The following is a 57,671-nucleotide window of genomic DNA, read 5'->3' as shown; positions in this document are numbered from 1 at the left end:
TTTATTTGATAGGTAATTTCCTCACCTATATCAGTATCTGCAACTCTTTTCCTTTGCATGCCATGCTCGACAATTATTGTAGATGATAATATGTCTTTTTCCTCCTCGATAGCTTTTTTAATAGAATCAAAGGGCTCATGAGAAGTCAGGAGGAAACCATAAGAATTATATATTAAAGTATATCCTGCAATTCCTGTTTCAGGCTGATAAGCCTTGCAAAAGCCTCCATCAATAACTAAAAGCTTACCATTTGCTTTTATTGGACTTTCACCTTGTATTGTTTTTACAGGAATATGCCCATTTATAATGTGAGAACAATCTTTATCTAAATGGAATTCTTCAAAAATTCTATTACTTAACTCTTCATCATTTATCAACTTATAGTAAGTATTTTTTTCTTCTATATGAGTTAATTTATCTTCAATAAAGTATCTTTCAAAGGTGGTTATTCTGTTTTTACCAAATAATGGTGAATGTTGCCCGCACCAAAGGTACCACATTATATCCATAGCATAGTTTTTAATGTTTTTATCTTTTTTATAAAAATATGCCTCTCTTGCATAACGATCAAACATATCTAGGAGGGATTTACCCTTGTAACTTTTTCCTTCAAAGTTAACAGTTTCAAAATCTCCATTTTCATCAAGAGGAATACATCCATGAAATAATATATTTGAGTTATATACAAGATATAGGCTGCCTTTACTGTATAAAAATCTTATATGTCTTTGAAGTTTCTCACTATTAACAAAGGAGTGAGTAAGCTTGTTTATTAACTCTTCTTCTTCTGGAGTAAGTTTGTATGGGTCATCCTTAGATAATGTAGGGAAATTAGTATCCCTTAGTGGATAAGTTTTTCCATCTACAGTTACAGTTTTATTCTCTAAATCCATTTTATCCAAAAGTAACATATAATCCATTTCAAATTCAGGATGTCTTTTAACCTTTTGTCCTTCTAACTTAAACTGAATAATTGCTATTGCTTTATGCATTTTAGCTAAAAGTGAGACTTCATTTTCTGGAAGTTTTTTAGTTAATGTTTTTGGAATAAAATATTTACAGGGATCATTACCGTAAATTTCTAGAGCAAAGGTAGCAAGAGGTAGTAGATTTATGCCGTAACCATCTTCAATACTGCTAAGGTTTGCATATCTTAAGCTTACCCTAAGGGCATTAGCAGCACAAGTTCTAGAGCCTGAAGCTGCTCCCATCCAAATAATGTCGTGATTTCCCCATTGGATATCTATAGAATGATGATTCATTAAAGCATCCATTATTATTTCTGCACCAGGACCTCTATCGTATATATCACCAATAATATGAAGTCTATCTACTACAAGCCTTTGAATAACTTTAGATAAAGCAACCACGAATTCACTAGCACAGCCAATGTCTATTATGGTATCTATTATGCCTGTATAATATTCTTGCCTATTGATTCTATCAACTTGTTCATTTAAAAGTTCTTCAATTATATATGAAAAATCCTCAGGTAGAGCTTTTCTAACTTTAGATCTTGTATACTTTGAGGATACTGATTTACAAACTTGAATAAGCCTGTATAAAGTAATTTTGTACCATTCCTCTAAATCTTGTTCTGTTCTTTTAAGAAGTTCCATTTTTTCTTCAGGATAATATATTAAAGTAGCAAGAGCTGCTTTTTCTCTTTCCATTAAGGAAGTTCCAAATATTTCATCAAGCTTTCTTTTAATAACTCCAGAAGCATTTTTAAGCATATGGGTAAAAGACTCGTATTCACCGTGTATATCACTAATAAAATGCTCTGTACCCTTAGGAAGATTTAATATAGATTGAAGGTTAATTATTTCACTACTAGCTAAAGATATAGTAGGATATTTCGTACTTAATAATTTCAAATATCTTAAATCGTTTTTTATGATATTAATGTTATTTTCATCATATAAGGTCATTATCTCCATCCCTCATTTTCAATAGTTTTGAATTTAAACCATATAATATATTATATAGTAAGCTTATTTTAAATTCTATACTATAATTCAATTTTTTATATGCAATATGCTACATTTTTCGAAAGTAGTATATGCTATTAGATAGAAGCATATACAATAGAGAAATCAACGATTAATATGATATTTCAGTATAAAGATATATTGAGTAAAAAGTAAGAAAAATGTATATATGTGTACATATATGTATTATCAATAAATTATTATGAAATAAAGGAAGCTAAAGGTAATAAGCCTTTAGCTTTTAGTTCTTATATATGTGAATATGGTATATAAAAAGAAAATCTTGTAATGTTATAATATTAACTATAGAGTTTCTCTGTAGTTGTGCATTATATTAGAGAACATTTTTGCAGTGCTTGGAGGGGTATATGTAATTGCATTGGCACCAGCTTTTATTGTATTTCGAATACTCTCTACACTAGGTCCCCCTGTAGCGATTATGGGAATGTGAGGGAATCTTGTTCTGATATTTTGAACAAGCTCAGCTGTTTTGGGGCCACCTGAAACATTAAATATAGAAACTCCAGCTTTTATCCTTTCTTCAATACATTCCTTTTCTGATACTATAGTAATAACAATAGGAATATCGATTTTCTTTTTCATTTCCACAATAAGCTCGTTTGGCGTAGGAGCATTTAAAACAACACCAAAAGCTCCATGTAGTTCAGCATGGAGAGCTATATCAATAGATCTCTGCCCTGTTGTAAGTCCTCCGCCTACGCCTACAAAAACTGGGCTAGGAGATACCTCTATAATAGCATGAGTTATTGAAAGCTGAGGGGTAAATGGGTAAACTGCAATTACTCCATCTGCATTACAATTCTTGATTATGGCAACATCTGTTGAAAAAATTAGCGACTTTATTCTTTTTCCGAAAATATTGATACCGCTTGCATCATATATTTCCTTTGGAACCTCTACAATTCTCTTTCTAAGTCTTGATTCTATTACCGGTACATATTTTTTATCTTTTACAATGTTTTCCAAAATAAAATCTCCTAACATGATTTTATGATTTTAAAATTAATTTACCCGTTATTTTATTTGTTATTCGGTATATAGTTTTTTTATTTAATTTTCTAATTTTAATATAAAAAAATAATTTAATAAAAATGAAGATCAATTAACATAAAGTACAGTTTATTTATACAGTAAAGGGCATATATGAATTGTATTATATGGTCAATTAAATGTAAATAAATTTTATAAAAACTAAGTTGAAATAATATACTCGTAGTGGTATATTTATTTTATAAGTGTATATACAGTTGTAAAATATAAGTGTAAAGATATAAAATTGATTTAGAAAATATGGAGGGGATTGTATGAATAATAATTTAAAAAATGAAATACTAAAGTTAAAAAAAGATAGACAAGCTATAATTTTAGCTCACTATTATCAAAGAGAGGATATTCAAGACATAGCTGATGCAGTTGGAGATTCTTACTATCTAAGCAAAGTAGCTAAAGATTGTAGTGAAAAAGTAATAGTATTTTGTGGTGTAAAGTTCATGGCCGAAAGTGCTAAAATCCTTTCCCCTGAAAAAACTGTACTATTACCTGAAGCAGATGCAGGCTGCCCAATGGCAGATATGGCGGATGCTGAGGGTGTTCAAGAATTAAAGGCTAAACATCCTCATGCAAAAGTTGTTTGTTATATAAATTCCACAGCGGAAGTAAAAGCAGTATCGGATGTATGTTGTACTTCCTCTAATGCAGTAAAAATAATTAAAAATATTAAAGAAGATGAAATAATATTTATACCTGATAAAAACTTAGGGGAACATGTTCAAAAGCAAGTTCCTGAAAAAAATATTATTCTATGGGATGGTTTTTGCATAACTCATAAAAAAGTTAGAGTTGAAGAACTAATGGCAGCTAGAAAAATTCATGAAGATATTGTAATTGCTGCGCATCCTGAATGTGAAAAACCAGTTAGAGAAAATGCCGATTTCCTTGGAAGCACAGGGCAAATTATAGATTATGTTACTAATCATTCAGGTAAAAAATTTCTTATTGTTACCGAAGCAGGAGTACTTCATCAAATTAGGTTAAAAAGTCCTGATAAGCTGCTGTATGTTCCAGGAGGCGGAATGACTTGCATAAATATGAAAATGACTCGTTTGGAAAATGTTTACAATGGTTTACTTAACATGGAATGTGACATCCAAATTGATGAAAGCATAAGACAAAAAGCTTATAATTCTTTAGCTATGATGCATGAACTTGGGAGGTAGCAAAATGAATATTGTAACTGACGTTCTAATAATAGGTACTGGAGTTGCAGGGCTTTACACAGCATTAAACTTAGATGAAAATTTGAAAATTGTTATGGTTTCAAAGGGAGAAATAAATGAATGTAATTCAAATTGGGCCCAAGGGGGAATATCTGTAGCCAGAGGATATGAGGATGTGGAGCTATTTGTACAGGATACCTTAAAAGCTGGTCAATATAAGAATGATATTAATGCAGTTAAAGTTCTTGCTAAGGAATCTATAGAAAATATAAATGCATTAATAAAGCTTGGCGTAGACTTTGACAAAACTGGAGATGAGCTCAACTATACTCGTGAAGGTGCGCACAGTATAAATAGAATAGTGCACTATAAGGATAAAACTGGGAATAGAGTAGAAGAAATTCTTTTAAATAATGTAAAAAGTAGAAAAAATATAACCTTTTATAAAAATTGTTGTCTAGTAGATATGCTAAAGAAAGATAACCTTTGTATAGGTGGTATATGTATCAAAGATAATAAGCAAATTAATATATATTCTAAGGTAACTATATTAGCTACAGGTGGAATAGGAGGAGTCTTCAAAAATTCAACAAATGAGAGAATTATTACTGGGGACGGTATTGCTGTAGGTATAAAAAATAATATTAAAGTTAAAAACATAAATTATATTCAGTTTCATCCTACAGCATTTTATTCAGAAAACAGTGATAATGAGAGAAGATTTTTAATCTCTGAGTCTCTTAGAGGTGAAGGAGGAAAGCTTATAAACAACAAAGGGGAAAGATTTGTAGATGAGCTTCTTCCAAGAGATGTGGTTAGTAAATGTATAATAGAAGAAGAAAAGAAGACAAATTCTAATAACGTTTATCTAGATGTTAGTTTTATGCCTAAAGATTTTTTAGAAAAAAGATTTCCTACTATATATGAGGAATGTTTGAAATATGGAATAGATATTTCTAAGCAGCCTATTCCGGTTACTCCAGCACAGCATTATTTCATGGGAGGAATTGAGGTGGATTTATATGGGAGAACTTCCATGGAAAACTTATATGCCTTTGGTGAAGTTAGCTGTACGGGAGTTCATGGGGCAAATAGACTTGCAAGTAATTCACTTTTAGAAGCATTGGTTTTCCCCAAAAGAGGAGCAGAAAATATAAATAAATCTATAAATGATATTGAAATTATGTATAGTGAAGTTTCTGAGCTTGATCATAACTGTGAGTATTATCAGGAAATGAACAAGAAGATATTACTAGACACAATTGCTGAGTTGAGGGGAGATATAAAAAATGAATTGGTTACTTGCGGATGATATTATAAAAAAAGCTCTTAATGAAGACTTATATTATGGAGATATAACTACTGAGTCTATAATGATTAATAATAAAAATGCCTCTGTGGATTTGATAGCTAAGGAAGATGGTATTGTAGCAGGTCTTGAAGTTTTTAGAAGAGTTTTTATAATTCTTGGAGATGCAGAAACTGAGTTTTATGTAAAAGATGGTGACAGCATTCATAAAGGGGAAAAAATCGGAAAAGTTTATGGAAGTGCCAAAACTTTATTAAGTGGAGAGAGAGTTGCTTTAAACTTTTTACAAAGAATGAGCGGTATAGCTACCCTTACAAAAATGTTTACAGAAAAGCTAAAGGGGACTAATGTAAAACTTCTAGATACTAGAAAAACCACCCCTAACATGAGAATGTTTGAAAAATATGCAGTGAAAATTGGAGGAGGTACTAACCATAGATTTGGACTAAATGATGGAGTTCTTATAAAGGATAATCATATAGATGCTGCTGGTGGAATTGAGCAAGCAATTGAAATGGTTAGAAGTAATGCTCCTTTTGTTAGAAAAATAGAAATCGAGGTTGAAACTCTAGAACAACTTAAAGAAGCATTAAAATTCAATGTTGATATAATAATGCTGGATAATATGGATATTGAAACTCTTAAGGCAGCGGTGAAAATCATAGATGGAAAAGCAGAAATAGAAGCTTCAGGTAACGTTAATTTAGACAACATAGAGGCTATTGCGAAAACCGGTGTAGATTATATATCAACCGGTGCTTTAACTCATTCTTTTAAAATTTTAGATTTAAGCATGAAAAATTTAAGATATTAAGTAACTTTATTCAGATGTAGAAGTTTATAATTTATTTGATTTTTAGATGAGTTATAAACTTCTACACCTTTAATATTATGAGTTTAATTTGAACTTTTTATTGTATCTATTACTTTTTTACGTTCTTTATTCATAGATAAAAATGTGTTGAAATCAGTATTTTCAGGATTTAAAGCTACATCTGTAGGACTCCCTATAAAATAAGTTGTATTACCTATAGTAAGATACTTGTTACCATCAATAGAATCATACATATCTTTGTTTAATGAATCATTATTTTTCATTATAACGAAAAGTAATCCGGAGTTTGGAGGCGTCTTTGGATCAATTGATTTAAAGTAAACGGATACAGAATCATTATTTTCTTTAATTGTATATTTATCTTTCCAATTAGAAGGAAACTTCATTTCAAATCCTAACTTGCTTTTGAAAGTTAAGTCTATAGCATCAATTGGTTTGCTAGTCTCTGAAGTTATTTCACTTTTAACAGTATTATTTTCTTTAGAAGAGGGTTGACTCAATTTAGAATTGTTACACCCATATAATATACATGCTAATGAAATTAAAATTGTAAGAAGTAATATTAATTTTACTTTCATAATTATCTCCTTTTTGTAATATTTTTAATAAGGACTCTATATAAAATGGATGTTGACAAGATGAATAAATTTATTTGAAATAAATATTTTCTTATATTTTCAAGGTACATCATCTTGCAGAAAAAATCAATATTCTTACGTAATTTAAAATGAATTATTTGGAAATATGATGTAATTAGGTAATTGTATAGAAATTAGTATAGAGAAATAATAATTTAATTAGGGTTAAGGAGAGTGAACATTGTGAAAGAAAATCAATGTAATTGTAAATGTAAAGGTATTGACCCCAAATTAGAAAAAACTAAGCAAATAGTTGAGGAACTTAAAGATATGAAAGGAGCATTAATTCCAATTCTTCATGAAGTACAAGATTTATATGGATATTTGCCAGAAGAAGCACTTCATATAGTAGCAAAAGAACTTAAAATTGGTATGTCTGAGATATATGGTGTGTCAACTTTTTACTCCTTATTTAGATTGGAACCTAAAGGAGAACATACCATACGAGTATGTATGGGTACAGCGTGTTATGTAAAAGGGGCACAAAATATTGTAGATAAATTAAATTCAGTACTAAATGTGGAAGTAGGAAAAACTACGCAAGATGGTAAGTTTACTCTAGAAGTAGCTAGATGTCTTGGTAGTTGTGGACTAGCTCCTGTAATGATGATTGATAATAGAGTTTACGGCAAAGTAACTCCAGATGATATTATAAAAATTTTAGAAGAATATAAGTAGGGGGGAGGTCTATTTATGAAGAAGATAACTTTAGAAGATTTAGAAAAAATAAAGGACAGAAACTTTCAGAAAGTGAACCAAGGAAAGGATAGACAAGACATTAGAATAGTTGTTGGTATGGGGACTTGTGGTATAGCAGCAGGTGCAGTTCAAGTTTATGAAACCTTTGAAGCTGAAATTGAAAATCAGGGACTAAAGGATATTACCTTGGTAAAAACCGGTTGTATAGGAGTTTGTAGGCTAGAGCCAATTGTAGAAATCATAAAGCCAGGGGAAGAGAAAGTAACATATGTGAAAGTAACACCCAATAAGGTTAGAAATATTATTGAACAACATATAATTAACGGAAAAGTGGTTGAAGAATTTACTATTCATATTATTGAAAATAGAATTTTAAATGATTTCACTAGAATAGATGGTTAATTGGGGGGACAATTATGGAAGTATTGGGTTTCCAAGTTCAAGTATGTAATGGAGAAGGATGTAACTCTATAGGGGCTAAAAAAATTGTAAGTTTACTAAAAGCAGAACTTAAGCAAAATGGATTAGATAAAGATGTAGAAGTAATAAAAACGGGATGTGTTGGATTATGTAATTTAGGGCCAAGTATTATAGTTCATCCGGATTCAATTGTATATGCTAATGTAAAACCAAGTGATATTCACGAACTTGTAGTTGAGCATTTTATTAAAGGAAAACAGCTAGAAAGGCTGTTATATAAGTTAAAGCCAGGAGACGGAAGAATATGCTCACTAGATAAGCTTGATATGTACAAAAGACAAGAAAGAATTGTACTTAGAAATTGTGGAATAATTAATCCAGAAGATATAGAGGAATATATTGCTCGTGACGGTTATAAAGCTCTTGGAAAAGTTCTAACTGAAATGAGCCCTCAGGAAGTAGTTGATGTAATTAAGAAGTCAGGATTAAGAGGTAGAGGGGGCGGAGGCTTTTCTACAGGTGCAAAGTGGGAATTTGCAGCTAAACAAAAAAATTATCAGAAATATATAATTTGTAATGCAGATGAAGGAGATCCAGGTGCATTTATGGATCGTTCTGTATTAGAAGGAGATCCTCATGCAGTATTAGAAGCTATGGCAATAGGCGGATATGCTATAGGAGCTAATAAAGGCTTTATATATGTAAGAGCTGAATATCCTTTAGCTGTTGAAAGACTTAAAATAGCTATAGCTCAAGCTAAAGAATATGGGCTTCTAGGAGAAAAGATTTTTGATTCAAGCTTTGAGTTTGATATAGAAATAAGACTTGGGGCAGGAGCTTTTGTATGTGGAGAGGAAACTGCTCTGATGCAATCTATAGAAGGAAAAAGAGGAATGCCTGTAACTAAACCACCATTTCCAGCTGTAAGTGGACTCTGGGGCAGACCTACCATAATAAATAATGTGGAAACCTTTGCTAATGTATGTCCGATAATTTTAAAGGGATCGGATTGGTTTAAATCTATAGGTACAGAGAAAAGCCCAGGAACTAAGGTCTTTGCTTTAGGAGGAAAGATAAGAAATACAGGGTTAGTAGAAATAGCTATGGGAACCCCTTTAAGAGATATTATTTTTGATATAGGTGGTGGAATACCTAATGATAAGGCCTTTAAAGCAGTTCAAACAGGGGGGCCATCAGGGGGATGCATCCCAGCTAGAGCGCTAAATGTTCCTATAGAGTACGATACCTTAACTAAGTTAGGATCTATGATGGGCTCTGGTGGAATGATTGTAATGGATGAAGATAACTGTATGGTAGATATAGCTAGATTCTTTTTGGACTTTACTAAAGATGAGTCCTGTGGTAAGTGTACTTCTTGTAGAATAGGTACTAAGAGGCTACTGGAAATGTTAGAAAAGATAACTGGTGGAGAAGGTACTATGGAAGATGTTCACAAATTAGAAAAATTAGCAATACAGGTAAGGAATACTGCACTGTGTGGACTAGGACAGACGGCACCAAATCCCATTTTATCGACATTAAGGTATTTTAAAGATGAATATATTTCTCATGCAGTTGATAAAAAATGCACAGCAAAGGCTTGTAAGAAATTAGTTGAATATAAGATTGAGTTGGATTTATGTAAAAAGTGTGGACTATGTGCAAAGAACTGTAGTGCTAATGCAATATCTATTAAGGAAGGAGAAGGATACTTTATAGATGTAAACAAATGTATAAGGTGTGATGTTTGCAGGCAGGTATGTGCATTCAATGCTATAGTTAAAGAATAATAGTTATGAGGGGTGAGGAAAATGGAAAAAGTTAATTTGACTATAGATAATATGAAAGTAGAAGTCCATAAGGGAATTACTGTGCTAGAGGCAGCAAGAGCTAGTGGGATAGAAATACCTACTTTATGTTTTTTAAAGGATATAAATGAAGTCTCAAGCTGTAGAATTTGTTTAGTAGAGATTGGTCAAAAGCTTTTGCCATCATGCACAGTGGCCGTAGAGGAAGGCATGATAATTAGAACCAATACTCTAAAGGTAAGAGAAGCCAGAAAAACTATTCTTCAGCTGCTTTTATCAAATCATAAAAGAGAATGTACAACCTGCCTACGAAATGGAAAATGTGAACTTGAAAAATTATCACAAGATTTAGCACTTACAGATATTGAGTATGAAGGAGAAAAAAATCATTGTGATATGGATACAACTGGAGCATCTCTTATAAGGAATGCTGAAAAATGCATACTTTGTGAAAGATGTATAAGTGTGTGTAAAAATATTCAAACAGTAGGGGCTATAAACTTTTCAGGGAGAGGTTTTACAACAAAGGTAGCGCCAGCTTATGATAGGGCTTTAGCAGATACTGTTTGTGTAAACTGTGGACAATGTGTTACTTCTTGTCCTACAGGAGCATTAACTGAAAAAGAGAATATAGAGGATATTTGGCGTGAATTAGATAATCCTGATAAGTATGTAGTAGTACAAACAGCTCCAGCAATAAGGGTTGCTTTAGGGGAAGAATTTGGACTTTCTATAGGAACTAGAGTTACAGGAAAAATGACTGCAGCTTTAAGAAGAATGGGGTTTAATAGAGTGTTTGACACTGATTTTGCAGCGGATCTTACAATAATAGAGGAGGGAACAGAACTTATAAAGAGATTGGAGAGTGGAGAAAACCTTCCTCTTATGACGTCGTGTTGTCCAGGATGGGTAAAGTTCGTTGAACACAATTTTCATGACATGTTAAATAATTTATCTACTTGTAAGTCTCCTCATGAAATGGAAGGAGCAATAATAAAGAGTTACTTTGCAGAAAAGGAAGGAATTGATCCATCAAAAATAGTAGTGGTTTCAATTATGCCCTGCATAGCTAAAAAGTTTGAGGAGCAAAGGGATGAATTGTCTAGGAATGGAATGAAAGATGTAGATTATGTTCTTTCTACTAGAGAGCTTGCAAAGATGATAAGACAATCCTCAATTGACTTTGTAAATCTTAAAGATGATGACTTTGATAGTCCCATCGGAATGGGATCCGGTGCAGCAACTATCTTTGGAGTCACAGGAGGAGTAACGGAAGCTGCTTTAAGAACAGTATTTGAAACAACTTCAGGGGAGAAACTTGATAATATAGAATTTAAGGAAGTTCGTGGAATAAAAGGAATTAAGGAAGCTAAAATAATTCTTCCAAATGGAAATGTTATAGATACAGTTATAATAAGTGGCCTTGGAAATGCAAGGGAAGTAGTAGAGCAAGTTAGAAAGGGAGAAAAACATTATGACTTTATCGAAGTTATGGCATGCCCAGGGGGATGCGTAACTGGAGGTGGACAGCCAATAATAAGCAGTAAAATAAGAGAAGAAATTAATATAAAAGAAGAGAGAGCAAAGGCAATTTATGAAGAAGAAAGAAGTCTTATAGTAAGAAAGTCTCATGAAAATCCATATGTAAATGAGTTATATAAGGAATTTCTTGGACAGCCAAATGGACATAAGGCTCATGAACTGCTTCATACTCATTATGTGGAAAGAAATATGTTTTAAAAAGGTTAGAGAAATTAGAAACATCATATAAGAAATAGGGAACAAATTTTTAATAACTGCATTAAAGGGTAGAAAGAAATATTTACATTACAGCATGTCCCATCTTATCAAATATTTTTCCGATAAAAGGTCTTGTTACTAAAATCATTGCTATATATCCAGCAAAATAAATCCAAATTGAAGAAATTTTAAGTTCTTTAGCATATAACATTATATAACTCATAATTCCACATTGTGTAATTATAAGAAGAAAACATAGTAAAGAAGGAAGTGCAGCTTTTTTTTCAAAGGAATCTGAAAATGAGAATTTCTTATTTGATTTAGAAGCTGCTAAAGCTTTTTTAGGTATTTCAACTTTATCCATAATGCTGCCTGCGAATAGTCTTATGAGCAAAGAGGTTATTGAAGTGGAAGTGTGCTTAAAAGTTGCGGTAAGAGATAGCTACAAAATAGTAAAAAATTAAGAATTTTAGAAAAAGCTAATATCTAAGTATTAAATAAGATGATATAATATAAGCACAAACACAAAAAGACTCTAATAGACTTTTTTCTACATTAAATTTGTGGAGTATTATTTAGGTCTTGGAATAATAAATAAGTATTAAACATATCAATGATAGATTGTTCTTGTTATCCATAGAAATAAGGAGGAGCGATTGGGTGCATAAGAAACCTATAATTACACATAGTATCGTTTATGCAGTTGTAATAATTGTTATTACTTGTTTTGGAGATAGTATGACGAGGGGGCTTTTTAATAGTGTTATAGTGATCTTTGCTGCTATGCAGTGGGGAGCTAAAGGTGGTAAGTGGTTAGCTGCAGGGGCTGCTGGTATACTTGCATTACGAGCGATGTTCGATACATACATTTATACAAGTAATCTTATATTAGAAATAGCAAGTTACTTTTTTATAGGATTTTCATTAGGTAGAGTTATGGATATTTTTAGAAATAAGCAAAAAAATCTAGAAGATGAAATATTAAAACGTAAAGAAACTCAAGAAGCTCTGATTGAAAGTAGAAAAAAGCTAATAGAAAAAGCTGAAGAACAACAATTATTACTTGATAATATTGATGTACATATATGGTATTTAACTGATCCTAAAACATATGCTATAGTTAACGAAGCACATGCAAAGTTTTTTAATAAGAGAAAGTGTGAATTAGAACGGGCAAGCATGTATAGTTCATGGAGTAAGGAAGAAGCAGATATGTGCATTGCAGGAACGCAAGAAGTTTTTGAAAAAAGAGTACAAGTTAAAAAGGAAGAGTGGCTTACAAATTATGAAGGTGAAAAACGCTTAATGTTAGTCACCAAAACTCCAAAGCTAGGGGAAGGTGGAGAAGTTAAGTATGTGGTTTGTACTGCCCAAGATATTACTGAGCGTAACCAAGCGGAGGAATCTATTAAAAAATTAGCATATAAGGATAGTTTGACGGGCCTTTATAACCGTACATATTTTGATGAGAAAATGATAATGATAGAAGAAAATATAACTGAATATGCGCCAGTAAGTATCATATCTATAGATTTAGATGGCCTTAAAATTGTGAATGACACCTTTGGCCATAAGTCAGGGGATGATTTTTTAAAAGCTGCAGCAAATATAATAGCAAAAGCTTTTAGAAAAACAGATGTTATTGCTAGAGTGGGAGGAGATGAGGTTTGCATAATTCTTCCTAAATCTAATAACAAAGTTGCACTAAAAAAAAGAAGTGATATTTTAGAGCTTATAGAAAATCATAATAAAGAAAATCCATCAACTCTTATAAGTATGTCTATTGGGACAGCTACCACAAGAAGATCAGAAAGTATGTATGATGTTTATAAAAGAGCAGATGATAACATGTATGAGTATAAATTAGCTCAAGCAACAAGTCCTAAAAGTAAAGTTATAGATTTATTAGTTGCAGCTTTAGCTGAACGTGACTATATGGCTAGTGGACATGGGGAAAGATTAGCTAAGATGGGTGAAATTATGGCTGATAAAGTAGGATTAGATGATGATATACGCAGAAATCTTATTGTATTGGCTAAGGTACATGATTTGGGAAAGGTAGGTATTCCAGACCAAATACTGTTTAAAAAAGGAAAATTAACAGAAGAAGAATATAAAAGAATGAAAGAGCATGTAAAAATAGGATGGGAAATTGCACATCGAAGCAAGGAATTGGAAAATATGGCAGAGCTTATACTTCATCATCATGAGTGCTGGGATGGGAAAGGGTATCCAAATGGGTTAAAGGGTAATGATATACCAATAGAGTGCAGGATACTCAATATAATAGATGCCTACGATACTATGATTAGTGATAGACCTTATCAAAAGGGCATAAGTAAAGAAGAGGCAATAGAAGAGTTAATAAGATGTTCAGGAACTCAATTTGACCCACAATTATTAAGAGAGTTTATTGAGGTTATAAAGTATAAAGAAGCAATAGAGTTATAATCTAATGCTTCTTTTTATTTAATACAATATTAATAAATTAGGAAAAATACCTGAAAATGGAGAACAAGAAGTTATAGAGCATAATAATATTGTGTTTAAGATTGAAGAGGTAAAAGAAAAAAGAATAAATAAGGTAAAGATATGTATTCAAAGAGAGGTATAATCCTCTCTTTATTTTAATAAGCATTACATGGGTGCCTATTTTAACTGGTGTTCCTTATAGGTTTCCCATTTATAATTTTCCCATTTAAGTATAGTAATATTATCAAAATAAATATTAAATTCAGGGTTAAAGCTATTGGTATAATTCCAAATAGAATCATATTTTTCTCTAGGGATACGTGTGACTATAGTAGCATGAAAAGTTTTTCCTTTACCATCATGTCTTTTCCACTCAAGCCAAGGTAAAGTTTTTAATGAATCTATAAACGCATCATGAACCTTTAAACCTTCATCTGACATATTTATATCCATAAAAATTGTATCTGTTCTAAAGTGATTAATTCCCTGCATTTTCATAGGTTCTTTTTTATTATTAGCTACAAAATCTTCGATAACACACTCAACTTCGCTAATTCTATCAGTTTCAAATGGAGCTTTTATGGTAAAGTGCCCAGGAAGTTTCTGCCTTTTCACATTGAATTTTGAACAAACATCTGTTACTAATTTCTCATGAAAATTTAGAGCCTCTCCATTAAGTAAACAAACAATAACATATCTATCCATGACAAACCTCCAATTACTTCATTTAATAGTTAATAGTGTTAGTATTTTAGTAAATAAATATGTTAAAATATTCTTATAGCTTTTATTTGTGGTTCAGTATATTTTAGAAATCAAACAGTTTAGATAAATAAGAGATGTGATTTGTAATCAAATCATGAATAAAACATTTCGACAAGCTAATAAAGTCAGCCCTGTGGCTGACTTTAAACATTAATTAATATGTATTATTTATAAAATCGAGGTGGAAATATGAAAAAAGTTTTACAAATGTTTATTAGCTTCTTTAAAATAGGGGCTTTTACCTTTGGTGGGGGATATGCCATGATACCGCTCATTGAAGAAGAAGTAGTTAATAACAAAAAGTGGATAGCAAAAGAGGAGTTTGTGGATATATTAGTAATATCTCAATCCTTTCCTGGAGCCTTAGCAGTAAACACTTCTATATTTATAGGATATAAAGTAAATGGTGCAATAGGTGGTATAATTGCGCTGCTTGGAACAATTCTTCCTTCCTTCATAATAATACTTTTAGTAGCTTCAGTTTTTATGCAGTTTAGAAATAATTACTATGTTGAACAGGTCTTTAAAGGTATAAATGGTGCGGTGCCAGTACTTGTGTTAATAGCAATATTAAGTATTTCAAAATCCGTAAAAAAGAGCTACTTAAACTTTGGAATAATTATAATTGCATTAATATTACTTCAGGTTTTAAATGTTAATCCTGTAGTTGTAATCATTCTCTCAGGGGTTTTTGGTGTTATTTATTATAGAGAGAAGGTGGAAGAGTGAATATCATATTAAGGCTTTTTATATCCTTCTTAAAGATAGGAGCTTTTAGCTTTGGTGGAGGCTATGCCATGCTTCCACTTATTGAAAGGGAAATAGTTAAAAATCATAATTGGATTAATTATAGAGAGTTTACAGATATAATAGGTATTTCACAAATGACTCCAGGACCTATTGCTATAAATTCTGCAACCTTTGTGGGATATAAGGTAGGAGGAATTTTAGGAAGTACTGCAGCATCCATAGGAGTGGTTACAATATCATTTATATTGGTATCCATTGCAACTCATTACATAATGAAATTTAAAGAATCTAAGGCAATAAAAGCAGCTTTTATGGGAATGAGGCCGGCACTTATAGCTCTTATTTTATCAGCCTTTTTATCTTTAGCTAAGACATCTTATATTGATATAAAAAGTGTAATTATAGGCATCTTGACTTTAGTAATGCTATTATCTAAAAAGATACATCCAATTATGGTAATTGTAGTATCGGGAGTATTAGGAGTAATATTATATTAGAAAATCTTCACAAAAATTTCTTGTATGTGGAAAAACTCTGTGATATAATTACTCTTGCAAAGGGGAGTAGCAATTATTTAACTATTCGTCATGTCGGTAAGATTTACCCGGATAGTTATTCTCCAAAAGAGTTAGCAAGACCTTTGCTCTATTTGTGCACAAAATAGAGCAAAGGTTTTTTTTATTAATTTTTTTAATAAATAAAACCTTAAAGACAAATAATAACGTATGAGGTGAAGAAGAATGTGGTTTGAAAAAAGCAATGAAGAGGTACTAAAAGAGCTTTCTACAGATCAGCATAACGGTCTTACTTCCCAGGAAGTAGAGAAAAGAAAAGAAAAATATGGACTAAATATGCTTGAAGGTAAAAAGCCAAAAACAATGATGAGAATGTTCTTTGAACAATTAAACGATCCAATGATTTTTATCTTATTAGGTGCAGCGTTGATTTCTGGATTCATGGGAGAAATAAGTGATGCAATTATAATTGCAGTAGTAATTATTCTTAATGCTGTTATAGGAATCATACAAGAATCTAAAGCTGAAAAAGCATTGGACGCTTTAAAGAAAATGTCTACGCCTAAGGCTGTAGTAAAAAGAGATGGAGAATTAAAGGAAATAGCTTCTGAAGAATTAGTACCTGGAGATGTAGTAATACTTGATGCAGGTAGATATGTTCCATGTGACTTAAGACTTGTAGAAACAGCAAATCTTCAAATTGAGGAATCAGCTTTAACAGGAGAGTCAGTTCCAGTAGATAAGAACGCTAATTTAAAATTTGATACTAATGAAATACCATTAGGGGATCAAAAGAATATGGCATTTATGTCCACTCTTGCAACCTATGGTAGAGGAGTTGGGATAGCAGTTGGAACTGGTATGTCAACTGAAATAGGTAAAATAGCAAAATTGCTTGATGAGCAAGAGAATGAGCAAACTCCGCTACAAAAGAAACTTGCAGAGCTTAGTAAAACTTTAGGTTTTGGAGCTCTTGGAATATGTATTGTAATGTTTATAGTTGCTATAATTCAAAAGAGAGACTTTTTTGAAATGTTTTTAACAGCTATAAGTTTGGCAGTAGCTGCAATACCAGAAGGACTTCCAGCTATAGTTACCATAGTTTTAGCTATGGGTGTTCAAAAGATGATAAAGGAAAATGCTATAATAAGAAAACTTCCAGCAGTAGAAACATTAGGTGCAGTCAATGTAATATGTTCCGATAAAACAGGTACACTTACTCAAAATAAGATGACTGTAACTAAGTTTTATGGAGATAATGTCCTAGGAAATATAAATGATTTAGATATAAAAAATCCAGTTCAAAGGTTGTTATTAGAAAATATAGTATTGTGTAACGATGCAACTTACAGTGAAGAATCAAAAACAGGAGATCCAACAGAAATAGCTTTACTTGAGGCTGGTGTAAAGTATGATTTGTTTAAAAAGGGATTGAATGAAGATCATAAAAGAATAAACGAAGTTCCTTTTGATTCCGATAGAAAACTTATGACCACAGTAAATAAATATGATGATAAATTTTATGTAATGACAAAGGGAGCTACAGATAATTTAATCAATCTTTGTAATAAAGCATATATAAATGGAGAAATAGTTCCATTAACAGATGAAATTAAAGATAATATAAATAAGGCCTCTATAAGTATGTCAAATGATGCTTTAAGAGTTTTAGGATCAGCATATAAAGTTTTAGACTCTGAAGCTGTAAATATTAATAGCTTAGAAAGTGATCTTACATTTATAGGACTTGTTGGGATGATAGACCCACCAAGAGAAGAAGTTAAAGACTCTATAGCTGAAACTAAAAAATCAGGGATTATAACTATAATGATTACTGGTGACCATAAAAATACTGCTTTTGCAATAGCTAAGGAACTTGGAATTGCAGAAAAAGAAGATCAAGCAATATTTGGATCAGAACTTGATAAAATGAGTGACGAAGATCTTGCTCGTAGAGTTAAAGATTTAAGAGTATTTGCTAGAGTATCTCCTGAACATAAAGTTAGAATAGTTAAAGCTTTTAAATCTAATGGAAACATAGTTTCTATGACAGGTGACGGTGTTAATGATGCTCCATCACTTAAGATGGCAGACATAGGAGTTGCTATGGGGATTACAGGTACAGATGTTGCAAAGGGTGCAGCAGATATGGTACTTACAGATGATAACTTCTCAACTATAGTTGCTGCTATTAAAGAAGGTAGAAATATATTTAACAATATAAAGAAATCTATAGTATTCTTACTTTCTTGTAACATAGGTGAAATTGTAGCATTATTCTTTGCAATACTATTTGGATGGGCAACACCATTAAGACCAATACACTTATTATGGGTTAACTTAGTTACAGATAGTTTACCAGCATTATCCCTTGGTGCAGACCCAGGAGACCCTGACGTTATGAAGGAGAAGCCAAGAGATCCTAAATCCAGTTTATTTGCTGGTGGAACAGGTTACTTCTTAGTCTTAAATGGATTACTAATTGGTATATTAACTTTAGCTGCATTTATAGTTGGAATCAAAGTATATACTGGAGATACAAACTTATTCCCGCTATTCCCTAATGGTGATATATCAGAAGAAGCTTTAAGACACGCACAAACAATGGCATTTGTTGTGTTAAGTGTATCACAGTTATTCCATTCATTTAACTTAAGAAATCCAAGAAAGTCTATATTCCAAGTTGGAATATTTACTAATAAGTATTTACTAGCATCTGTGCTATTTGGAATATTCCTTACAGATGTTGTAATAACAGTACCATTCTTAGCTAATATATTCGACGTTTGGGACTTGAATGGAAGGGATTGGATGTTTGTAGGAATACTTTCAATAGTTCCACTTGTGGTAAATGAAATAGCTAAAATATTCCTAAGAGCAAGAGACAACGCATAACAATAAGAGGTATTATCTAAAAAGATAATACCTCTTATTCTTTTATATAGTGAGTAAAGGAGTAATTAATTATTGGATTAAGTTCCATACATAGGCTATAATATTTAATCTTTTAGTCAATAATAGAAATAAAGTAAGACTAAAGGAGATAAATTATGAAAAGGGTATTTTATATATTCATAGGTCTAGCGTTTATAACTTCAACTATAGCCTGTACTCAAATTTTAAAGAAAAATGATAGTAGAAATGTTGAAGTAAAGTCAGCATCTAAAGTACAAAGATCAGATAAATATAATTTTATAGATTTTAATATGATAGATAGCACATATGGATGGGCAGTTTCAAAAGAGGGAATACTTAAAACTGGAGATGGAGGATTTACCTGGGAGAATATTACCCCAAAAGGGATTAATTTAAGCGATAGACAATATATAGCTAGTAATAGTAAGAGTGTAAATAATAATTCATTATTTCATACATTTTTAGATAAAGAAATTGGGTTTATAGCCTATAAAGATAAAAATAAGATAAGTATATTTAAAACTTTCAATGGAGGACAAAAATGGGAACAAACTATTTTAAATCTAGAAAGGAGTTGGAATAATGAAACAATAGAAGTTAATATAGATGTTGTAAATTCTAAAGAAACTTTTGTAATGGTTACATCCTCTAAAATCTCAAATAATTTAAGAATGGAAATATATAAAACAGATGACTCAGGCAACCATTGGTCAAAGGTAACTAAAAATGTTATAGACAGTTTAAACAATAAAGATAGTTCTTATAATATAGAGGGGATAACAGGTATAAAATTCATTAGTAGTAATATGGGATGGTATACTATGAAGGGTGAGAAAACAAAATATCCATTTATATATAATACAAAGGATGGAGGTGTAACCTGGGAAGTTCAAAAATTAAATGTACCTAAAGAATACTTGAAAAATAATGAATATGGTATAAACACCTTTCCACCTAAGTTTAGCAAGGATAATAAACAAGGATATCTTCCAGTAGAATTTAAATCTAAAGACAAATCATCTATGATATTTTATAAAACTATAGATGGAGGAGCAACTTGGAATCCTTCAATTCCTGTTGAGGCACAAGGAGGCATAGAAATAATTTATGGAGTAGATAAAGATGGTATACTCTGGATTGTAGATGGGGGAGGAAATAAAATATATAGAATTTTTTATAATGATAGCAATGTAAATGAAATAACCACTGAAATAAATCTTAGAGGAAGAAAGGTACAGTTTATAGATAAAAATACAGGGCTATTAATATTGGAAGGTATATTATATAAAACTCAAGATAAAGGAATTACATGGGAAGTAGTTAAATAAAAAATGTGCATTTTAAGATAAGATTGAAACTCAAGTATGGGATTTGCATTTAAAAAAGCTTTTCAGCTTATTCAATGCAAATCCCATTCTATATATTTGATATTAAAAATATAGATTAAACTTTGGAATATTTATTTTAGCTTTAGGAGCTGCAACTGTGATTAGAGCCAGTCTTGGAGTAACAACATGGGATGTTTTGCATATTGGACTAGCTAATTTAACTAACTTATCTGTAGGCAGATGGGTTCAAATAGTAGGAATTATTCTAGAACTTTACTTGAGGTAACAGCCTTAACGATTGGATGGTTAGTTGGAGGACCTGTTGCATTTGGCACATTTATTTCAGTATTTCTAATTGGACCTGTAATGCAAACTTCATCAAAATATTGGACAAGACAATTGGATAAGTTGTACAATTGAAGCTTTTATAGTATTTTTAATTGTATTGAACTATAACCCTGATATATAATAAAATAATAAAATACATTTACATAACGAATATTTAACTTTAATTTATAAATTAGATAAAGGTGAGGGGATAGTAGCATGGAGATATCTAGAGTTAGAAATTCTTCTTTAATAAATAAAAGCGATAATAAAGCTATAAGTGAAAAAAAGGATTTTTCTCAGAACTTTAGTTTTGCAAGAGAAAGAAGAAATGAACAGCAGTTAAAAGAAATGCTAGAAGAGATACAAAAAAAGGGTAATAGGCTTGCTGTAACAAAATGTTACTCAGATGTATTTGCCTACAAAAAAATGATAAAAGAATACTTAAACTCTGTATTATCATATATGTATGGCGTAAAAAAGGATATAAGCTTTTGGCAAACTCAATACTTTATTACAGTAGATACTATTGATGAAAAATTACAAGAACTTACTGAAATGCTTTTAAGTAGTGAAAAGGAGAATTTAAATATAGCAAAAACTATAGATGACATCTCAGGACTTATAGTAGATATTTATAAATAAATATATTTAGTATGTTTTAAGTTTAGCTATGTATAAAAATTTAAGCTTACAATTAAATATGCACGTAATAATAATTTATCTTATGTGACCATGTTCAAAATCTACATTTTATGAGGGTTTTAAGCATGGTTTTATATTTTTCAAAATTAAAAGGATAATTATATTTTTGTTGAATATATATGTTATATAAATTTCTATGAAGAAAGGAAGGATATGTATGGCTCCTGTAACGGCACTTTTAATTATTGCAGTTATTTTTGCACTTGGAGACTTTATAGGAACAAAGACAAAAGCATGGATACCATCGGTATTTGTAGTAGCGATATTATTTTTAGCAGGCTATTGGACTTTTTTACCTAAAAATTTAATTGATTTGCCTGGATTTGGAATGCCTTTTGCAAGTATAGCTATGTATATGTGTATTACTCATATGGGAACTATCATAAGTATTTCAGAATTAATAAAACAGTGGAAAGTGATTGCGGTAACTCTAGCTGGACTTACTGGAATGATAATTGCATGTTGGTTTATATGTATTCCATTAGTAGGAAGAGAATATGTAGTATCAGGACTTCCACCACTCACAGGAGGAATAGTAGCTGCTCTCATGATGCAGGAAGGTGCAGCTAAGAAGGGGCTAGAGCTTGCTTCAATTCTTGCAATAGTAATGTATGTAATGCAGGGATTTGCTGGATATCCACTTACTGCAATTTGTCTAAAGAAAGAAGGAAGAAGACTTTTAAAAGTATACCATGCAAATGGAGGAGCCGAAGGGGTTAAAGCATTAGAGCAAGCTTCAGCAGCGAAAGAAACAAGGTTAGAGAAGAAAAAATTCATACCTAAACTTCCTTCAAAGTATAATACTGCTTCAGTAATGTTTGCAAAAATGGCTTTTAGTTCATTTTTAGCAGTACAAATAGCAGCACTTACTCATAATAAGGTTTCACCATTTGTATTATGTTTAGTTTTTGGCATTATACTTCAAGAAATAGGATTTATAGAAAGAGATATATTACATGTTTCTAATTCATTTGGATTTTTAATGTTTGTACTTATGGTATATGTATTTGGAGCACTTTCAAAAGCTACTCCAGCTATGCTTGTACAAATAGCTTGGCCTTTGATAATAATTATAGTTGTAGGGGTAATAGGAATGGCCATTACGTCAGTGCTTTTAGGAAAATTCCTTGGAATGACCAAAGAAATGGCTTTTGCGACTTCACTTACAGCGTTGTATGGGTTCCCTCCAAACTATGTTTTGACAGAAGAAGCTTCTAAGGCGCTTGCTAAGGATGAAGATGAAAAGAAATATCTTATGGATCAGATGCTTCCACAGATGATAGTAGGAGGATTTGTAACGGTTACTATAACTTCTGTAATCATAGCAGGCATATTTATAAACCTGCTTTAGAACAAATAATAGATAATGATTAATAATGTGGAAAATCTAGCGCGAGCTAGATTTTTTATGGTTAAATAATAAAAGTCTCCCTTGGGAGACCTTTATTTAAAATTATTGTTTATTATTTGCGTCTTTATATTTGTCCAAGTGCTTTTAAAATGAATTGAGCAATTATTGCAGAGCCAATATAAGTTCCTACAAATACTATGCAAGAAACTACGATAAGTCTCCATCCAGATTTTTTAAAGCTATCTAGATCTTTGCCTATAGAAAGTCCAACATAAGCAAGTATTGGAGTAGTTAAAGCTAAGAAATCTACTTTTGCAATATATTTAGACATTTGAGCCGCCCCAGGAAAACTTGGGTAAGTTAATATACAGGCAAGTGTTACGATATAAGCTACTGCTGGAACTTTACCTGGCATTACTTTTCCTAGTGTTATTCCAGCAATGGATATTCCAATTAATATAAGCATACCTGGAAGAGCTTCAAATATATTATGTTTAGGTCCTATCATGTTTCCAACAAGAGAAAGTAATCCTATTAATATTAATATAAATAATGAATCTTTAATTTTCATAGACTATACCTCCTTTGCCATTTTAGACTGAGATTTTTCTGCCTCAGGGGCAGGAACCCCATATTTTAATTTATAGCTTTTTTTATAAAGCCACTCAGCAAAAGGTAATGCAATCCAAAGTGACATATATAATCCATCAAGACCTGATAGCATATTACTTGCCGCACCAAAAGCTGCTAAAGTGTCTGCCATTTCAGGGAACATTGCACTTAATGAACCAACTGATGCAGTCATCATACTAGCACTTCCAACACCAGATGCCATAGCCAGTGCATAAGGATGGAGCGGAGTATAAGCTGCGCATAAACTTGCTATTACTCCAAAGAATACTGTTCCAAGTACTGTTCCACAAATATAAACACCCATTACACCTTTTCCTTCATCACCATCTAAGCCATACACATCGCTTATTAAAGCTACATTTGGTTCTCTAGAAACTGAGTGGGCAGCACCTATAGACTCACGTTTTAATCCTAAAAATACTGCTATAGGGACACCTAAAAGTACAGTACCTATATTTCCAAACTCTTGAAGTATTAAAGCAGGACTGGACTTGATTATTTTAGGAAGAGTAGGTCCGATTTGTGAACCATACTTAGCCATTAAAAGCATAAGAGATATAGTAATAAGGGAACCAGCATCAGACATATCTTTATCATTTAATACTTTCAAAAATTTAGGGCTTAGAAATATTCCCATTATTAATGCGTAAAGCATAGGTAAGAGAACTATTGTTCCAGGACCAAATTTAAATTTCATAACACCTATCATTTCAGCAATTATAACTAGTATAAGAACTAAAACATGGTTTTTCCAATTTTTCATTTATTGCACCTTCCTTTCAAAACGATCTTCTAAAAACTTTATATAATCTTCTTTATTTTTAAATGTTGGAGTATAACAATTCATTAAATATTTAGCTTCCTCAGCATCTCCATAAAGTAAATCTATAATTGTCATAGCCATAAGTTTTGCAGGCAAAATAACAGCTGCATTAAAATCTTCTACTTTAAAATCCTTAGTATGTAGTGCGCCAGATACGCCCCCTATAAATGGATGAATGGATGGAATCAAGTTTGATATATCCCCCATATCTGTGGAGGCTGCAAAATGTCCTGCATCTATAATTCTATCTTCAGGTAAGAGTTTCTGTGCATTTTCTTTAAATATACTATTTAAAGGTAAAGAAGCTTTTAATGGCATATGACCTGGAATTGTCTCAATTATAGTTTGTGCCCCCATAGCAAATCCACCACCAAGTAGAGCTCGATCAACTTTTTCATTTGTAACTGTAATAGCGTCTACAGAATTAGCTCTTACATAGGTCTCCATTCTTACATCCGATGGAACACTGTTTACTGTATCTCCGCCCTTTGTTATAACAGGATGTACTCTTATAGAATCTTCATCTCTAAAAGATTCTCTTAAAGCATTTATTCCCATGATTCCGAGCATAGCTGCATTTAGTGCATTTACTCCTTCATGAGGTGCCTCTGCTGCATGAGCAGCCTTTCCTATATATTGTACAGTTTTACCAACAAATCCATTACTAGATTTTCCAATGGCTACAGTAGGCTCAGGTGAATTTTTTAAAGCATGAACCATCATAGCTATATCTACATCATCAAAAGCCCCTCTATATATAAGTTCTTGTTTTCCTGATAAAAAGTGAAGTTTTCCTTCCTCTTTAAGCTTTTGTCTATAAGAAATTTCTATGTATTCTTCTGCAGGAACTGCCATAAATGTAACATTTCCACATAATTGATTTTCTATATTTGAAAGTTTCAATCCGAGTGCGGCCCCAAGCATTGAAGCTATTTGTAAGTTGTGCCCACAAGTATGAGAAGCACCAGTTATTTTATTAGCCTTATCACTATCAAAGCATATTACTCCATCTAATTCTCCAAGAATTGCTACATTAGGTCCATTACCAGAAGCCTTAAGTTTTCCTTTCACTCCTGTAATAGCTAAATTATTTTCATAGGATATATTTAGCTCTTTAAAAAAATCACATACTTTATTAGAAGTTTCTGTTTCTTTAAAACCCAGCTCTGGTTCATTTTCTATAGCTAAAGCTAAGTTCTTTATTTTATCTACATTTTCATCAATAATGTCGCATACTATTTTTTTTAATCCATCTCTAATCAATGCTATCCCCCCTAAATTAAAAATAATCTAAATATTATGTACTCTTTATGAGAACACATGTTTTCTATATGCGCACAATACAATTGTATGCCGCTAAAAGTTATTTGTCAATATATAAATGGATATCAAAAATAAATTTCTAAAAGAGGAGTAAATATATGAAATTAATCAATTGAAAACTTATATGTTCATCAATATGCACATTAAATATTGTGTTAAAATTGTTTTGTGAATAATATTATTCTTTTTTATGAATTATAGCATATATTTGGGGACTTTGGATTGACAGAAATAATATAATGCATTAACATAAATATAATCAAAAATTTAACAAAGCATGATTATATAGGGGGAATTTAAAATGAAAAAGTCTATAGGATTAGCTCTAGTTTCAGTATTATCAGTATCATTATTAGCAGGTTGTAGAGGTTCTTCTAAATCAACAGATGCAAGCAAAGCAGCTGCCTATAAGGATGGGAAGTATAGGGCAAGCTTTGATAGATTAGATACTCACGGATGGAATGCATTTACTGAGATAGAAATTAAAGATGGAAAAATCGCAACAGTAGATTTTGACTATTTAAATAAAGACAATAAGAGAAAATCGGAAGATAAAGATTATATTAACGCAATGGCTTCAAAATCTGGAACTTCACCAGATAAATATTGTCCTCAGCTTGAAAAAGCTTTAGTTGATAAACAAGATTTAGAAAAAGTTGATGTTGTCACTGGAGCTACTAATTCAACAAATAACATGAAGCAGTTAGCTAAGCTAGCTTTAGAAAATGCTAAAAAAGGTGATTATAATGAAGTAATAGTACCACAGCCAGACGTAAAGGAAGAAAAGAAACAATAAGCTACTAATAGATAAAAATTTAATTAATCCAATACATTTATATAAGAATAACTTTAAATGGTTATCAATGTGATAATTTTTATCACATTGATAACCATTTAATTGTATAATTAACTAATTTTTAACACGAGAAAATCATATATTTAAATATATGTAGTTAATAGCTAACAGGCAAATTAGAAAAAATAAGCTGACTGATTTTTGTTAGAAAACATTAATTATTAAGTATAAAGGTTGGCACAAATAATGCTATGTATATGATTAAAAATAAAAAAAGGGGTGAGTTGTATGAAAACAGAATTAAGAGGCAGTAATGATGTAAGCTTTCTTGAAAGGTATTTTAAATTGCAAGAAAATAAGACTACAGTCAAAACAGAAGTAATGGCAGGTATTACTACATTTCTTACTATGGCATACATTATAGCTGTAAATCCAGAATTTTTATCTGCCACCGGAATGGATAAGGGTGCAATACTCACAGCTACATGTATAGCAGCAGGACTAACTACAATACTAATGGGTATATATGCTAATTTACCATTTGCATTAGCATCTGGTATGGGACTTAATGCATTCTTTGCTTTTTCAGTTTGTATAGGGATGAAAGTTCCTTGGCAAGTTGCATTAACAGCAGTATTTTTCGAAGGTATTATATTTATAGTGTTGTCATTAACAAAAGTAAGAGAAATGGTAGTAAATTCAATACCTACCACTCTTAAAATAGCAGTTAGTGCAGGTATTGGATTATTTATAGCTTTAATTGGATTTGAAAATGCAAAAATAGTTATAAATGATGATGCCACACTTATTACTTTAGGAAAAATGACAGACCCAAGAGCAGTTATATGTATGCTTGGTGTAATAGTTATAGCAATTATGACTTATAAAAATATAAAGGGTGCAATACTGTGGGGGATACTTATTTGCTCTGTAGCTGCTTGGGGCTATGCATTAGCAATAGGACCAGATGTAGCTGCTAAAAATTATGGAATATTTGTTCCAAGTGGTATTTTTGCATTTCATAGTATATCACCAATTGCATTTAAACTAGATTTTTCTTTGCTCACTCATTCTCAGGGTATTATCACGTTTTTAACTGTAATGCTAACATTCTTATTTGTAGATTTCTTTGATACAGTAGGAACATTAGTTGGCGTTGCATCTAAAGCTAATATGTTTGACAAAGATGGAAACGTTATAAGAGCAAGACAGGCACTTTTAAGTGACGCTATAGGAACAACCTTTGGTGCAATGATAGGAGTTTCTACAGTTACAACTTATGTAGAAAGTTCTGCAGGAGTTGCTGAGGGCGGAAGAACGGGACTAACATCTGTAGTTACAGGACTATTATTTTTAGTAGCAATAGTATTTGCTCCTATATTTATGTCAATTCCAAGCTGTGCTACAGCACCAGCATTAATTGTAGTTGGATTATTTATGATGCAAAATGTAGTTCAAATAGATTTTTATAACTATATAGAAGCAATACCAGCATTTTTAACAATAATACTCATGCCGCTAACTTATAGTATAGCTACTGGACTTATGTTTGGAGTTGTATCTTATGTTATATTAAGTGTACTTGCAGGTAAAAAAGAAAAAATATCTGGAACTATGTATATACTTGCGCTATTATTTTTATTAAAGATGATATTTATGTAAGTAAGATATTTTAATTATAAAGGGGAAATGAAATATGCTAGAAAGTATGAAAAGTAATATTAAAATTGCTGCCCGTAGAGAAAAGGCCCCTTTGGTATTAAAAAATGCTTTTTTCCTAAATGTATTTACTAGGGAGTTTGAAAGAGGAGATATTGCTATGAATAATGGAATCATAGCAGGTATTGGCAGCTATGAAGGAATAGAAGAAATAGATTGCGATGGCCTTTTTGTAACTCCTGGGTTTATAGATGCTCATGTTCATATAGAATCATCCAAATCAATACCTGAGATTTTTTCTCAGGTATTGTTACAAAATGGAGTAACTACTTGTATTACAGATCCACATGAAATAGCTAATGTTTTGGGAGAAAAGGGCTTAGACTTTATGATGGAAAATAGCAAGAAGAGTTTGATGGATATATTTTATATGATACCATCATGCGTTCCAGCTACTGAATTTGAGGATAATGGAGCGCTACTTAGATCGGAAGATATAGAATCCTATAGAGATAGGGAAAATGTAATTGGATTAGCAGAGGTGATGGATGTACCTTCTGTTATAAATTGCACTGAATGGATATTAAAAAAGATAAATATGTACAAAGATAAAACTATAGATGGACATTGTCCTCAAATAAGTGAAGAATGGTTAAATGCATATATAGCTGCGGGAGTAAAAACGGATCATGAATGTAGTGATGCTATGCAGGCTTTAGAAAAAGTTAAAAAGGGCATGTATGTAATGATTAGGGAAGGCTCTGCTGCTAAAAATTTATTGAGTTTACTGCCAGCAGTAAATGAAAAAAATTACTCAAGATTTTTATTTTGTACTGATGATAAAGACATAGGCGATCTTATAGAAAAGGGATCTATAAATGAGAATATAAAGATTTCAATAGAATATGGATTGAATGAAATCATAGCATATACTATAGCATCCTATAATGCAGCGCAGTGCTATAATTTAAAGGATAGAGGGGCTATAGCACCAGGTTATAAAGCGGATTTAGTAATATTGAGTGATTTAAAAAAGGTTACCATAGATAAAGTTATAAAAAGTGGAAGAGTTTATAATTATAAGTTTGATTTTAAAGGCATAAATCCTAACTTAAAAAATTCTATAAATATGGATGTTGTTACCGAGGAAAGTTTTAAAATAAAGGCTAAATCATCTAAAATAAATATTATAAAGGTTATAGAAAATTCAATTGAAACCAAAAAAGAAGAAAGAGAAGTTATAATCCAAAATGGATATGTAAACAGAGTAAAGGGAGAAGATATTTTAAAAATAGCTGTATTTGAAAGACATAAAAATACAGGTAAATATTCATTAGGATATATTGAAGGATTAGGACTTACAGAATGTTCTGTAGCGCAAACTATAGCACATGACTCGCATAATGTAATAGTAGTTGGAAGCTTAGATAGTGACATGACAATTGCTGTAAATAGACTTATAGAAATTGGTGGGGGAATAGTTTTAGTTTCAAATGGAAAAGTAATTGAAGAGTTAGAACTTCCAATAGCAGGTCTAATGACATACAAAGAACCAAGTTATGTTATAAATAAGCTTTCTAATATGAATAGTTTCATAAAAGCTCATGAAAAATATGAAGATAAGGATATATTTTTAACTTTAGGTTTTATGGCACTTCCTGTAATACCTGAGTTGAAAATAACTGCAAGAGGACTATTTTATTTTAAGGATTATAGATTTATAGATTTGTTTTGTTAATATAAGATTATAAAATAAGTGGTAAGGGAAGATCTTTATCACTTATTTTATTTATAATATTGAGATATTCTAATCTAATTCTAATCTTTCATTAATTGTTCTCTAATTAATCTACTCTATAATAAAATTATAAGTTAAGTTAATAAATTTTGGAGGGATTAAGATGTCAATAAAAATAGAACAAATTGATGAATTAAGAAAAAGAATTAATGTAAGTTATGAAGATGCAAAGGAAGCTTTAGAAAACTGTGATGGAGATATGTTAGAAGCAATAATATATTTAGAAAAAAACAATAAAGTTAAGGCTGAAAAAAATGATGATAAAAAGGGATGTTTCTTTGACAAAATTAAAGCACTTATAAAGAAGGGAAACAATATTAGATTTGTTATTAAAAAGAAAGAGAAAATAGTTCTAAATTTATCTCTTAACGTTTCTATATTAATAGTGGTATTTGGGTTTCATATAGCTTTTATTGGTTTAATCCTAGCTTTATTATGTGGGTTTAGGGTGAAGTTTGAAACTAATAAGGGTGAAGATATAAAGATAAACCAAACTCTTGATAAAGTACAAAATGAAATACAAGAAATTAAAAATGATTTAGTAGGTTAAATATAAATTGCATTGGATCTATACCAGTGCAATTTTTTTACTTGCAATATTTTGGTGATTTAGATTTAATAATAATTAAGGTTTGGTCTAGATTATGGTTAAAGTGGAGGACTATCATTATGAATAATCAAAGGATTCTTATTATTGAAGATGAAATTAAAATAGCTAGGTTTTTAGAACTTGAGCTTAAACATGAAGGATACGAAGTTGATCAAGCACATGATGGAAGGGAAGGACTTGACAAGGCCCTTGAGCAAGAATTTGATTTGATTATATTAGACATTATGCTTCCTTCAATGAATGGCATTGAAGTGCTAAGGAGATTAAGGCAAGGTTCTGAAGTTCCTGTAATCATGCTTACAGCTAAAGATGAAATTATGGATAAAGTTGTAGGGTTAGATATGGGCGCTAATGATTATGTAACTAAGCCTTTTGCAATTGAGGAATTACTTGCAAGAATTAGAGCAGCGCTTAAAAGAAAAGTAACTCAAATAATGACATCAAGTATTCTTGAATTAGATGGATTAAAAGTTGATTTAGATAAGTATATAGTAACATATGATAATGAGGCAATAGAACTTACTAAAAGAGAATTTGACCTACTTAGGTATTTCCTAGAAAATAAAAATATTGTTCTTACAAGAGATAAAATACTTCAAACAGTATGGGGATATGATTATATGGGTGACACTAATGTAGTTGATGTATATGTTAGATATATAAGATGCAAGATTGATGATAAATATAGTAAAAAAATAATTCATACTGTTCGAGGGGTGGGATACCTACTAAAAGATGAAAAATAAAGGAATATATTTGCAATTAATCAAACAGATAATAAGATGCATATCCATAGTTCCTTTTTTATTGCTTAAGAAAATAATAAGTTTAGCAAAAAAATTTAAAAATAGATTTATTGAAAAACTACGGTTTTCTTTAACTTTTAAAATAACAATAGTGTATATGTTTATAATAAGTCTTATTCTAATGCTGTTAAGTGGTGCAATAATAGGTGGATTTGCTATATATGCCGGATGGAATGCTGAAGATAATTTACAAAAAGACTTTCAGTTAATTTCGGATTACCTAAAAGAAAATACCGAAATTCCAGTAGAGAAGTTAAATAGGATCTCTAGGCTTGATAATATTTCAATATCTATATTTGATGAAAATAAGAATTTATTATATACAACAGAAAATGGGGAAGATTCTATAATCTTCCGTGATGAAAGTAAACAAAATCAAAGTATAGTTATTAATGAAAACTATATAATTATAAAAAATAGAGATAAGGTTTATGTGGATTGGGATTATCTTAACCATAATGATAATAATTTTGGATATGCAATGATGCTTAGTAATAGAGTGAACTGGAAGTCAAGGGACATTTACATTCAAGTTAAAGATAGATTAATAAATGAAATATTTAGTGTAATAGTTTTAACTTCTACACTATTATTTATGGATATAGTTGTTACAATCATAGTTCTACTTGCTGGTACAAGAGCTAGCAGAAAAACTTTAAAACCAATTGAAATAATGACAAATACAGTTAAGAATATAACTATTAAGGCATTAGATACAAGACTTAATATTAGAGGATCGCAAGATGAACTTAAAGATTTGGCAAGAACTTTTAATACTATGCTTGACAGAATACAGGAGTCTTATGAGCAGCAAAACCAATTCGTATCAGATGCTTCTCATGAATTAAGAACTCCAATTTCAGTTATTCAAGGATATGTAAACATGCTAGACAGATGGGGAAAGGACGATAAAAGCGTTCTTGAGGAGTCTATTTCTGCAATTAAAACTGAATCTGAAAGCATGAAATTACTTATAGAAAAGCTTTTATTCTTAGCACGGGGGGACAAGAATACTCAAAAGGTTGAAAAAGTGGAGTTTTATTTAAATGAATTAATTGATGAAATAGTTAAAGAAACAAAGCTTATCGATAATACTCATGAAATAAAAAGTGAAAAGAATGATTTAGCAAAGATTAATGCAGATTATAAGATGATTAAAGAAGCTCTAAGAGTATTTATAGATAATAGTATAAAGTATACTCCAGAAGGAGGATTAATAAAGGTTAATTGTATCCTTCAAGATAATGAAGTTTTAATTTCTGTTGAAGATACGGGCTTAGGAATTTCAAAAGAAGACTTACCACATATCTTCGATAGGTTTTATAGAGCGGATAAATCAAGAACAAAACGAACAGGTGGCACAGGACTAGGCCTATCTATTGCAAAATGGATTATATTTAACCACAATGGAAGGATTACTGTTGAAAGTAGAATTAATGTAGGTACAAAGATAAGTATAACATTACCTATTATATATAAATAAATGTATAGATAGGAAAATAATAAAATAATATTCGAGTTTAATATAGGCTTAAGAAGTGATTTCTTAAGCCTATATTAAATAATTATAACGTCAAAAAATACATTAATATCTTAATAAAACACAAATTTCTAATCAAATTTTAATATTAAATAAAGAAATTCTTAAGAATTAGCTGATATAATAGGTCAAGTAGTTAGAAAATATGAGTAATATTAAGGAGTTTGATTATAAAAAATGAGTCAAAAAAATATTTATCTGGTTTTATCTAGGACAGGCACCTGGCTTTCAAATTTAATAAGCTTATTTACTGAAGGCAAATATATACATTCTTCTATTAGCTTTGATAGTAGTTTTACTAAAATGTATTCTTTTGGCAGGACAAACCCTGACAATCCTTTTTCAGGTGGATTTGTTCAAGAAAGTTTATATGATGGAGTATATAAAAAATTCTCTAGAAGTGAGTGTGTGATATATAAATTAGAAGTTACAGAAGAACAATATAATATCTTAAAAAATGAAATAGAAGGATTTTTAGAAAAAAAGGATGAATATAAATATAATTTTTTAGGCTTATTTGGAGTTTTATTTAATCAACCTGTTAAAAGGAAAAATTATTATTTTTGTACTCAGTTTGTTTCAGAAGTTTTAATTAAAAGTGGGGTTTATGATACTGACAAAAACCCTGCATTAATGAAACCAGATGATTTATTTTCAATTGAAGATAAGGATTTAATTTACGAAGGGTTTATAAATGAATGTTTCAGATTTCAGAGGGCATATAATTTTAACTAATAATTGATATATGATAAATAGTATTCAAAAACAGTCTTTAAAATGGGCTGTTTTTTTATTTAATCATTTTTGTATTTTGCTCATAATTGTTATATAATGGATATACAAATAATTCAAAAAATTTAGAAAGGGTGTAAACTATGAAATCTATTCTAATGGAAATACAGCCTTCTATAAAAAGATATGCAGATATACTTTCAAAAGTTCTAAAAGTAGATGTTGAAATTGCTGATAGCAACCTTGTAAGGGTTGCAGGTACAGGAATGTATAGAAACCTTACAAATAGGAGTATGGAAAAGGAAGGATACATATATAAACACATATTAAAAACTGGACAGCCTCAAATAATAGATAAGCCCGGGGAAAGTGAGCTATGTATACCTTGCAGTAAATATGGTAAATGCAGTGAAAAATATGAAATATGCACTCCAATAAAGCTTGGTAGCCAAATTGTAGGAGTAATTGGACTTATATGTTTTGGAGAAGAACAAAAAAATCACCTTCTAAATGATTTTAATACATATATGGAATTCTTGCAGCAAATTTCCGAGTTTATAAGTATTACTGCATATGAAAGAAAGGAAAAACTAAGAGAAAACACTTTAGTTAAGGGATTAAATTTAGTAATAGATAAGATGGATAGAGGAGTTATCATTTTAAATAATCAAGATAAGGTAACTCATATTAATAAAAAAGCTATTGAAATTTTAAAGTTTATAGATGGAAACTTTAGGCACACCATAGAAATAGAAAAAATAGATGAAAGTATATTAGAGATGAGCAAATATAAATTAACTATAGACAAGCAAACTTTTAATGTCTATGGTCAATTTTATTCTATAGGACTAAATGAAGAGCAATTTGATAAATTATTTATATTTCAGGAAGGAAAAATTACTAAAGGAGAAATTACATCGCATATAAAAATGGATATACAATGTAATGATATTCTAGGAGACTCGCCTGCAATGTATGAGTTGAAAAATAATATAAAGAGAATAGCATCTTCCTGTTCCACGGTACTTATAACAGGGGAAAGCGGTACAGGTAAAGAAATGTTTGCACGTGCAATTCACAATGAGGGAGCAAGAAAAAGCGAACCATTTATAGCTATAAATTGTGCAGCTATTCCTTATGAATTACTAGAAAGTGAACTTTTTGGTTATGTTAAGGGAGCTTTCACTGGAGCATCTGCATCAGGTAAGATTGGGAAATTTGAATTAGCGAATCATGGAACAATATTTTTAGATGAAATTGGAGATATGCCATTAGCGCTTCAGACAAAAATTTTAAGGGTACTTCAAGATAGAAGGATAATAAGAATAGGATCAAATACTCCAGTTGATATAGATGTGAGAGTAATTGCTGCGACTAATAAGGATTTAATGGCCCTTATTGAAAAGGATAAATTCAGAGAGGATCTTTATTATAGATTAAATGTCATACCTTTTAATATTCCACCACTTAGAGAAAGAATAAAAGATATAGAGTTTTTGGTGAAACACTTTATAGATAAATATATGAAGATACTTGGAAAGAATTTTACTAAGATGGATATACACGAAGGAGTTATGGATTTATTTTACGCATATAGCTGGCCGGGAAATATAAGAGAGCTTGAAAATACAGTGGAATTCATGATAAACATGGTTGATACCAGTGGAGTTTTAGTATTAGATATGGTTCCAAGGAGTATAATAAATTCTCAAAGAAAGGTTCGAAAGGGAAAGGAAGAAATAATGACATTAAAGGAGCTTGAAAAAAGAGAAATATTGAAGGCGATTAATATATTTGGCGATACAACTCAAGGAAAAAAGTTAGCTGCGAAAAAACTTGGAATAGGAATTGCAACTTTGTATAGAAAGATAGATGAATATGAATTAAACAATTTATAAAAATCTATGATTTTGTTATAAATTAGCACATCTTAATTCATTGAGATGTTTCATGCATGATTTATAGAAATTTGTAATTTTGTTATAAATCAGCACATCTCAATTCATTGAGATGTTTCATTTTAAACATTAATTATCAATATAAGAAAGTTTATCAATTTGATAATATGCATGAAATAATAATTAGTTAAACATCAATGAAATCTCTACTACTAATATAAACCTTATGAACGATAGGTATAAAAATATTTGTATTATTAATAATGTGGAGAAGTTTGAATAACAGTTTTTTATAAATGACAATAAAACTTATATTGGCATAAATAATGCTATGAATAATGGAGATTAAAATTTAATACGAGGGGGGATGAAGGTGAAAGTATTAACAAATGTCTCTATATATGATTTTCATTCATTAAGGAAAAACTGTTATATAAAGTTTAACTCAGAAATAGAAGAAATAGGAGAGATGAAAAACTTTAATGATGAAGATATAAATGAAATATATAATCTTAAAGGATCCATAGTAATGCCAGGACTTACAAATTGTCATACTCATATATATTCTACCTTATCAAGAGGGATGAATGTTCCATTTAACCCAAAAAGCTTTCAAGATATTTTGGATCAGCTTTGGTGGAAACTTGATGCAAAACTTGATAACGAAGCTAATTATTACAGCGCATTAGTTTATGGTATTGATTGCATAAAAAACGGAGTGACTTCTATAATAGATCATCATGCTAGTGGACTTGACATAATATACTCTTTAAGTGAAATTAAAAAAGCTATTTCAAATGAGTTAGGATTAAGAGGAATATTTTGCTTTGAAACTAGTGATAGATTTAATATTTATGAATGTATCAAAGAAAACATAGAATTTTCAAGAAAAAAAGATGAAAAATTCGCAGGGCTATTCGGAATGCATGCATCTCTAAGTTTAAGTGATAAATCATTAAGCATCATATCAAAGGAACTTAACGGACTACCTATACACATTCATGTGGCAGAAAGCCAAGAAGATGTGAAAGATTGCATGGAAAAACATAACATGTCAATAGTAAAAAGACTTGATAAGTTTAATCTTTTAAATGAAGAATCTATCTTAGCTCATTGCGTTCATATAGATGATGATGAGGCAAAAATAATTAGAGACAGAAACTGTAGAATTGCTATAAATCCAACTTCAAATATGAACAATGCCGTAGGTATAGCAAATTATGAAGTATTCAGGAAAAACAAAATAAAATGCATGATAGGAAATGATGGTCTGGGAGCAAATATAACCCGTGATTATTTAAATGTAGTATATGCTATGAAAAATAAATTGGGCAGCCCAACAAAGTTTGGTTTGAATGATTTATTAGAACTTATACAAAATGGGTATGATTATGTAGCTAATATACTAAATATAAAAATAGGAAAAATAGAAGAAGGATACAAATCAGACTTTATAACTGTTCCCTATGATCCATCAACACCATTAAATAATGATAACGTTTTAAGCCATATCTTCTTTGGAGTTTTTGAAAGTTTTCATCCTAAAGATGTATGGGTAGATGGGAAAATGTTAATGGAAAACTATCAGGTTAAATATGATACAGAAGCTTTATATGAAAAGTCTGCGAAAGTAGCAGAAAAGGTATGGGAAACAGTAAATCAGTAGGGGGTTTTTATATGAATTTGAAAACAACTATAGCAGGTATTGAGCTTAAGAATCCAGTTATGCCAGCTTCGGGACCATTAGTTGGAGATTATGAAAAGATGATGGCGCTTGCAGGCTTTGGACTTGGTGGAATGGTAACAAAAACAATATCTATTGAGGGAGCAGAAGTTGTAAGGCCATGTATATATGGAAATAAGGACAGCATAATGAATGCTGAGCTTTGGTCTGAGTATTCACTTAAGCATTGGCTAGAATATATACTTCCCAATTTAAAGAGAGATTTAAATGTACCTCTTATAATAAGTGTTGGATACACTAAAGAGGATATGGAAAAATTAATTCCGGTATTAGACCCTTACGCAGATGCTTTTGAGGTTTCAACTCACTATGTGGGAAAGGATTTAAGTGTTATAGGGGAAACTGTAAAGACAATAAGAAGTAATACAAAAAAACCTGTATTTATGAAAGTGAGTCCTCATATTCCAGATCCTGTAGCCTTTGCGCAGGCGGTTAGAGATAACGGAGCAAGTGGAGTTGTAGCTATAAATTCTCTTGGACCTACTATGAAAATAGATATTCAAAATAGAAAAGTTTTAGTTGGAAATGAAAAAGGAGAAGTTTGGACATCAGGACCTGCTATAAAACCTGTAGCACTTGCCATAGTAAATAAAATAAAGAGTGCTATGCCAGATTTTATAGTAATAGGGGTAGGCGGTATAGCAACAGCAGAAGATGTAGTTGAATTTTTACTTGCAGGAGCAGATGCTGTGCAAATGTTATCAGCTGCAATGCTTAGAGGTAAGGATTTATATGAAAAGATAATAAAAGATCTTCCGGAGATTTTGAGAAAGTATAACTTTAATAGCATAGAGGAAGTTGTAAACACATCCCTTCAAAAGGGTGAAGTTAAATATGAACCAGATCATCCTGTAATTGATGAAGATAAGTGCACAAAGTGTAAGCTTTGTGAAAAGGTATGTCCTTATTTTGCAATAGAAGTAAAAGAAATAGTTGAAGTAAATAATGATAAATGTTTTGGATGCGGGTTATGTGAATCTAAGTGTGCTGTACATGCTATAAGTGGGGTTTTATAGAAAGGAGTGAGGATATTTGAAAATAAAAGAGTATTTAAAGCCAGTAAGTCTACAAGAAGCTTATAATATTGTGAAAAATGAACAAGCTGTTGTAATTGCCGGAGGAGCATTTATAAGACTTGGAGAGAGAGAAATACAAAAGGCTCTTAATTTATCAAATTTAAATTTAAATTTTATAGAAGAAAAAGGTGATGAAATAGAAGTAGGAGCTATGACAACTCTAAGAGAAGTAGAATGTTCTAAGATCTTAAAAACTGCATTTGATGGAATGCTATCAAATGCAGTTTCTGAAATAGTTGGAGTTCAAATAAGAAATATGGCAACTATAGGAGGAAGCATTTGTGGAAGATATGGTTTTTCAGATGTTATAACTCCGTTAATGGCACTGGATACTTATCTAGAGTTTTATAATTTGGGGAGAGTTCCATTAGAAGATTTTCTAGAGAGTAAATCTAAGTTTGAGGATATCTTAGTAAAAATAATCGTAAAAAAGGACGGGAAACGTGGAAAGTTTTTAAGTTTAAGAAATACAACCACAGATTTTTCTATACTAAATGTAGCAGTATCAAAAAAGGATAATGAATTTAAAATTGCTGTAGGGGCAAGGCCATTTGGGGCAAAGCTTTCAAGAGAAGCTATGGAATTTATAAGTAAAGTAGAATTAAGTGAAGAAAATGCTAAAAAGGCAGGGGAATTGGCTGTAGAACATTTAAGTTTTGGAGAGGATTTAAGAGCTTCTGCAATCTATAGAAAAGAACTCTGCAAGGCACTAGTTAAGAGAGGAATCATGGGGGTGATTTAATGAAGATTAATTTAAAGATAAATGGTGCTCTACGATTAATTGAAATTGAAGCTCATGAAGTGCTTCATGATGTTTTAAGAAGATGTGGATTTACAAGTGTTAGAAAAGCTTGTGATACAGGAAACTGTGGAGTTTGTACAGTGCTTTTAGATGGAAAACCTATTCCATCTTGCTCCTATCTTGCAGTAAAGGCAGAAGGTCATGAGGTAACTACTATTGAAGGAGTAGAAAAAGAAGCTGAAGAAATAGCAAAACTTATAACTGCAGAAGGAGCAGAACAATGTGGATTTTGTAGCCCAGGATTTGTACTTACAGTAATAGCTATGAAGAGAGAATTACAGAATCCCACAGTGGATGATATGAAGAGCTATTTAGTAGGAAATTTATGTAGATGTTCAGGATATCAAGGACACTTAAGAGCAGTTAAAAAGTTTATGGGGGTGGACTAAATGAAGGAAGTAAAAAGATCCATACCAAAGTTTGAAGGTATGGGACTTATAAAGGGAAGACCAGCTTATACCAATGATTTGGCGCCAGTAAACTCGCTTATAGTTAAGGTTTTAAGAAGCCCTCATGCTTTTGCAAAAATTACGAGCATAAATACAGAAAGAGCTGAAGCACTACCAGGAGTAAGTTTAGTTTTAACCTATAAAAATGTACCAAGAAATATATTTACCCGTGCAGGACAAGGATTCCCAGAACCATCACCTCATGACAAATATATTTTAGATGAGTATGTAAGATATGTGGGAGATGAAGTAGCAGCTATAGCTGCAGAAAATGAGAGTATAGCTTTAGAAGCATTAAAACTTATAGAAGTGGAGTATGAAGTATTTGAGCCAGTGCTGGATTTTGAAAAGGCAGAGGGACATACCTCTATAATACATCCTGAAAAAGAAGCTCATGAAATGTTTCCTATAGGATTTAAGCCTGAGAAAAATATAGCTGCTGCATATAATATGAGCTTTGGAGATTTTGATGAAACATTAAAGAATTGTGAGCATGTAGTGAAAGAGACATATTATACTCAAGCTCAAGCTCACACTGCAATGGAAACACATGCATCCTTTGCATACTTAGACTTACATGGAAGACTCACCATTGTATCTTCAACTCAAACACCATATCATGCAAGAAGATTAGTAGGAAGAGCGTTAGATATGCCAATAGATAGAATTCGTGTTATAAAACCTAGAATAGGCGGTGGCTATGGTGGAAAGCAAGGTTTACATGGAGAATTCCTAGTTTCATTAGTAGCTTTAAGAACAGGAAGACCTGCAAAGCTTATATATACTAGGGAAGAGGTATTTGAAGCAACCTACTGCAGGCATGCTATGAAGGTTGAAGTAACACTTGGTTCTGATAAAGAAGGGAATTTAAAAGCTATAGATATGCAGATTTTATCAAATACAGGAGCTTATGGTGAGCATGCTCTTACAGTATTTATGGTAGCTGGTTCTAAGACACTTCCTTTATATAATAAAGTTCTCGCAGGTAAATTTGGGGGGAAAGTAGTATATACTAATTTAACCCCAGCAGGAGCCTATAGAGGATATGGAGCGATACAAGGTAACTTTGCATTAGAATCTGCTGTAGATAAAATGGCAGAAATTATAGGAATGGATCCTATGGAATTTAGAAAGAAAAATATGATAAGGCAAGGAGAAGGATCACCTGTATTTAAGATAATGGGAGAAGGTACAGAGGGAGTTGACATGATAATTGATAATTGTAAACTTCCTGAATGCATAGAAAGGGGATTAGAACTTTCAAATTGGAAGGAGCAGTATCCAAGAAAACAGATTGCATCAAATAAAGTTAGGGGAATGGGCTGTGCTATTGCAATGCAGGGTTCCGGTATTCCAGCTATAGATATGGGATCGGCACTATTAAAGTTAAATGATAAGGGATTTTTCAATCTTTTAGTTGGAGCTACAGATTTAGGAACTGGAAGTGATACTATACTTGCTCAAATTGCAGCTGAAACTCTAGGAATTGAAACAGAAAAGATTGTAGTTTATTCTTCAGATACAGATTTAACTCCATATGATGTAGGGGCTTATGCATCAAGTACTACTTATGTTTCAGGTAATGCAGTAAAAAGAGCTGCTGAAAACATGAGAAATATGATTATTCAGGCTGGGGCAGAAAGTTTAGAAGTAAACCCAGTAAATGTAGAATTTGATGGTAAATATATTAAAACTCTTGATGAGCAGAGACAAATCAGTTTAGAACAGCTTTCGATAGAGCTTTATTATAATAAACATCACAAACAGTTAATAGCATCAGGGTCTTTCTCAGGAGAAATTTCACCAGCACCATTTATGGCAGGATTTGCAGAAATTGAAGTTGATACTGAAACAGGTAAAGTTGATCTCATTAACTATACAGCCGTAGTTGATTGTGGAACTACAATAAACCCAAATCTTTGCCGAATACAGGTAGAAGGTGGACTTATGCAAGGAATTGGAATGGCAATGTTTGAAAAGGTTAAGCATACAGAAAAAGGTAAGCTTTTGACCAATAATTATATGACTTATAATATTCCAACAAGAAAAGATGTAGGAAAACTCACTGTAGAATTTATAGACAGCTTTGAACCTACAGGACCTCATGGGGCAAAATCTGTAGGGGAAATAGGAATAGATACTCCACCAGCAGCTATAGCAAATGCTATATATAATGCAGTAGGAGTTAGAATTCAAAAGCTTCCAATAACATCTGAGGATGTTTTGATGGGGATTATAAATAAGAAGTAAGGTATTAAGGATAGGGGGTAATTTTAAGTGGGTAGAGATGGAGTAATTTTAGCAGCGGGTTTGTCCTCAAGAGCTAAGGCATTTAAAATGCTTTTATCTTTAAAGGGTAAAACCGTTATTGAAAATACCATAGATAACATGCTTCAGTTTTCAGAAAGGATAATAGTTGTAGGAGGACATAAAATTGAGCTTTTACAGCCTGTTATTGAAAAATATAAAAATGTAGAACTAGTATTTAATGAAAACTATGAAGAAGGCATGTTTAGCTCTGTTAAATGCGGACTTAAAGCTGTGAGAGAAGATGAGTTTTTCTTTACTCCAGGTGATTACCCTCTTATTTCTAAAGATGTATATTCAAAGATTATAAGTGAACAGGGGGATGTAATAATCCCTACATATAAGGGTAGAAAGGGGCACCCAATACTTATAAAAAGTAAGTTTATAAAGGAAATACTTGAAGAAGGCAGATATGAAACCTTGAGAGATTTTATAAATAGCAAAAGTCCAAGTTTTATAGAGGTGAATCATAAAGAAATACTTATGGACATAGATACTATAGAGGACTATGAGAAGGCTTTAAAAAATTTAGGGGAAGATTAAGGGGGTGCAGTTTTATATGAAATGCATCAGTGAATCCATAAAAAGATTTGACACAGAAGATAAGATTGCAGGCAGCGCTAAATATATAGGGGATTATAAGTTTCAAGATATGCTTTATGCAAAAACCTTAAGATCTACAGAGCCAAGGGCTAAAATAAAAAGCATAGAGTATCCAAAGCTTCCTGAAGGATATTATGTAGTAGATAAAAATGATGTTCCAGGAGAAAATGGGGTAAAAATTATAACTTATGAAGAACCATTCTTTGCCAAGGAGGTTGTAAATTATATAGGAGAGCCTATTTCATTAATAGTAGGACAGGATAAAAGTATAATTACAGATATAATTTTAAATACAAAGGTAAATTATGAAGCTATAGATCCTATTTTAACCTTAGAAGAATCCTTGGAATGTAAAAAAGAGCCTATGTATAAAGATAATAATTGCTTTGTAGAATTTAAATATTCAAAGGGAAATTTAGAAGAAGTAAAGAAAAATGCAAAGTATGTAATAGATGGAGAATATGAAACAGGATATCAAGAGCAACTTTATCTAGAGCCACAAGGAGTAATAGGTACTTATAACGATGGAAAAGTTACTGTATATGGTTCTATTCAATGTCCATATTATGTTAAAAATGCCTTAATAGATGCTCTAAAATTCCAAGAAGATAAGGTTCAAATTGTGCAAGCTACAACAGGTGGAGCTTTTGGTGGAAAAGAAGATTATCCTTCACTAATAGGAGGTCATGTTGCTTTTGCAGCATTAAAAACTAAGAAACCAGTACAACTTATATTTGATAGAAATGAAGACTTAGAATGTACGCCTAAGAGACATCCAAGTAAGATTAAAATTAAAAGTTATCTAGATCAAAATTACATGATAATTGGTAGAGAGGCAGATATAAGTTTAGATGGCGGAGCTTATGAAGGACTTTCAAGTGTAGTACTTCAAAGAACTATGTTTGCTGTAATTGGAGTCTATAATGTAGAAAATGTAAATGTTAAAGGAAGGGTTATGGCCACAAATACTGTGGTTACAGGAGCTTTTAGAGGATTTGGAGCACCACAGGCCTTCTTTGCAGAGGAAATGCATATGGAGCATATTGCAAAGAAACTTGGTATTGATTCCTTAGAATTTAAGATGAAGAATATGGTGAAACAAGGAGATAAGTCATCAACAGGAGGAATATTTAGAGATAAAATAAGAATGCCTGAAATGATCGAAAAAGCTATCCAAATGTCATCATATAAGGATAAAAAGGAATTATTTAAAAGTAATAAGGAAAATGGAAAGCTTAATGGAATTGGAATGTCACTATTTTTCCACGGTGGAGGCTTTACTGGCAGTGGAGAAAGAGATCATATAAAGGCTAAAGTCAAACTTGTAAGATATCCTGATAATAAAGTAGAAATACTTATAGCTAATGTAGAAATGGGACAGGGGGTTCAAACAGCACTTAGAAAAATAGTAGCACATACTTTAAATGTACCAGTAAACACTATAATTTATGAAAACCCTGATACAGATAGGGTTCCTGATTCAGGACCTACAGTTGCATCTCGTACTACAGTTGTAGTTGGAAAACTCTTAGAAGAAGCAGCTTCAAAACTTAGAGCAAGATGGAACGAAGCAGGGCAAATAGAAACGGAAGCAAATTACAAATTCCCAGAGATTTATTCGTGGGATGGAGATAATTTTATAGGTGATGCATATAACTCATATTCCTGGGGAGTAAACGTAGTGGAAGTAGAAGTTGATCCACTAACTTATTTACCAGATATAAAAGGAGTATGGTCAGTATTTGATATAGGTTGTGCTATAGATGAGAGAATAGTCAGAGGACAAATTGAAGGTGGAATGCTTCAGGGGTTAGGCTATGGTGGCATAGAAGTTATGGAAAGTAAAAATGGACGTATAATGCAGAAGACAAGCAGCGATTATACAATTCCAACTATTAAAGATGCTCCTGAAATCCAAAATGAACTTATATGCGAGCCTTACTTTAATGGCCCGTTTGGAGCAAAGGGACTTGGAGAGTTAACACTTATAGGTGCAGCACCAGCTTATGCGCTAGCTATTCAAGATGCAATAGATAAAAATATTTATAAAATTCCAGTGAGGCCTGAACATTTAATGGGGGTGATGGGAAATGAGTAAAATTAGCTTTACTTTAAATTTTGAAAAGGTAGAAATAGATACACATCCATTAAAAAGACTTATAGATGTACTAAGGGAAGATTTTAATTTAACAGGGCATAAAGAAGGCTGTGGAGAAGGAGAATGTGGAGCTTGCTCCATTATATTAGATGGAAGGCTTATAAACTCGTGTTTAATGCCTGTTGGAAAAATAGAAGGAAAAGAAGTTTTAACCATTGAAGGACTTCAAAAAACAAATAGGTATAAGGTTTTAAAGGAGAGTTTTGAAGAAGCAGGAGCAGTACAATGTGGCTTTTGTACTCCTAGTATGATAATGGCCACAGAAGTACTATTAAGAAACAATTCAAAGCCTACAATAGGTGAAATAAAAGAAGGCCTTTCAGGGAATCTATGTAGATGTACAGGATATAACATGATAATAGAGGCGGTACGAATGGCATCAAAAAGAGGTGACGGACTATGGTAGAAATATATAAACCTAAAACATTAAAAGAAGTTCTTCAAATATTGAATAAAGAGCAAGTAGTAATATTTGCTGGTGGAACAGATCTTATGGTTAAAAGAAAACAATGGTCAGGAATGACACCTAGATTTGAAGAACCAATAGTATTTATAGCAGATATTTACGAGCTTAAGAAAATAGAAAGAAGCGAAGATAAACTTACAATAGGAAGTGCTGTGACATATACTGAACTTATTGAAAGCCTACTTATACCTGAATATATGAAAAATATATTTAAGCAGGTGGCGTCCCCTGCAATAAGAAATATAGGAACTATAGGTGGAAATATAGGTAATTCTTCTCCAGTAGGAGATACTCTTCCTTTATTATATGCCTTAGAAGCAAAAATAAATTTACAAGCTGAAACTTCAAAAAGACAAGTAGATATAAAAGATTTTATATTAGGACCAGGAGTAAATGATTTAAAGGAAGGAGAATTGATAACTTCTATAGAGATACCTTTAAAGGATTTTAGTATTACAGATTATCATAAAGTAGGAACTCGTAAATCAACAGCTCTTGCAAAGCTATCATTCCTTGGTATAACTGAAATTAAAGATAATAAAATTCATGATATAAGAATTTCATTTGGAGCAGTAGCTCCAACAATAGTGAAATCTAAGGAAATAGAAAATAGAGTTATTGCACAATCATTAAATGGTGAAGAGATAGATAGAAATGAATTAATAAAACTATATGACAAACTTATAAGACCAATTGATGACCAAAGATCTACTAAACATTATAGAAAAGCTGTTTGTTTAAACTTACTTAATAGCTTTTTAGATAAAATAATCAAATAAAGTTTAAGGTCATTATGATAATTCTAACTAATGTATAATTATCAATGTGATAAACAAATCCTCTTTCATACTAATTTTTTAATGTTATAATCTTTAATTTTAGTTATCAATTTGGTAAGTATTATCATATTGATAACTATTTTTTATGATTTTTTGATATATAAAACTATTACGGTAGTATAAAGTAAAAAATAAAACACTACAAAGCTTTTAAAAGCTTATATTTTTAATAGAATTACACAAAAATTTTTATTTTATTGTTAAAGCTAACAATTCAACAAATTATTGGCATGGTTAATGCTTCTAAATAAATTATGATATCAGATACTAGGGATTAAAGTAGGTAACTTATCACTAATAACTTGTTACTAAAAAGGGGGAAGGTAATATGGACATAAAATATAAAAGTAATGGCAAATGCCGAAGTGAAAATTTTGAAAAAACTTTGGTAAAAGACTTTGAAATGGATGAAATAAAAAAGGTAAATAAATTTCATGAAAGCTTTGAAGTTTATAATAAAACTCCACTAGCGAAACTTGATAATTTGGCTAAAAGCTTAGGAGTGAAAAACATATTTGTAAAGGATGAGTCCTATAGATTTGGATTGAATGCATTTAAAGTACTAGGAGGTTCCTATGCCATAGGAAAGCTTCTTGCAAAAAAACTTGATGTAGATATTTCAGATGTAAGCTTTGAATATCTAAGAAGTAAGGAAGTTAAAGATAAGATAGGACAAATTACCTTAACTACTGCAACAGATGGAAACCATGGAAGAGGAGTTGCTTGGGCAGCTCAGCAGCTTGGACAAAAAGCTGTTGTTTATATGCCAAAAGGATCATCACTAACTAGATTAAATAACATAAATGCAACTGGAGCGGAGGCCTATATAACTGATTTAAATTATGATGATGCAGTAAGGCTTTCCCTTGAAAATGCTAAAAAATACGGATGGGAAATAGTTCAGGATACTGCTTGGGAAGGATATGAAGAAATTCCACTTTGGATTATGCAGGGTTATGCAACTATGATGGTAGAAGCAGTGGAGCAAATGAAGGAAGCAGGAACCGAAAAACCAACTCATGTATTCATACAGGCAGGGGTTGGTGCACTTGCTGGAGCAGTTCAGGGATTTTTAACTGCATATTATGGTGAGGATAGGCCAATAACTGCAATAGTTGAGCCTAATTTAGCAGATTGTATATATAGGTCAGCTGTAAATGGAAAAATGACTAATGTTACAGGGGATATGCCTACTATAATGGCAGGACTTGCTTGTGGAGAGCCAAATCCAATTGGATGGAACATACTTGACAGATATACTGATATGTTTGTATCCTGTGAAGATTATGTGGCAGCAGAGGGCATGAGAGTTCTTGGCAATCCATTAGGAGATGATAGAAAAGTAATATCTGGAGAGTCTGGAGCAGCACCTGCAGGATTTATGTATTGCATACTTAAAGATGAGAAATATAAGGAAATAAGAGAAGCTCTTAGTATAGATCAAAATTCATCAATACTTGTAATAAGTACGGAAGGAGATACAGACCCAGATAATTATAGAAAAATAGTATGGGATGGAGCCTATCCTTATCCTGAAGAATAAGGTGATTTTATGAAACTATTAATAAAGAATGGCACTATAGTAACTGCTAGTGACATATATAAAGGCGATATATATTCTGAGAATGGAATCATTAAAGAAATAGCAACCAATATAGAATACACAGCAGATGAAATTATTGATGCTGGAGGTAAGTATGTAGTTCCAGGTGGCGTAGATGTTCATACTCACTTAAATCTAGATGTAGGATTTGCAAGGGCAAATGATGACTTTTACACAGGTACAGTTGCTGCAGCTTGTGGAGGAACTACTTCAATTGTAGATCATATGGGCTTTGGTCCAAAGGGATGTGATTTAAAAGATCAAGTAAATGTATATCATGGATATGCAGATAAAAATGCAGTAATTGACTATAGCTTTCATGGGGTTGTTCAACATGTAGATGAAGGTATATTACAAGAAATGAAGACTATAGTTGAAGAAGAAGGAATACCGAGCTTTAAAATTTACATGACCTATGATTATAGAGTAAACGATGTGGAAGCGTTTAAGGTATTAGAAGCACTTAAAGAGCTAGGAGGGATAACTACCGTTCATCCTGAAAATCACGAAATAGTAAATTATTTTAGGGAAAAGTTCATAAACGAAGGAAAGGTAGCTCCTATATACCATGCACTAAGCAGGCCTGAAAGGTGCGAGTCCGAGGCAATAAATAGAATGATTGATTTAGCCTATATGGCAGGTGATGCACCGCTTTATATAGTCCACTTAACTAATAAAGATGGGTTAAAGCATATAAAAAGGGCACAAAGGAGAGGGCAAAAGGTATTCTCAGAAACTTGTATACAATATCTTTTGTTAGATATAGATAGATATAATGGGCCAAATAATGAAGGACTTAAATATATAATGAGTCCTCCTCTTAGAGATAAAAGAAATCAAGGGGCATTGTGGCAGGGCATAAGAGATGGAAGTATACAAGTAGTAGCTACAGATCATTGTCCATTTAGTTTTAATAAAGATAAGCAAAGGGGAAAGGATGATTTTACAAAGTGTCCCAATGGAGCTCCAGGAATTGAAGAAAGAATTCCACTTATGTTTTCAGAGGGAGTTATGAAGGGAAGAATAAGCATAAATAAGTTTGTAGAAGTATGTTCAACAAATCCTGCAAAGATATTTGGGCTTTATCCTAAAAAGGGTGCAATACAAGTTGGTTCAGATGCTGACATAGTAATTATAGACCCCGATAAGGAAGTGAAATTGAGTAAGGATATGCTCCACGAAAATGTGGATTACACTGCTTATGAAGGATTTGAACTTAAGGGCTATCCTATATACACCATAGCGAGAGGAGAAATAATAGTAAAGGACAATGAATTTGTAGGCAAAAAGGGGTATGGGGAATTTATAAAAAGAGTAAAGAATTATTATTAGGGAAATATCCCAATAAATTGGGATGTAATGATTTACAACAAAATTATAAATTTTTATAAATCATGTAAAAACATTAGGGGGTATGGAATATGTCAAAGGATTATAAAGCAGAGGAGATATTAAAGCTTGCTGAGGAATACAAGCAAGATATGAGCAAATTTTTAAGAGATATGATTTCAATTCCAAGTGAAAGTACACAGGAAAGAGAAGTAGTTTTACGTATTAAAGAGGAAATGGAAAAGGTAGGCTTTGATAAAGTAGAAATAGATCCTATGGGAAATGTACTTGGCTATATTGGACATGGAAAGCACATAATAGCTATGGATGCACATATAGACACAGTGGGAATTGGTGATCCAAATCTTTGGCACTATAATCCATATGAAGGATATGAAGATGAAGAGATTATAGTTGGTAGAGGTGCAACAGATCAAGAAGGCGGTATGGCTTCGATGGTTTATGCAGGCAAGATAATAAAGGATTTAGGACTCGAAGATGATTATACATTAATTGTTACAGGTACAGTTCAAGAAGAAGACTGTGATGGATTATGCTGGCAGTATATTATAAATGAAGATAACATAAGACCTGAGTTTGTAGTATCAACTGAGCCAACCTCATGCAACATATATAGAGGACAAAGAGGAAGAATGGAAATAAAGGTTACAACTAAGGGGATAAGCTGTCATGGCTCGGCACCAGAAAGAGGAGACAACGCTATATTTAAAATGGCTCCAATACTTATTGAACTAAGAGCTTTAGCAGAAAACTTACACTATGATGAGTTCTTAGGAAAAGGATCGCTTACAGTATCAGAAGTATTTTTCTCATCACCATCTAGATGTGCTGTAGCAGATGGATGTACAGTTTCAATAGATAGAAGATTAACAGATGGGGAAACCTGGCAAGGTGCTTTAGAAGAAATAAGGAACCTTCCAGCAGTAAAGGCAGCTAAGGCCGAAGTTTCAATGTATGATTATGCCAGAGCTTCTTATACAGGACTTGTATATCCAACAGAGTGCTATTTCCCAACTTGGGTATTACCAGAAGAGCACCCAGTATGTGAAACACTAGTGGAAGGATATAAAAAGTTATTTAGATCTGAACCATTAGTAGATAAATGGACATTTTCAACTAATGGAGTATCTATTATGGGGAGATATGGAATACCATGCATAGGATTTGGTCCAGGACATGAAGATCAAGCTCATGCACCAAATGAGAAGAATTGGAAGAGTGAACTTGTAAAATGTGCAGCTATGTATGCAATAATTCCGATATTATATGTTAAAGAGCATGCAAGTAAATAAGAGGGGGATATAAAAATGCAAACAGTATTTAGGGGAAGACACTTTATAACATTACAGGATTACACAAATGAAGAAATAGAAACAATGCTAGATGTATCCTATGATTTAAAGAGAAAATTTGCAATGGGAATAGATACTCCATACTTACCACATAAGACAATGTTTTTAATGTTCTTTGAACAATCTACAAGAACAAGAAATTCTATGGAAGCGGGAATAGCTCAACTTGGAGGACATGCAAATTACTTAGATACAAGTACAATGCAAGTATCCCATGGAGAAAGTGCAAAGGATACAGCAGTAATACTTTCAAGATTTGGTCATGGAATAGCTTGTAGAAATTGTTTCTGGGAAGAAGGAAATAAATATATAACTGAAATGGCAAAGCACTCATCAGTTCCAATATTCAATTTACAATGTGATTTGTATCATCCAATGCAGGCATTAGCAGATCTGATGACCATGGAGGAAAAGTTTAAAAATACTAAAAAACTAAAGGTATCAATAATTTGGGCATATGCAACAACACATAAAAAGCCAATATCTGTACCAGTAAGCCAAGTATTGCTGTTCCCAAGGTTTGGGATGGACGTGACCCTTGCATATCCAAAGGGATATGAATTACCAGATTGGGTAATAGAAAAAGCAAAAGTTTACGCAGCGCAGTATGGAGGAAGTGTGACACTTACTCATAATATGGAAGAGGCATATAAGGATGCAGATGTAGTAATACCAAAGAACTGGGGAAACTGGGTAACAAATCAAAGTAAAGATGTTATAGATGACTTGCTTGAAGCAAACAAAGCATGGAAATGTACAGAAGAAATGATGGCACTTACAAAACCAACTAGTATATATATGCACGCATTACCAGCAGATAGAAAAAATGAAGTTGTGGATTCAGTAATAGATGGACCACACTCTGTAATATATGATGAGGCAGAAAATAGGATTCATACAGCTAAGGCTGTAATGACACTTTTAATGGGCGGAAAATAGGTGGTGATTTTATTTGAAAAAGCTTTTGAAAAATTTGAGCAAGGTTGTAACCTTTGATGATAAGGATAGTATTTTTGATGGCTATGACATTTTGGTTAATGATAAGGTAATTGAGAAGATAGATAAAGATATTAAGCCAGAGATGAACATGGAGGTTATAGATTGTAGGGGACTTCTTGCTATGCCTGGTTTTGTAAATACCCATCATCATTTATACCAAACTTTATTTAGGGGTATAGATGAAGTTCAAGAAAAGCCCCTTTTCCCATGGCTTGTTGGGCTTTATGAATTTTGGAAGCATATAGGTCCAGAGGCTGTATATTATGGAGGGATGGTTGGATTTAGTGAACTTTTGAGGACAGGATGCACAACAACTATGGATCATCATTATGTATTTCCAGAAAATAAACCAGCTACCTTAATAGATGAACAGATAAGAGCAGCTAAGGAAATAGGGATAAGGTTTCATGCTACAAGGGGATCCATGTCCTTAGGCAAAAGCAATGGTGGATTACCACCAGATAGTGTAGTTCAAAGTGGAGATAGGATACTTGAGGACAGTGAAAGACTTATAAATAAGTACCACGATAAAGAAGATTTAGCTATGACAAGGATAGCACTAGCACCATGCTCACCATTTTCTGTAACTGAAGATTTAATGATTAAATCTCAAGAACTTGCAAGAAAAAATAGGGTTATGCTTCATACTCATTTAGCAGAAACAAAGGATGAAGAAAGATTTTGCTTAGAAATGTACGGAAGAAAGCCAGTGGAGCTTATGGAAAGTGTAGGATGGCTTGGTGAAGATGTATGGTTTGCTCATGTAATTCATGTAAATGAAGAGGAAATGAAAAAGCTTAAGGGGGCAGGAGTAGCTCATTGTCCATCTTCAAATATGAAGTTAAACAGCGGAATATGTTCTACTACAGACTTACTAAAAGCAGGAGTAAAAGTTAGCATAGCAGTAGATGGAAGTGCTTCAAATGATGGTTCAAATATGTGGGAAGAAGTTAGACGTGCATATCTTTTAAATCACTTAAAATATGGCACAGAGGGATTAGATGCTTATAACATCTTAAGGCTTGCAACTAGAGGAGGAGCAGAGGTACTGGGAAGACATGATATCGGTATACTTGAAGGTGGAAAGGCTGCAGATATAGTGCTTTATGATTTAGATGATGTAGCCTATGCAGGATGCCATAATCCACTAGTAGGGCTAGTTACTTGTGGAAATACTAGTTTAGTGAAGATGACCATGGTGAATGGAAGGATAGTTGTAAAAGATGGCGAATTATTAACTATGAATACAAAAAATGTAAAGAAAGAAGCACATAAAATTGCAGAAGATATAGTTAAAATTGAGAGAAATAAAAGGTGAAAAGACGGGGGGATGCTCTATGGCTAAAGTTATTTCAATTAATATTAGTGAAGAAAAAGGAGTTATAAAAAATCCTATAGAGAAGGGTTTTTTTAAAAAGGATTTTGGGCTAGAAGGTGATGCCCATGGAGGAAATTGGCACAGGCAGGTAAGTATTCTAGCTGAAGAAAGTATAGATAAAATGAAAGAACTAGGGCTAAGTGAGCTGACCCCTGGGGTATTTGCAGAAAACATAACTACAAAAGGAATAATTCTTTATACATTACCCATAGGCACAAAACTTAAAATGGGTGAAGTAGTTATGGAAGTCACTCAAATAGGAAAAGAGTGTCATAGTGGATGCCAAATAAGTAAGATTACAGGAAAGTGCATAATGCCAAAGGAAGGTATCTTTGCAAGGATATTAGAAGAAGGCTACATACAAGCCGGAGATGAAGTGAAGATAGCTAAATAAAGGATTGGGGGATATAAAAATGCAAACAGTATTTAGGGGAAGACACTTTATAACACTACAGGATTACACAAATGAGGAAATAGAAACGATGCTAGATGTTTCATACGATTTAAAGAGAAAATTTGCAATGGGAATAGATACTCCATATTTACCACATAAGACAATGTTTTTAATGTTCTTTGAACAATCTACAAGAACAAGAAATTCTATGGAAGCAGGAATAGCTCAACTTGGAGGACATGCAAATTACTTAGATACAAGTACAATGCAGGTATCCCATGGAGAAAGTTCAAAGGATACAGCAGTAATACTTTCAAGATTTGGTCATGGAATAGCTTGTAGAAATTGTTTCTGGGAAGAAGGAAATAAATATATAACTGAAATGGCAAAGCACTCATCAGTTCCAATATTCAATTTACAATGTGATTTGTATCATCCAATGCAGGCATTAGCAGATCTGATGACCATGGAGGAAAAGTTTAAAAATACTAAAAAACTAAAGGTATCAATAATTTGGGCATATGCAACAACACATAAAAAGCCAATATCTGTACCAGTAAGCCAAGTATTGCTGTTCCCAAGGTTTGGGATGGACGTGACCCTTGCATATCCAAAGGGATATGAATTACCAGATTGGGTAATAGAAAAAGCAAAAGTTTACGCAGCGCAGTATGGAGGAAGTGTGACACTTACTCATAATATGGAAGAGGCATATAAGGATGCAGATGTAGTAATACCAAAGAACTGGGGAAACTGGGTAACAAATCAAAGTAAAGATGTTATAGATGACTTGCTTGAAGCAAACAAAGCATGGAAATGTACAGAAGAAATGATGGCACTTACAAAACCAACTAGTATATATATGCACGCATTGCCAGCAGATAGAAAAAATGAAGTTGTGGATTCAGTAATAGATGGACCACACTCTGTAATATATGATGAGGCAGAAAACAGGATTCATACAGCTAAGGCTGTAATGACACTTTTAATGGGCGGAAAATAGGGACTAAATTTTAGTAGTAATTTTATTTAACATTCCTGAAGAATGGTGGAGTTCCTATAGCTTATAATTCTTGAATAATAAATATTTTCAATAATTATAAGCTAATGAACTCACAATATTTTTGAAGGCTGGGGTTGAAACAAAAATTATTATTAAAGCTTTATTTAGATGTATAGTTAAAATAAAGGGGGATCTTTATGAAAATTGTTATAGCACTTGGTGGAAATGCACTTCAGGCAAACCCAAAGGATCTAACATCAGAGGCACAGCTTTTTGCAAGTAGAGAAACAGCTAAATCGTTGGTTGATTTAATTGAAGAAGGGCATACTGTAGCAATTGTACATGGCAATGGACCACAAGTTGGACAAATAATAAATACGCTAGAAACTGCAAACAAAGCATCAGGGGCACAAATTCCTGCTATGCCTTTTGATGTTTGTGGAGCCTTTTCTCAAGGATATATTGGATATCACTTGCAAAAAGGTATAGAAGAAGAATTGAAAAGAAGAGGAATAAAAAAGCCTGTAGGAACGGTTATAACCCAGATGCTAGTAGATAAAGAGGATTCTGGTTTTGAAAATCCAACCAAACCTATAGGTTCTTTTTATAGTAAAGAAGAAGCAGAAAAGCTTATGAAAGAAAAAGGATATGTAATGAAAGAGGATGCAGGTAGAGGATGGAGAAGGGTTGTTGCATCCCCAAAGCCAATTGATATAGTTGAAAAAGAAATTATTCATACTATGATAAGTTCAGGTATGATTACAATATCCTGCGGGGGCGGGGGAATACCTGTAATATATGAAGAAGACAAGATAGAAGGAATTGCTGCTGTAATAGATAAGGATTTTGCAGCAGAAAAGTTGGCTGAAGTAATAGATGCAGACATACTTTTAATATTAACTGCAGTAGATAAGATTTATGTAAATTATAATAAACCTAATCAAAAGGAAATTTCAAGAATAAATATAGATGAATTAAATGAATATATAGAAGAAGGTCAATTTGCACCAGGAAGTATGCTGCCTAAAGTAGAGGCAGCTAAAAAATTCGTGCAATTTGATAAGAATAAAATAGCTATAATAGCATCATTAAGCAAAGCAATGGAAGCATTGAATGAAACAAGTGGTACAAGAATAGTCAGATAATTCAGTTGAGAAATTTCTTTATAAAGGATATAATACTATTAAGTAACAAATGCGTATATATATGGGGGTATGGATATGAAACAAGTCAAAGTTGAAGATGCTATAGGAATGATAGTTGGACATGATTTGACTAAAATTGTACCAGGAGAATTCAAAGGAGCCGCATTTAAAAAAGGGCATATAATTAGGAAAGAAGATATACCCATGTTGAAAAGCATGGGTAAAAATCATATAAATGTTGTAGAAATAAATGAGGGAGAACTTCATGAAAATGAAGCAGCAGAAAGAATAGTACATGCAGTGGCAGGAGAAGAATTATATTACAGCGAACCTAGAGAAGGGAAAATTGAGCTAAAGGCTAAGAACAGAGGCATAGTAAAGGTTAACATAGAAGCATTAAAAGAAATAAATAATATAGACCAGATAATAGTAGCTACCCTTCATAATAATACTTTGGTACAAAAGGATCAAGCTGTAGGAGCTACAAGGACTATTCCTCTTGTAATAAAAGAGGACAAGATAGTAAAGGTTGAAGAAATCGGAAGATTAAATAACAAAGATATAATAAATATAAAGCCTATTAAAGCTTTGAAGGTTGGAGTTGTAGTTACAGGAACTGAAGTATTTGAGGGAGTGATTAAAGATAGATTTGCACCAGTATTAGTTGATAAAGTAAAGAACTATGAATGCACTCTTATTGATTTGGTATATGCTCCGGATAATAGAGAAGTAATAAAAAATGAAATAGAAAAGTTAATTAAAAATGGAGCAGAGGTAGTGCTTGTATCTGGTGGAATGTCTGTAGATGCAGATGATGTAACCCCTTTGGCAATAGAAGATGCAGCAACAGAAGTGATATCCTATGGAGTACCTGCTCTTCCGGGAAACATGCTTATGATGGCATATAGAGGAGAGTGTGCCATATTTGGAATACCAGGAGCTGCAATGTACTTTAAAACTACTACTTTAGATATTCTTCTCCCAAGAGTACTAGCAGGGGAAAAAATAAGGAGGGAAGAGATAGTAGAATTAGGGCATGGTGGTTATTGTCCAATGTGTAAAGAATGTACATATCCAAATTGTCACTTTGGAAAGTAAGAAATGGGGGAATAAATCATGAGAGCCGCAATAATTACTGTAAGCGATAAGGGGTCAAGAGGTGAGAGGGAAGATATAACGGGAAAAGTTCTGAAAGAAATACTTATTAAAGAAGAGTATGATTTATGTTATTATAGCATAGTTCCAGATGAAATTGATCAAATAAGCAATGAAATAGTAAATTGTTGTTATGAAATGGATATAGATTTACTTTTAACAAATGGAGGGACAGGCTTTGCAAAAAGGGATGTAACTCCAGAGGCTACATTAAAAGTTATTGATAAACAGGTTCCAGGAATTCCAGAAGCCATGAGAATGGACAGCTTTAAGATAACTCCCAAAGCAATACTTACAAGAGGAGTAGCAGGGATAAGGGGAAATACTCTTATAATTAACTTACCAGGAAGCCCTAAGGGTGCATCAGAAAATTTACAGGTAGTGCTTCCAGCATTAAAGCATGGAATAGAAGTTTTAAAGGGTGAAGCAAGTGAATGTGCTAGGTGATAAATAGGCAGGGGAGATATGTATGATAGATAATCATGGAAGAAAGATAAATTATTTAAGAGTTTCATTAACTGACAAGTGTAATTTAAGATGTATATATTGTATGCCTGAAATATGTCCAAAATTAACTGAAGAAAATCCCCCTCAGATGAAAATTAATGATGTCATTAAGATTGTAAATGGTGCTTCAAAGCTTGGGATAGAAAAGATAAGGTATACGGGTGGAGAACCGCTTATTGTGAAAAATATAGATAGACTTATATACGAAACTCATAAGCAAGCTAAAATAAGGGATATAGCAATTACTACAAATGGAATATTTTTAGAGGATGCAATATATGATTTGAAGATTTCAGGACTAAATAAAGTAAATATAAGTTTAGATACATTAAAAAATGATAGATATAAAAAAATAACTCGTGGTGGAGAATTAAATAAGGTATTTAAAGCTTTAGAAAAGTGCTTAAGTCTGGGACTTAAATCCGTTAAAATAAATACAGTGCTTTTAAAGGGAATCAATGATGATGAAATAATAGATTTCATAAGCTTAACTAAAAAATATCCAATTGATGTAAGGTTTATAGAGCTTATGCCATTAGGCGAGGGTATTAAATATTATGATAAATTTTTCATGACTTCAAAGGAAGTTTTAGAAAGGTTTCCTGAACTTATAAGGGAAAGGGAAAATGAGATTTCTACTGCAGAGCTTTATAAATTAAAAGATTCAATTGGAAAGGTGGGTTTTATAAGCCCACTTAGTTGTAAATTTTGTGATAGCTGTAATAAGATAAGATTGACATCAGAAGGGAAAATGAAACCTTGTCTTCATTCAGATGAGGAAATAGATATAATGACATATTTAGATAATGAAGAAAAGCTTTTAGATAAAATAAGATATTCAATAATGGAAAAACCAAAGGAGCATCATATTGAAGAAGTACATAAAACAAATACACATAGAATGATGTTTCAAATAG

At 32.0% G+C, this 57,671-nt stretch carries 52 protein-coding genes (2 of these 52 only partly in view); 44 read left to right on the top strand and 8 right to left on the bottom strand.

The features are described 5' to 3' along the window. Both JOC70_RS12265 and JOC70_RS12260 read right to left on the bottom strand, forming a co-directional pair. Window positions 1-1,931: the 5' portion of a fructose-1,6-bisphosphatase gene (locus JOC70_RS12265; RefSeq protein ID WP_204599169.1), read on the bottom strand. 55 nt of this gene lie to the left of the window's left edge; only the first 1,931 of its 1,986 coding nucleotides appear in the window; the start codon lies at window positions 1,929-1,931; its stop codon lies off the left edge, out of view. A 363-nt stretch (window positions 1,932-2,294) separates the two neighbouring features. Beyond that, a complete protein-coding gene (locus JOC70_RS12260) occupies window positions 2,295-2,996 on the bottom strand; it encodes a beta/alpha barrel domain-containing protein (RefSeq protein ID WP_204599168.1) in 702 nt (233 codons plus the stop codon). Between the two features lie 320 nt (window positions 2,997-3,316). Between JOC70_RS12260 and nadA the strand changes: the two genes are divergently transcribed. Genes nadA through nadC form a run of 3 tightly spaced genes read left to right on the top strand, consistent with a single transcriptional unit; the run spans window position 3,317 to window position 6,351 of the window. Next, window positions 3,317-4,228: a quinolinate synthase NadA gene (gene nadA / locus JOC70_RS12255; protein WP_204599167.1), complete on the top strand. Its 912-nt coding sequence runs from the start codon at window positions 3,317-3,319 to the stop codon at window positions 4,226-4,228. Window positions 4,229-4,232: 4 nt separating this feature from the next. Beyond that, window positions 4,233-5,540 carry an L-aspartate oxidase gene (locus JOC70_RS12250; protein ID WP_204599166.1) on the top strand — a complete coding sequence of 436 codons (1,308 nt, stop codon included), beginning with the start codon at window positions 4,233-4,235 and terminating at the stop codon, window positions 5,538-5,540. Continuing rightward, a complete protein-coding gene (gene nadC / locus JOC70_RS12245) occupies window positions 5,518-6,351 on the top strand; it encodes a carboxylating nicotinate-nucleotide diphosphorylase (protein ID WP_204599165.1) in 834 nt (277 codons plus the stop codon). The genes JOC70_RS12250 and nadC overlap by 23 nt, the downstream gene beginning before the upstream one ends. Before the next feature lie 83 nt (window positions 6,352-6,434). Here the strand turns inward: nadC and JOC70_RS12240 are convergent, their stop codons facing one another. Continuing rightward, entirely contained in the window at window positions 6,435-6,950 is a 516-nt protein-coding gene (locus JOC70_RS12240) for a hypothetical protein (RefSeq protein WP_204599164.1), read from the bottom strand. A gap of 243 nt (window positions 6,951-7,193) precedes the next feature. Between JOC70_RS12240 and nuoE the strand changes: the two genes are divergently transcribed. Genes nuoE through JOC70_RS12220 form a run of 4 tightly spaced genes read left to right on the top strand, consistent with a single transcriptional unit; the run spans window position 7,194 to window position 11,677 of the window. After that, a complete protein-coding gene (gene nuoE / locus JOC70_RS12235; RefSeq protein ID WP_204599163.1) occupies window positions 7,194-7,688 on the top strand; it encodes an NADH-quinone oxidoreductase subunit NuoE in 495 nt (164 codons plus the stop codon). Between the two features lie 15 nt (window positions 7,689-7,703). Next, complete coding sequence (locus JOC70_RS12230) at window positions 7,704-8,111, top strand: (2Fe-2S) ferredoxin domain-containing protein (protein ID WP_204599162.1); 408 nt, start codon at window positions 7,704-7,706, stop codon at window positions 8,109-8,111. A 14-nt stretch (window positions 8,112-8,125) separates the two neighbouring features. Beyond that, the gene (locus JOC70_RS12225) at window positions 8,126-9,919 is read left to right on the top strand and encodes an NADH-quinone oxidoreductase subunit NuoF (RefSeq protein WP_204599161.1); all 1,794 of its coding nucleotides are present in this window, start codon (window positions 8,126-8,128) and stop codon (window positions 9,917-9,919) included. Window positions 9,920-9,940: 21 nt separating this feature from the next. Then, window positions 9,941-11,677: an NADH-dependent [FeFe] hydrogenase, group A6 gene (locus JOC70_RS12220; RefSeq protein WP_204599160.1), complete on the top strand. Its 1,737-nt coding sequence runs from the start codon at window positions 9,941-9,943 to the stop codon at window positions 11,675-11,677. An 82-nt stretch (window positions 11,678-11,759) separates the two neighbouring features. On the opposite strand, the gene JOC70_RS12215 is transcribed toward JOC70_RS12220, so the two are convergent. Next, window positions 11,760-12,041, bottom strand: coding sequence for an MFS transporter (locus JOC70_RS12215; protein WP_243429120.1), 282 nt, complete (start codon window positions 12,039-12,041; stop codon window positions 11,760-11,762). A gap of 296 nt (window positions 12,042-12,337) precedes the next feature. On the opposite strand from JOC70_RS12215, the gene JOC70_RS12210 reads away from it, so the two are divergent. After that, window positions 12,338-14,128: a diguanylate cyclase gene (locus JOC70_RS12210; RefSeq protein ID WP_204599159.1), complete on the top strand. Its 1,791-nt coding sequence runs from the start codon at window positions 12,338-12,340 to the stop codon at window positions 14,126-14,128. A 28-nt stretch (window positions 14,129-14,156) separates the two neighbouring features. Beyond that, window positions 14,157-14,291 (top strand): transporter associated domain-containing protein, encoded by a 135-nt coding sequence (locus JOC70_RS19420; protein ID WP_204599234.1) that lies wholly within the window; start codon window positions 14,157-14,159, stop codon window positions 14,289-14,291. A gap of 35 nt (window positions 14,292-14,326) precedes the next feature. Here the strand turns inward: JOC70_RS19420 and JOC70_RS12200 are convergent, their stop codons facing one another. After that, window positions 14,327-14,854, bottom strand: a complete 528-nt coding sequence (locus tag JOC70_RS12200) for a 2'-5' RNA ligase family protein (protein WP_204599158.1) — start codon at window positions 14,852-14,854, stop codon at window positions 14,327-14,329. 249 nt (window positions 14,855-15,103) lie between these two features. Here JOC70_RS12200 and JOC70_RS12195 point away from each other — a divergent pair, with 249 nt between their 5' ends. The 7 genes from JOC70_RS12195 (at window position 15,104) to JOC70_RS12170 (ending at window position 22,806) form a co-directional block, all read left to right on the top strand. Beyond that, window positions 15,104-15,643 carry a chromate transporter gene (locus JOC70_RS12195; protein ID WP_204599157.1) on the top strand — a complete coding sequence of 180 codons (540 nt, stop codon included), beginning with the start codon at window positions 15,104-15,106 and terminating at the stop codon, window positions 15,641-15,643. Continuing rightward, window positions 15,640-16,161, top strand: a complete 522-nt coding sequence (locus JOC70_RS12190) for a chromate transporter (RefSeq protein ID WP_204599156.1) — start codon at window positions 15,640-15,642, stop codon at window positions 16,159-16,161. Before JOC70_RS12195 ends, JOC70_RS12190 begins: the two co-directional genes overlap by 4 nt. A gap of 243 nt (window positions 16,162-16,404) precedes the next feature. Next, a complete protein-coding gene (locus JOC70_RS12185) occupies window positions 16,405-19,074 on the top strand; it encodes a cation-translocating P-type ATPase (RefSeq protein WP_204599155.1) in 2,670 nt (889 codons plus the stop codon). 155 nt (window positions 19,075-19,229) lie between these two features. Continuing rightward, the gene (locus JOC70_RS12180) at window positions 19,230-20,423 is read left to right on the top strand and encodes a beta propeller repeat protein (protein ID WP_204599154.1); all 1,194 of its coding nucleotides are present in this window, start codon (window positions 19,230-19,232) and stop codon (window positions 20,421-20,423) included. Window positions 20,424-20,550: 127 nt separating this feature from the next. After that, the gene (locus tag JOC70_RS19415; RefSeq protein WP_481128508.1) at window positions 20,551-20,709 is read left to right on the top strand and encodes a DUF6198 family protein; all 159 of its coding nucleotides are present in this window, start codon (window positions 20,551-20,553) and stop codon (window positions 20,707-20,709) included. Between the two features lie 260 nt (window positions 20,710-20,969). Beyond that, the gene (locus JOC70_RS12175) at window positions 20,970-21,395 is read left to right on the top strand and encodes a YaaR family protein (protein ID WP_204599153.1); all 426 of its coding nucleotides are present in this window, start codon (window positions 20,970-20,972) and stop codon (window positions 21,393-21,395) included. Between the two features lie 217 nt (window positions 21,396-21,612). Then, entirely contained in the window at window positions 21,613-22,806 is a 1,194-nt protein-coding gene (locus JOC70_RS12170) for a hypothetical protein (protein ID WP_204599152.1), read from the top strand. 124 nt (window positions 22,807-22,930) lie between these two features. Here JOC70_RS12170 and JOC70_RS12165 read toward each other — a convergent pair whose 3' ends face one another. Genes JOC70_RS12165 through JOC70_RS12155 form a run of 3 tightly spaced genes read right to left on the bottom strand, consistent with a single transcriptional unit; the run spans window position 22,931 to window position 25,525 of the window. After that, window positions 22,931-23,377 (bottom strand): DUF340 domain-containing protein, encoded by a 447-nt coding sequence (locus tag JOC70_RS12165; RefSeq protein ID WP_204599151.1) that lies wholly within the window; start codon window positions 23,375-23,377, stop codon window positions 22,931-22,933. 3 nt (window positions 23,378-23,380) lie between these two features. Beyond that, window positions 23,381-24,202: a DUF3100 domain-containing protein gene (locus tag JOC70_RS12160; RefSeq protein ID WP_204599150.1), complete on the bottom strand. Its 822-nt coding sequence runs from the start codon at window positions 24,200-24,202 to the stop codon at window positions 23,381-23,383. Continuing rightward, window positions 24,203-25,525, bottom strand: coding sequence for an amidohydrolase (locus JOC70_RS12155; protein WP_204599149.1), 1,323 nt, complete (start codon window positions 25,523-25,525; stop codon window positions 24,203-24,205). It lies immediately after the preceding gene. A 361-nt stretch (window positions 25,526-25,886) separates the two neighbouring features. Here JOC70_RS12155 and JOC70_RS12150 point away from each other — a divergent pair, with 361 nt between their 5' ends. The 28 genes from JOC70_RS12150 to moaA all read left to right on the top strand — a co-directional run. Next, entirely contained in the window at window positions 25,887-26,381 is a 495-nt protein-coding gene (locus tag JOC70_RS12150) for an FMN-binding protein (protein WP_204599148.1), read from the top strand. Between the two features lie 288 nt (window positions 26,382-26,669). Further along, window positions 26,670-28,043, top strand: coding sequence for an NCS2 family permease (locus JOC70_RS12145; protein ID WP_204599147.1), 1,374 nt, complete (start codon window positions 26,670-26,672; stop codon window positions 28,041-28,043). A gap of 34 nt (window positions 28,044-28,077) precedes the next feature. Then, window positions 28,078-29,778, top strand: coding sequence for an adenine deaminase (gene ade, locus JOC70_RS12140; protein ID WP_204599146.1), 1,701 nt, complete (start codon window positions 28,078-28,080; stop codon window positions 29,776-29,778). Window positions 29,779-29,941: 163 nt separating this feature from the next. Then, a complete protein-coding gene (locus JOC70_RS12135) occupies window positions 29,942-30,388 on the top strand; it encodes a DUF4342 domain-containing protein (RefSeq protein ID WP_204599145.1) in 447 nt (148 codons plus the stop codon). A gap of 119 nt (window positions 30,389-30,507) precedes the next feature. Then, complete coding sequence (locus JOC70_RS12130; protein ID WP_204599144.1) at window positions 30,508-31,194, top strand: response regulator transcription factor; 687 nt, start codon at window positions 30,508-30,510, stop codon at window positions 31,192-31,194. Continuing rightward, the gene (locus JOC70_RS12125) at window positions 31,184-32,737 is read left to right on the top strand and encodes a HAMP domain-containing sensor histidine kinase (RefSeq protein ID WP_204599143.1); all 1,554 of its coding nucleotides are present in this window, start codon (window positions 31,184-31,186) and stop codon (window positions 32,735-32,737) included. The genes JOC70_RS12130 and JOC70_RS12125 overlap by 11 nt, the downstream gene beginning before the upstream one ends. A gap of 234 nt (window positions 32,738-32,971) precedes the next feature. Continuing rightward, window positions 32,972-33,529: a hypothetical protein gene (locus JOC70_RS12120; RefSeq protein ID WP_204599142.1), complete on the top strand. Its 558-nt coding sequence runs from the start codon at window positions 32,972-32,974 to the stop codon at window positions 33,527-33,529. 140 nt (window positions 33,530-33,669) lie between these two features. Further along, window positions 33,670-35,424, top strand: coding sequence for a sigma 54-interacting transcriptional regulator (locus tag JOC70_RS12115; protein ID WP_204599141.1), 1,755 nt, complete (start codon window positions 33,670-33,672; stop codon window positions 35,422-35,424). Between the two features lie 367 nt (window positions 35,425-35,791). Next, the gene (locus tag JOC70_RS12110; RefSeq protein WP_207755297.1) at window positions 35,792-37,090 is read left to right on the top strand and encodes an amidohydrolase family protein; all 1,299 of its coding nucleotides are present in this window, start codon (window positions 35,792-35,794) and stop codon (window positions 37,088-37,090) included. An 11-nt stretch (window positions 37,091-37,101) separates the two neighbouring features. Further along, a complete protein-coding gene (locus JOC70_RS12105; protein ID WP_204599137.1) occupies window positions 37,102-38,184 on the top strand; it encodes a 4Fe-4S binding protein in 1,083 nt (360 codons plus the stop codon). 16 nt (window positions 38,185-38,200) lie between these two features. Then, a complete protein-coding gene (locus JOC70_RS12100; protein WP_204599136.1) occupies window positions 38,201-38,986 on the top strand; it encodes an FAD binding domain-containing protein in 786 nt (261 codons plus the stop codon). Further along, the gene (locus JOC70_RS12095; RefSeq protein WP_204599135.1) at window positions 38,986-39,435 is read left to right on the top strand and encodes a (2Fe-2S)-binding protein; all 450 of its coding nucleotides are present in this window, start codon (window positions 38,986-38,988) and stop codon (window positions 39,433-39,435) included. Before JOC70_RS12100 ends, JOC70_RS12095 begins: the two co-directional genes overlap by 1 nt. Next, complete coding sequence (locus JOC70_RS12090) at window positions 39,436-41,745, top strand: xanthine dehydrogenase family protein molybdopterin-binding subunit (protein ID WP_204599134.1); 2,310 nt, start codon at window positions 39,436-39,438, stop codon at window positions 41,743-41,745. A gap of 27 nt (window positions 41,746-41,772) precedes the next feature. Then, window positions 41,773-42,345: an NTP transferase domain-containing protein gene (locus tag JOC70_RS12085; RefSeq protein ID WP_204599133.1), complete on the top strand. Its 573-nt coding sequence runs from the start codon at window positions 41,773-41,775 to the stop codon at window positions 42,343-42,345. A 16-nt stretch (window positions 42,346-42,361) separates the two neighbouring features. Next, window positions 42,362-44,503 (top strand): xanthine dehydrogenase family protein molybdopterin-binding subunit, encoded by a 2,142-nt coding sequence (locus JOC70_RS12080; RefSeq protein ID WP_204599132.1) that lies wholly within the window; start codon window positions 42,362-42,364, stop codon window positions 44,501-44,503. Further along, on the top strand, window positions 44,496-44,969 hold the full coding sequence (locus JOC70_RS12075; RefSeq protein ID WP_204599131.1) for a (2Fe-2S)-binding protein: 474 nt from the start codon (window positions 44,496-44,498) through the stop codon (window positions 44,967-44,969). Before JOC70_RS12080 ends, JOC70_RS12075 begins: the two co-directional genes overlap by 8 nt. Next, entirely contained in the window at window positions 44,963-45,808 is an 846-nt protein-coding gene (locus tag JOC70_RS12070) for an FAD binding domain-containing protein (RefSeq protein ID WP_204599130.1), read from the top strand. Before JOC70_RS12075 ends, JOC70_RS12070 begins: the two co-directional genes overlap by 7 nt. A gap of 388 nt (window positions 45,809-46,196) precedes the next feature. Next, on the top strand, window positions 46,197-47,411 hold the full coding sequence (gene dpaL / locus JOC70_RS12065) for a diaminopropionate ammonia-lyase (RefSeq protein ID WP_204599129.1): 1,215 nt from the start codon (window positions 46,197-46,199) through the stop codon (window positions 47,409-47,411). Between the two features lie 9 nt (window positions 47,412-47,420). Further along, window positions 47,421-48,803 carry a dihydropyrimidinase gene (gene hydA / locus JOC70_RS12060; RefSeq protein WP_204599128.1) on the top strand — a complete coding sequence of 461 codons (1,383 nt, stop codon included), beginning with the start codon at window positions 47,421-47,423 and terminating at the stop codon, window positions 48,801-48,803. 89 nt (window positions 48,804-48,892) lie between these two features. After that, on the top strand, window positions 48,893-50,113 hold the full coding sequence (locus JOC70_RS12055) for a YgeY family selenium metabolism-linked hydrolase (protein WP_035311424.1): 1,221 nt from the start codon (window positions 48,893-48,895) through the stop codon (window positions 50,111-50,113). 15 nt (window positions 50,114-50,128) lie between these two features. Continuing rightward, window positions 50,129-51,112 carry an ornithine carbamoyltransferase gene (locus JOC70_RS12050; protein ID WP_204599127.1) on the top strand — a complete coding sequence of 328 codons (984 nt, stop codon included), beginning with the start codon at window positions 50,129-50,131 and terminating at the stop codon, window positions 51,110-51,112. Between the two features lie 13 nt (window positions 51,113-51,125). Continuing rightward, on the top strand, window positions 51,126-52,490 hold the full coding sequence (locus JOC70_RS12045) for an 8-oxoguanine deaminase (RefSeq protein WP_204599126.1): 1,365 nt from the start codon (window positions 51,126-51,128) through the stop codon (window positions 52,488-52,490). A 19-nt stretch (window positions 52,491-52,509) separates the two neighbouring features. Further along, window positions 52,510-52,944: an MOSC domain-containing protein gene (locus JOC70_RS12040; protein ID WP_204599125.1), complete on the top strand. Its 435-nt coding sequence runs from the start codon at window positions 52,510-52,512 to the stop codon at window positions 52,942-52,944. Window positions 52,945-52,963: 19 nt separating this feature from the next. Beyond that, window positions 52,964-53,947: an ornithine carbamoyltransferase gene (locus JOC70_RS12035; RefSeq protein ID WP_204599124.1), complete on the top strand. Its 984-nt coding sequence runs from the start codon at window positions 52,964-52,966 to the stop codon at window positions 53,945-53,947. A gap of 197 nt (window positions 53,948-54,144) precedes the next feature. Then, window positions 54,145-55,092, top strand: a complete 948-nt coding sequence (arcC, locus tag JOC70_RS12030) for a carbamate kinase (protein ID WP_204599123.1) — start codon at window positions 54,145-54,147, stop codon at window positions 55,090-55,092. Window positions 55,093-55,167: 75 nt separating this feature from the next. Continuing rightward, window positions 55,168-56,190, top strand: a complete 1,023-nt coding sequence (locus tag JOC70_RS12025) for a molybdopterin-binding protein (protein WP_204599122.1) — start codon at window positions 55,168-55,170, stop codon at window positions 56,188-56,190. A gap of 15 nt (window positions 56,191-56,205) precedes the next feature. Then, the gene (locus JOC70_RS12020) at window positions 56,206-56,694 is read left to right on the top strand and encodes a molybdenum cofactor synthesis domain-containing protein (protein WP_204599233.1); all 489 of its coding nucleotides are present in this window, start codon (window positions 56,206-56,208) and stop codon (window positions 56,692-56,694) included. 22 nt (window positions 56,695-56,716) lie between these two features. Next, on the top strand, window positions 56,717-57,671 hold the 5' portion of the coding sequence (gene moaA / locus JOC70_RS12015; RefSeq protein ID WP_204599121.1) for a GTP 3',8-cyclase MoaA. Its footprint extends 8 nt past the window's final position; 955 of the gene's 963 nt are visible here — the first part of the coding sequence; the start codon lies at window positions 56,717-56,719; its stop codon lies off the right edge, out of view.

Source organism: Clostridium pascui (assembly GCF_016908015.1).
GTDB lineage: Bacteria > Bacillota > Clostridia > Clostridiales > Clostridiaceae > Clostridium_AK > Clostridium_AK pascui.
The sequence above is the reverse complement of the archived record's forward strand: the minus strand, read 5'-3'. Positions and strand labels throughout refer to the sequence as shown.

Bases quoted from the DNA above. Each gene is read 5' to 3' on its own strand.
- JOC70_RS12260 (WP_204599168.1), bottom strand. From the start codon at position 2,996: ATGTTAGGAGATTTTATTTTGGAAAACATTGTAAAAGATAAAAAATAT.
- nadA (WP_204599167.1), top strand. From the start codon at position 3,317: ATGAATAATAATTTAAAAAATGAAATACTAAAGTTAAAAAAAGATAGA.
- JOC70_RS12250 (WP_204599166.1), top strand. From the start codon at position 4,233: ATGAATATTGTAACTGACGTTCTAATAATAGGTACTGGAGTTGCAGGG.
- nadC (WP_204599165.1), top strand. From the start codon at position 5,518: ATGAATTGGTTACTTGCGGATGATATTATAAAAAAAGCTCTTAATGAA.
- JOC70_RS12240 (WP_204599164.1), bottom strand. From the start codon at position 6,950: ATGAAAGTAAAATTAATATTACTTCTTACAATTTTAATTTCATTAGCA.
- JOC70_RS12230 (WP_204599162.1), top strand. From the start codon at position 7,704: ATGAAGAAGATAACTTTAGAAGATTTAGAAAAAATAAAGGACAGAAAC.
- JOC70_RS12225 (WP_204599161.1), top strand. From the start codon at position 8,126: ATGGAAGTATTGGGTTTCCAAGTTCAAGTATGTAATGGAGAAGGATGT.
- JOC70_RS12220 (WP_204599160.1), top strand. From the start codon at position 9,941: ATGGAAAAAGTTAATTTGACTATAGATAATATGAAAGTAGAAGTCCAT.
- JOC70_RS12215 (WP_243429120.1), bottom strand. From the start codon at position 12,041: ATGGATAAAGTTGAAATACCTAAAAAAGCTTTAGCAGCTTCTAAATCA.
- JOC70_RS12200 (WP_204599158.1), bottom strand. From the start codon at position 14,854: ATGGATAGATATGTTATTGTTTGTTTACTTAATGGAGAGGCTCTAAAT.
- JOC70_RS12195 (WP_204599157.1), top strand. From the start codon at position 15,104: ATGAAAAAAGTTTTACAAATGTTTATTAGCTTCTTTAAAATAGGGGCT.
- JOC70_RS12185 (WP_204599155.1), top strand. From the start codon at position 16,405: ATGTGGTTTGAAAAAAGCAATGAAGAGGTACTAAAAGAGCTTTCTACA.
- JOC70_RS12180 (WP_204599154.1), top strand. From the start codon at position 19,230: ATGAAAAGGGTATTTTATATATTCATAGGTCTAGCGTTTATAACTTCA.
- JOC70_RS12175 (WP_204599153.1), top strand. From the start codon at position 20,970: ATGGAGATATCTAGAGTTAGAAATTCTTCTTTAATAAATAAAAGCGAT.
- JOC70_RS12170 (WP_204599152.1), top strand. From the start codon at position 21,613: ATGGCTCCTGTAACGGCACTTTTAATTATTGCAGTTATTTTTGCACTT.
- JOC70_RS12165 (WP_204599151.1), bottom strand. From the start codon at position 23,377: ATGAAAATTAAAGATTCATTATTTATATTAATATTAATAGGATTACTT.
- JOC70_RS12160 (WP_204599150.1), bottom strand. From the start codon at position 24,202: ATGAAAAATTGGAAAAACCATGTTTTAGTTCTTATACTAGTTATAATT.
- JOC70_RS12150 (WP_204599148.1), top strand. From the start codon at position 25,887: ATGAAAAAGTCTATAGGATTAGCTCTAGTTTCAGTATTATCAGTATCA.
- JOC70_RS12145 (WP_204599147.1), top strand. From the start codon at position 26,670: ATGAAAACAGAATTAAGAGGCAGTAATGATGTAAGCTTTCTTGAAAGG.
- ade (WP_204599146.1), top strand. From the start codon at position 28,078: ATGCTAGAAAGTATGAAAAGTAATATTAAAATTGCTGCCCGTAGAGAA.
- JOC70_RS12135 (WP_204599145.1), top strand. From the start codon at position 29,942: ATGTCAATAAAAATAGAACAAATTGATGAATTAAGAAAAAGAATTAAT.
- JOC70_RS12130 (WP_204599144.1), top strand. From the start codon at position 30,508: ATGAATAATCAAAGGATTCTTATTATTGAAGATGAAATTAAAATAGCT.
- JOC70_RS12125 (WP_204599143.1), top strand. From the start codon at position 31,184: ATGAAAAATAAAGGAATATATTTGCAATTAATCAAACAGATAATAAGA.
- JOC70_RS12120 (WP_204599142.1), top strand. From the start codon at position 32,972: ATGAGTCAAAAAAATATTTATCTGGTTTTATCTAGGACAGGCACCTGG.
- JOC70_RS12115 (WP_204599141.1), top strand. From the start codon at position 33,670: ATGAAATCTATTCTAATGGAAATACAGCCTTCTATAAAAAGATATGCA.
- JOC70_RS12110 (WP_207755297.1), top strand. From the start codon at position 35,792: ATGAAGGTGAAAGTATTAACAAATGTCTCTATATATGATTTTCATTCA.
- JOC70_RS12105 (WP_204599137.1), top strand. From the start codon at position 37,102: ATGAATTTGAAAACAACTATAGCAGGTATTGAGCTTAAGAATCCAGTT.
- JOC70_RS12095 (WP_204599135.1), top strand. From the start codon at position 38,986: ATGAAGATTAATTTAAAGATAAATGGTGCTCTACGATTAATTGAAATT.
- JOC70_RS12090 (WP_204599134.1), top strand. From the start codon at position 39,436: ATGAAGGAAGTAAAAAGATCCATACCAAAGTTTGAAGGTATGGGACTT.
- JOC70_RS12080 (WP_204599132.1), top strand. From the start codon at position 42,362: ATGAAATGCATCAGTGAATCCATAAAAAGATTTGACACAGAAGATAAG.
- JOC70_RS12075 (WP_204599131.1), top strand. From the start codon at position 44,496: ATGAGTAAAATTAGCTTTACTTTAAATTTTGAAAAGGTAGAAATAGAT.
- JOC70_RS12070 (WP_204599130.1), top strand. From the start codon at position 44,963: ATGGTAGAAATATATAAACCTAAAACATTAAAAGAAGTTCTTCAAATA.
- dpaL (WP_204599129.1), top strand. From the start codon at position 46,197: ATGGACATAAAATATAAAAGTAATGGCAAATGCCGAAGTGAAAATTTT.
- hydA (WP_204599128.1), top strand. From the start codon at position 47,421: ATGAAACTATTAATAAAGAATGGCACTATAGTAACTGCTAGTGACATA.
- JOC70_RS12055 (WP_035311424.1), top strand. From the start codon at position 48,893: ATGTCAAAGGATTATAAAGCAGAGGAGATATTAAAGCTTGCTGAGGAA.
- JOC70_RS12050 (WP_204599127.1), top strand. From the start codon at position 50,129: ATGCAAACAGTATTTAGGGGAAGACACTTTATAACATTACAGGATTAC.
- JOC70_RS12040 (WP_204599125.1), top strand. From the start codon at position 52,510: ATGGCTAAAGTTATTTCAATTAATATTAGTGAAGAAAAAGGAGTTATA.
- JOC70_RS12035 (WP_204599124.1), top strand. From the start codon at position 52,964: ATGCAAACAGTATTTAGGGGAAGACACTTTATAACACTACAGGATTAC.
- arcC (WP_204599123.1), top strand. From the start codon at position 54,145: ATGAAAATTGTTATAGCACTTGGTGGAAATGCACTTCAGGCAAACCCA.
- JOC70_RS12025 (WP_204599122.1), top strand. From the start codon at position 55,168: ATGAAACAAGTCAAAGTTGAAGATGCTATAGGAATGATAGTTGGACAT.